The sequence below is a fragment of the Stenotrophomonas terrae genome (genome assembly GCF_001431465.1).
GTDB lineage: Bacteria > Pseudomonadota > Gammaproteobacteria > Xanthomonadales > Xanthomonadaceae > Stenotrophomonas > Stenotrophomonas terrae.
Map to the genome: position 1 here is coordinate 1 of NZ_LDJJ01000014.1, position 57671 is coordinate 57671.

The window sequence follows — 57671 nt, forward strand, 5'->3', positions numbered from 1 at the left end:
GGGAGAGGGGCTAATGCACTTGCAGCCGACGCGATGTGAGCCCCTCTCCCGCACACGGGAGATGGCTAATGCACCTGCAGTCGACGCAATCCGAGCCCCTCTCCCGTTTAGGGGAGAGGGGTTGGGGTGAGGGCGCTTTTGCTTGCGCTCTCAACATGTTCACTCGTGCATTGCCGGGCCAGTGCGATCACAGCGTGCGGCTGATGGTGAAGCTGCCGAATACCGGAGTTTCTTTCTGTCCGTCGAATTCACGGCTGCGGTGGTAGCGGGCCAGGGCGAACTTCCATTTGCCGCGCATCACCGCTACACCGAAGCCGATATCACCGACGAAGGAACGTTTGTCGACGCTGTGGCTGCTGCGGAAAGTGTTGCCGTCCAGGGTGATGTCACGCACCACCCAGCGTGCGTCGCTGGTCACGAATACATGGCTGGACCAGCCTTCCGCGCGTCCGTGACGGGTGGGGGCGGTGTTTTCGCCGGCTGGCCGCATCGGTGAGCTGCCGAAATCATCCGGCAGCTTCCAGCCGAAACGCACCTCGCCACCGGCATTGGCATAGGTCGCCAGGTTGCCGATCGCACCACCCCAATGACTGATCGCATCCCAACCCCAGCCACTGCTGTTGGCTTCGGCCGGCCAGCGTTGCATGCGCTCATGCAGAAGCTTGAACACCGGTTCATCGTGCAGCTGGTTGTGCCAGCCCAAGAACTTGTCGTCACCCAGTGCATCGTGGACGGCGTCCTGCACCTGCTTGCCCTGCGCCGAGGGGCCAATCATGCCCAGCGCCAATTGCGTGGTGCGCAGGTGATTTTCATTGCGTGCGTTGTAGCCGAAGTTGACTATCAGCGCCGCCGCATAGGGCCGGTCGTCCCTGATCAGGTCGCGTCGGGTGTTGTCGGTAGGCGTATACAGCGCCTGGCCGAAACTGAAAATCATGTTCTGCTGCTGGAATTCGCCCGGATGCAGGTGTTCCAGGTGACGGTTCATCCAGCGTGCCAAGCGCGGCAGGCAGGGGTCATCGGTGTAGTCCTGCAGGTTGGGTGATACCAGCGTGAACATCGCGCCGTTGGTGTAACCCTGGTCCTGCTGCGCGCCGCCCAACATGTCATTGTCGATGCGGATATTGATTGCCGGCGGATGATCACGCAAGGCACTTTGTGCGCACTGTTCTGCTGCAAATGCAGGGACAGCGCCTACTCCTCCTGCCATCAGCAACAGCAGTCCGACACCGGATTTCATATGCAAGCCTCAACGCCAACAAATTGGCGTGCAGCTTAGTAGCGTGATGGTGGTAGGCATATCGCTACCGAACGGACAGATTGTTGTAGGTGCGAATGTGGATTTTTTTTCGCAGGTGCGCACTGAGCAAACGTAAGAGTTGTGACGAAAGCACTTTGATACTTGCAAGCACTGTGTATCAGTAGCTAGGCTTGCGTATTCATGAGTGTGACATCTACGTGAATTGTGGTGTCTTGCAGTGCGTAGCGCACTCACCATCAGCAACGCCGCTACCAGCATGGAAGCGATACAGGGGGAAAACATGAAGTACTTGATCCGTCGGCCCGAGCTTTGGGCCGCAGGTGCGTTGGCTATTGCATCAGCAGGCTATAGCGCGCCCAGCCACGCCTTCCTCAGCAGCATGTTTGGCAAGTGTCAGGACAATGCCGGTTCGCTGCGCATTGTTGAACCTGACGACGGCCTCGGCGCATGGGCAACCTACGGCTTGCCGGCACCCACGCGCATGTTGCGCGTGCTGGTCAATGACTCCAAGTGCTTCACCGTGCTTGATCGTGGTGTCGGCTTTGCCGCCGCACAGGCGGAGCGTGATCTGGCATTCGGTGGTCATCTGCAGGAAGGCCAGAATATTGGCGCCGGGCAGATGCGCGGCGCTGATTTCGTGCTGATTCCCGATATCGTCTCGCAGAACCCCAACGCCGGTGGCATGAACATCGGTGGCAGCGCTTCGAGCGGCGGATCCAAGCGCGGCTTGATGGGCGGAATGCTCAACATCGCCACCTTGGGTATATCGGGCAAGTTGTCCACCCAGAAGCAGACCGCCGAAGTGGTACTGACGTTGGTGAACGTGCGTACCTCCGAACAGCTGATCAGCGTCAGCGGCGAAGCCAAGATCACCGACAAGGCGTGGGCTGCGGCAGTGGCCGCTTCCAATGTGCAGGGCGCCGCCCGAGTGAATGTTGGCAGCTGGGAAAACACCGAGATCGGCAAGGTGATCAAGGAGGCCTACGAGGAAGCGTTCTCGCGCATGGTCACCCAGATCAATCGCCGCAAGGATGAAATCCAGGGGCAGCCGGCCTCGTTGATGGCCGCAACGCAGCAGGCGGCACTCCAGCACGTTGCGCCGGTGCAGGCAGCGCTGCAGCAGGCCGCGCCGGTACAGGCAGCGTTGCAACAGGTCGCGCCGGTACAGGCGGCACTCCAGCAGGTTGCGCCGATGCAGGCTGCGTTGCAGCAGGCCGCACCGGTACAGTCGGCGTTGCAGGAGATCGCGCCGTCGTTGGTTGCACCGGTTGTGCAGGCAGCGCTGGTAGCCGCCGCACCGATGGTGGCGAGCGGCGTGGAAACTGCGGTTGCTGCCGTTGAGCCGGGCGCTGCTGCACAGCAGTTGGCCAGCGGTGGAACACTGGTCCTGCGGCGCATGGCGCGGCTGTTGTCCGGTGCCAGCAACCAGGCCGCGGTGGTGGCCGAGTTGAAGGCCGGCATGTTGCTGTTCCCCACCGGCAGCGCCGAGGGCAGCATGCTCAACGTCGAGGACGAGATGGGCAACAAGGGCTGGGTGCCGGCGGCGGCGGTGGAAACCGCGCAGTAAGCGCCGCGTGAAGGGCCGCAGGGGTGCCCTGCGGCCTTTTCGGGACGGTTCTGAGTGCCCCGGGGACGGCGTTTGGCCCCCGTAAAGGGAACCACCTCACAAAAACGTCATGCATTCTGACGCCTGTCTGGGTTAGGATTCCGGCGGACCGGACCGTGCTCGTCTGCTAGGTAACATCAGGGACAGAGTCTTACCGCAAGGTCTCTAAGCCAATGGAACGCACCTCGTAAGGTGCAGGTTAATGGGGAAGCATCAGATGCGTAACGTTTTTTCGCCGCTCACTGCAGCGGTCATCACCCTGGGTATCGCTGCGGCTGTCAGTAGCCAGCCGGCCCAGGCAGCATTCAAGGCCAAGGGCACCCAGGCGCAGGAACAGCGCCAACAGGCTGCCGCACAGATTCCAACCTGTCAGCGTCCGATCGGCACCTTGTCGGTGATCGAGCCGGAAGACTCCACCAACTGGTGGACCGGCCAACAGTTGCCGGCCCCGTCGCGTCTGATCAAGGCCTTCGTCAACCGTTCGCGTTGCTTCACCCTGGTCGACCGTGGCGCCGGTATGGCCGCAGGCCAGTTCGAGCGTGAGCTGGCAGCCAGTGGCGACCTGCGTGGTCGTTCCAACGTCGGCAAGGGCCAGATCAAGGCCGCCGACTACGTGATGATCCCGGACCTGGTCTCGCAGAACAGCAATGCCGGTGGCAATGCCATTGGTGGCCTGCTGGGTGGTTTGATCGGTGGCCGCGCCGGTGCATTGGTTGGTGGCCTGAACTTCACCAGCAAGACCGCCGACGTGGTGCTGACCGTGACCGACGTGCGTTCGTCGGAGCAGGTTGCCATCTCGGAAGGTTCGGCGCGCAAGAGCGACATGGGCTTCGGTGCTGGCGGCGGCCTGTTCGGCGGCAGCGGCCTGGGCGCAGCCGGCGTTGGCGGTTATGCCAATACCGAAATCGGCCAGGTCATCACCATGGCCTATCTGCAGGCCTATACCGACATCATCGCCCAGCTCGGCGGCCTGCCGGACAACGCGTCTGCGGCCAATGCGCAGCAGGCGGTGACGGTGACCCGTGCTGGCCGTCTGCTTGCCAACGCCCGCGGCACCGGCGCGCCGGTCCGTACCCTGGACCCGGGCATGATGCTGTACCCGACCGGCACCAAGGAAGGCGTGATGTGGGAAGTCGAGGACGAACTGGGTAACCGCGGTTGGGTGTCGTCCACCCTGCTGCAGCTGTCCAAGTAAGCCTGGGTTTGCCCCGCAGAAAGGCCGCGCAAGCGGCCTTTCTGGTTTCTGCGTGTTTGATTTTGTGGACGCAGGGTCAGAAAACCGTAGTGCCGAGCCATGCTCGGCAAGGGGCCTTACCAGCAAACCAACCTGTAGTGCCGAGCCATGCTCGGCAAGGGGCCTTACCAGCAGACCAACCTGTAGTGCCGAGCCATGCTCGGCAAGGGGCGTTACCGGGAAAGCCTCTGCCGAGCATGGCTCGGCACTACAGGGCTTGGCTTGGCTGCGTTCATGGAAGGCTGTGAATCGGTCTTGGCCTTGGGTTTGTCGGCGTTCGCCCCGATAATGGCGGCATGGAAATCAAGTCCGACAACCCTGAACACGGCTTCCAGTTCCCCGGCACCTTTGAGCTCAGCGCCATGGGCGCGGCCAACATCGGTCTGGAGGCTGAGCTGCCCAAGTTGCTGCAAGGCGCCGGTATCGAGGTGCTCGAAGAGCGCATCAGCTGGAAAGAATCCTCCAACGGCAAGTACGTCTCTGTGCGCATCGCCTTCAAGGCCGATAGCCGCGAGCAGTACGATGCCGCCCACGCGGTGATGCGTGACCACCCGGAAGTGAAGTGGACGCTGTAACCGCTTGCACTGCAGCAACGCCGGCCAACACCACGCGTCCGGCGCTGCTGCGGGACCTGGGCCGGCAGGGCTATGAACCTGTCTGGCACGCCATGCAGCAGTTCACCGACAGCCGTGGCGACGCGACCACCGACGAGCTGTGGGTGGTCGAGCACGACCCGGTATTCACCCTGGGCCAGGCCGGCAAGGATGAACATGTGCTGGCGCCGGGCGATATCCCGGTGCTGCACGTCGACCGCGGCGGCCAGGTGACCTATCACGGGCCGGGCCAGATCGTGGTTTATCCGCTGCTGGACCTGCGCCGGCTCGGCATCGGTGTGCGCGATTACGTGTGCCGCATCGAGCAGGCCATCATCGACACCCTGGACGAATGGAACATCGGCGCTGAACGCCTGGACGGCGCGCCCGGTGTCTACGTGGGCGGCGCCAAGATCGCCGCGCTCGGCATCCGCGTGCGCCGCGGCTGCAGCTTCCATGGCCTGGCGTTCAATGTGTCGCTGGATCTTGAACCCTTCCACCGCATCAACCCCTGCGGCTACGCCGGGATGCAGGTGACCTCGGTGCTAGACTTGGGCGGTCCTTCGGGTATCGAAGCGGTCAAAGCGGTGCTGCTGTCCCATCTGGCCCAGCAGTTCGGCCTGGCCTTGCAGCCGACGCCCGAACTGCCCGATCTGACTACGCGGCTCTGAGACCGCTGATAACGCCATGACTGAAACCACCACGCGCTCCATTCCCCTGCAGGTCGTGCAGGGCGACGTCCCGTCCGCGCCGTTGCAGGCCGGTGTCAAACAGCTTGGCGGTGACAAGATCAACCGCTCGCCGGTGCAGTTCGCCGACGCGCCGGTGCTGCGCAAGCCTTCCTGGATCCGCGTGCGCATTCCTTCGGGCAATGCCGTGGCCAACCTGAAGGCCAAGCTGCGCGAGAACCGTCTGGTCACGGTGTGTGAAGAAGCCAGCTGCCCGAACATCCACGAGTGCTTCGGCCACGGCACCGCCACCTTCATGATCCTGGGTGAAGTCTGCACCCGTCGCTGCTCGTTCTGCGACGTGGCCCACGGCCGGCCCAAGCCGCCGGACGCCAACGAGCCGGCCAGCCTGGGCCAGACCGTGGCCGACATGGGCCTGAAGTACGTGGTGGTGACCAGCGTAGACCGCGATGACCTGCGTGACGGCGGTGCCCAGCACTTCGTCGACTGCATCACCGCCATCCGCGAAAAGTCGCCGAACACCCGCATCGAAGTGCTGACCCCGGACTTCCGTGGCAAGGGCCGCATGGAGCGCGCGCTGGAAATCCTGGCGCAGAACCCGCCGGACGTGTTCAACCACAACATCGAAACCGTGCCGGACCTGTACCGCAACGTCCGCCCGGGCGCGGACTACCAGTGGTCGCTGACCCTGTTGAAGAACTTCAAGGCACAGCACCCGGACGTGCCGACCAAGTCCGGCATCATGCTGGGCCTGGGCGAAACCCTGGAACAGGTGCAGGCAACCCTGCGTGACCTGCGCGCGCACGACGTGGAAATGGTGACCATCGGCCAGTACCTGCAGCCGACCGCCCACCACCACCCGGTGCTGCGTTACTGGACGCCGGAGGAATACAAGGCGTTCGAGGATTACGGCTACGAACTGGGCTTCAGCCACGTCGCCTCCGGGCCGATGGTGCGCTCGTCCTACCACGCCGACCAGCAGGCGGCCGGTGCCGGCGTCGGCGCCTGAACCAAGCAACAGCATCCCGCTGCGGCGCACTGCCGCAGCCGGGATCGCGTCCAAACCGATGGCCGTAGCGGCGGTGCCTCTGCAGCGATTCACAAACTGCTACGGGCCGGCGGCTACTCTGGCACTGAGCAAGGTGACAAGTGCCGAAACTTTCGGCACTGTCGGCATGTCGTACTTGCCCGCAGTCTCCCCCCAACGTTCGGTGCCACGAGTACTTTGATGAACTACCGAGTTCCCGTTTTCCTGCTGGCTTTCGCGCTGACCGCTCCTGTCGCCCTGCTGGCGCGCGCCGATTCGGCGCTGCCCTCGGCAGCGACAGTCGACCAGGCCACCACTTCCAAGCTGGTGTACGGCCTGCTGTCGGACAGCCGCTACGCCTACCGTCCGCGTCAGCTCGATGCGGCGACCTCGCAGGACGTGTTCAAGCGTTACCTGGAGTCGCTGGACAGCGGCAAGCAGTTCTTCACCAAGGAGGACGTCGACCGTTTCGCGCCGCTGGCTGCGCAGACCGGTGAGGCGATTCGTTCGGGCGAACTGGACCCGGCCTACCAGGTGTTCGCGGTGTACCGGCAGCGGGTGGGTGAGCGCGTGGCCTACGCCCGCCGTCTGCTCAAGCAGGAGCCGGATTTCACCATTGAAGAACGCTTCAACTACGACCGCAAGGACGTGCCGTGGGCGACCAACGCCGAGCTGGACGACCTGTGGCGCAAGTCGGTCAAGAACGACTGGCTGCGGCTGAAACTGGCCGGCAAGCCGGCCGCCGACATCCGCAAGACCCTGGACAAGCGTTACGACACCCTGCTCAAGACCATCAACGAGCTCAAGGGTGAGGACGTGTTTTCGTTCTACATGAACGCCTACACCAGCGCCGTTGACCCGCATACCGATTACTTCACCCCGCGCACGGCCGAGAACTTCAACCAGGCCATGTCGCTGTCGCTGGAGGGCATTGGTGCCCAGCTGCAGCGCCAGGACGACATGGTGGTGATCCGTGAGGTGGTGCCCGGTGGTCCGGTGGCGATGGACGGCACGCTCAAGGCCGGCGACCGCATCGTCGGTGTCGGCCAGGGCCGCTCCGGCCCGGTTGAAGACGTGATCGGCTGGCGCATCGACGATGTGGTGGCCAAGATCCGTGGCGCCAAGGACACCCAGGTGCGCCTGGAATACATCCCGGCCGCCGAAGGCGTGGATGGCAAGCACCGCATGCTGACCCTGACCCGGCAGAAGATCCGTCTGTCCGAGCAGGCCGCCAAGGGCGAGACCATCACCATTCCCGCGGCCGCTGGCCAACCGGAGCGCCGCATCGGCGTGGTCAAGCTGCCCACTTTCTATCAGGATTTCGAAGGCCGCCGCCGCAACGCCGCCGACTATGCCTCGGCCACCCGCGACGTGGCCAAGCTGCTGGCTGGCTTCAAGGCCGACAAGCTGGACGGCGTGGTGCTGGACCTGCGCAACAACGGCGGTGGTTCGCTGGATGAGGCAATCGAACTGACCGGCCTGTTCATCGAGCAGGGGCCGGTGGTGCAGGTGCGCGAATCCGGCGGCCGCGTCACCGTCAACAGCGACCGCAACCCGGCCGTGGCCTGGGACGGCCCACTGGCCGTGCTGATCAATCGCGGTTCGGCCTCGGCCTCGGAAATCTTCGCCGGCGCCATCCAGGATTACGGTCGTGGCCTGGTGATCGGTGAAACCACCTTCGGCAAGGGCACCGTGCAGAATGTGGTGCCGCTGGATCGTTGGCCGGCCAGCGAGAAGGAACGCTTTGGCCAGGTCAAGCTGACCATCGCCCAGTTCTTCCGCGTCAGCGGCTCCAGCACCCAGCACAAGGGTGTGGTGCCGGACCTGGCCTTCCCGGCCAGCGTCGACGCCAGCGAGTTTGGTGAGAGCACCTACGACAATGCGCTGCCGTGGACCCGCATCGCTGCCGTGCCGCATACCCAGTACGGCAACTTCGCGCCGATCGTGCCGCGTCTGGAGACGCTGCACGACACCCGCATCCGCGCCGACCGCGAGTTCCAGTGGTGGGAAGAGGACGTGCAGCAGTTCCGCACCGAGGCCGCCAAGAAGTACGTCTCGCTCAACGAAGCCGAGCGCCGTGCCGAGCGTGACAAGCAGGAAGCACAGCGCAAGCAGCGTCAGCAGATCCGCAAGGAACTGGGCCTGCCGCTGGATCCGCTGGCCGAGGACAGCACCGACGACGGCCTGACCGGCAACGAGCGTGACATCGTCAAGGATGCCGCCCGCGAGAAGGCCGCCGAGAAGCGCCCGGACCCGCTGTTGAAGGAGTCGGCCTCGATCCTGGCCGATGCCGTGAACGTGCTGGAAAAGGACCGCCCGCTGTCGGCACAGGTGTTGCCGCAGTCCACCGGTCCCGGCCGTTGGGCAGACTGATCGGCACGCGCCACCAGCGCTGCGCACAGCCCAGCTGAGCGCAGCGCCAACAGGGCACGGCCCGCATTCAACGCCGTCAGCGTAGCGTTACGTTGGCGGCGTTATGCTGTGCGCCTTCGCTCACCGTGGAGACGCCCATGCGCCGATATCCGCTGCCTGCGTTTGCCAGCTTGAGCCTGTTGTTGGCCGGTTGCGGCGGCAAGGTTGCCGACAGCAGCCTGCTGCGCGAGTCATTCGATTCCGGCGATACCTATACCCGCAGCCTCGACACCACCCCGGCGCAGGCCTGCGAGGCCGCACGCCGCGCGCTGCTGGGCCAGGGTTATGCGATCAGCCGGGCCGACGCCGGCAATGTCGAAGGCAACAAGAATTTCCAGCCCAAGGACGAGGTGCACGAGCAGCTGGTGCTGCGTGTGTCCTGTGCCGCGCAGGGCGCTGGCAAGGCGCAGGTGTTCGTCAGTGCGGTGCAGGACCGCTATGCCCTGAAGAAGTCACCAACCTCGGCCAGTGTCGGCGTGGGCGCGCTGGGCTCGGTATCGCTGCCGTTCGGCAGCAATGACGATTCGCTGGTACGGGTTGCCAGCCGCACCGTGCAGGACCCGCAGTTCTATCGCAACTTCTTCGGCCGTCTGCAGTACTACGTGGAGCAGGACGCACCCGCAGCGGCGGCGGATCCTGCTCGATGACGCATGGCTGGCGCGCGGGTCCGTGGATTGGGCGATGCGCGCTGCTGCTGGCGGTGTGGCTGAGCACGCCGCTGCTGGCCGAGGCCGGCTGCAACATGGCCTTGCTGCAACAACTGGGCTGGCAGGTGAGTCCAGGACCACAGCCCGCGCCGCAGATCGACGCAGGTGAACCCTGCCGGCGCGCATCGCTTGCCGATGCACAGGCACATGGCGACCTGCGCCTGCAGCTGCCCGACGCTTACAACGAAGCGCAGCGCGAGCAGTTGGCCGCGGACATGCTGCAGCAGCCGGCCAGCATCTGCGCCTATGCCTTCAAACTGGGCGAGGCGGCGCGCACCGCCAGCACGCGGCTGCAGGAAAATCCGGGCTACCGCTTCACCGCCTTGCAGCTGGGCTGGATTGGTTTCGGCGCGCGCGGCGCCGCTGCCCAGGGCTGGCAGCGCTTCCGCAGCTTTGGCCGTGGCTACGCGCCGCGTGGGGCCAATTCGGTGGCGCTGGAGGCGTTCTACTCGGGCCGGGTGCGATCCGAATGCGGTGTGGGGCGGCAGGTGGCGCAGCTGGCGACGCTGCGTGAACTGTTTGGCGATGCGGCGTTCGATAGCGACTTCACCGCCGGCGAGCTTTCCATCGGCACCTTTCTGAGCCTGCATGACACCGAAAGCATCCTGCTCGGCAGCAGCGCTGGCGAGATGTTCGCCGACGGCAAGGCCGTGCGTACCTCGGCACTTGGACGGCAGGCCTTCATGGGCGTGCCGGGGTACATCGTGCACGCCTTCGATGCCGCCTACCTGGATGACATCAACAACCAGGCCGAGAACTTCGTGATCACCGATATCAGTGCCGACGCGGCCGAAGCGCTGGCGCGAGCGGGCGGCTTTGCCCACTACGATGCACTCAACAAACAGTTGTGGGAGCTGGCCCAGCAATTGCCGGGCCACGGGTGGCGGCGGTTCGAGCGGCTGCTGTACCTGCGTGAGCCGGAGCTGCGTGCGGCGCTGCCCGAGGCGCAACAGGCGGTGCTGGCGCAGATGGATACGCTGCTGGCCGAGCCGGTCTACCGCGAGCTGATGCTGTACGTGCATCACCAGGGCGTGCGCCCTTTGGGGTATCACATCGTGCGCCTGCTGGACCGCAATCCGCGCACGCCGTTTGTCATCGAACTGGTGCTGCACAACCTGCACACCACGATTTACCAACGCTGGTTGCAGGCACGCCTGCGCGCCTGCCCCAGCGCATCCTTATCTACCGCCGGAGGAGTTTGAGCATGGAATTGGGAATGATTGGCCTGGGCCGCATGGGCGCCAACATGGCGCAACGTCTGCAGCTTGCCGGGATTGCGGTCACCGGCTTTGACCCGGGCGAGCAGGCGCGGGTGGCGGTGGCTGGGCACGGTATCGCCACGGTCGATGCCTTGCAGGCGCTGGTGCAGGCGCTGCCTGCGCCGCGCACGCTGTGGCTGATGGTGCCTTCCAAGGTGGTGGATGCCACCCTCGACAGCCTGCTGCCATTGCTGGCGGCGGGTGACGTGGTGATCGACGGCGGTAACTCCTGGTACCGGGAATCGCAGCAGCGCGCCGCGCGCTGTGCCGCCGCCGGGGTGGGCTTTGTCGATTGCGGCACCAGTGGCGGCGTATGGGGCCTGCAGGAAGGCTATTGCCTGATGATAGGTGGCGAAAAGGACACGGTTGCCCGGCTGTCGCCGTTGTTCAAGGCGCTGGCACCGGCCGCCGACCGCGGCTGGGCACATGTTGGCCCGGTGGGTGCGGGGCACTTCAGCAAGATGGTCCACAACGGCATCGAGTACGGAATGATGCAGGCCTATGCCGAAGGCTTCGCGCTGATGGACAAGAAGGCCGAGTTCGATCTGGACCTGGCCAAGGTGGCCGAGGTCTGGCGGCATGGCAGCGTGGTGCGCTCGTGGTTGCTGGACCTCAGTGCCGATGCCCTGCAGGCCAATCCTGCGCTGGATGGCATCGCCCCGTATGTGGAGGACTCCGGCGAGGGCCGCTGGACGGTTGCCGAGGCCATCGAACTGGATGTGCCGGCGCCGGTCATCACCTTGTCGCTGCTGGAACGGCTTCGTTCGCGGCAGGCCAATTCATTCAGTGACCGCATGCTGGCGGCGATGCGCAACGAGTTCGGCGGGCATGCGATCAAGCCAGCGGGGGAGGCGGGCTGAGGCGTCACGGCGGGTGCGCGGTGGGTTGCACAGGTCATGTTAATGGGGAGTGCACGGGCACACCTATTCGTGCAATCCTTGGCCGACAGTCAGCGATGTTGTCGTGCTGGTCACGCAGCCATCGATTGACCCGGGGTCGACTCGGTCGACGAACACCGGGCCGTCGCCAAACGCGGCGGCCCGTCAGCATGCAGGGCAAGGGATGGCGACACGATTGACCGACGATGACTGGAGCCGCTGGCGCCTGCTGGGGCTGGGGCTGGCCGCGTTGTTGATCATCGTGGTGCCGGCCTTGACCCTGCAACGCATGACCGCCGACAGCGTCAACGCCGCCAACTGGGTGGCACATACCCAGGCGGTGGGCGCGCGCCTGTACAACCTGCAGGCCGACATCCGCGATGTGGAGTCGGCGGCCTTGACCTTGTCCAAGGGGATCGACTCGCAGGCATTGCAGCAGCGGCTGCATACCGCTGATGGCATCGGCGACAACCTGCGTGAGCTGGCACGGCTGGTCAGTGACAGCCCCGAGCAGCTTGTGCGCATCGGCAAGATGGAGTCGATGCTCGAACGGCGCATGGCCCTGGCCAAGGAGATCGCGGCCAGCACCGACTCGCCGCGGCAGCGCGAGTTGATCGAGGAAATGACGTTCCAGTACCCGATCCGGCAGCTGGTGCAGGAACTGCAGCAGCACGAGGACACCTTGCTGGTCGCGCGCGCTGCCGAGGCCAGGAGCCAGCAGCGGATGGCGTCGATGGTGACCTGGACCGCACTGGCGGTGCAGTTGCTGTTGTTGGGGCTGGTGTTGTGGCTGTTGCAGCGGCAGATCGGCAGCCGCGCCGATATCGAATTGCGCCTGAGCAAGGCCAGTGCCCGCGCCAGCGCGGTGCTGCAGACCGTGCGTGAGCCTATCGTGCTGCTGGATGGGCAGCTGCGCATCCTGTTGCACAACACCGCCTTCGCCGAGATGTACGGCGTCGAGGAGGCCGATATCAGCCAGCGCCAGTTGCAGGATATCGGCGACGGCGCGTGGGACGATCCGCTGGTACGCCAGCGGCTGGCCGACGTGCTGTTGCGTGGGCGCGAACTATGGGATTTCGAACACCAGCAACGCAGCGTGGATGGCATCAACCGCACCATGCTGATCAATGCCCGGCGCATGGCCTTGCCTGATGCCAACGACGAAGTGGTGTTGATGACGATCAGCGACATCACCCTGCAGCGCGCCGTACAGCAGCATGTGGAAGAGCTGAACCGGCAGCTGGAAGGCAAGGTCGAGCAGATGGCTGACGTCAATCGTGAGCTGGAAGCCTTCAGTTACTCGGTCTCGCACGACCTGCGCGCGCCACTGCGGCATGTGGCCGGCTTCTCCGACAAACTGGGGCGGCACCTGGGCGAGGCGATCGATAGCAAGACCCAGCACTATCTGGACGTGATCAGCAGCTCCGCGCAGCTGATGGCGGCCTTGATCGATGACCTGCTGGTGTACTCGCGGCTGGGCCGCGGCGCGATGCGCCTGCAGCGGGTGGACATGCAATCGCTGGTGGCCGATACCCGCGCGCTGCTGGACTCCAACCTCAAGACCGAGGCGGGGGCGGACGGCAAGATCCGTGAGGTGGAGTGGAAGATCGGCCGCTTGCCGGTGCTGATCGGCGATGAAAACATGTTGCGCCAGGTCTGGTTGAACCTGCTTGGCAATGCGGTCAAGTACAGCGCCTGCCGCGACCGGGCGGTGATCGAGGTGTCGGCCAAGCAGCTGCCTGACGGCAGCCACCAGTTCAGTGTCGGCGACAACGGTGCCGGCTTCGACATGCAGTACGCCTCCAAGCTGTTTGGTGTGTTCCAGCGCCTGCACAAGGCATCCGAATACCCCGGCACCGGTATTGGCCTGGCCAGCGTGCGCCGCGTGCTGACCCGCCATGGTGGCCGCATCTGGGCGGACGCACAGGTGGACAAGGGCGCCACCTTCAGCTTCGTTGTTCCTCAAACACCTGAAACATCCTACAAGGACACCGTGGAATGAGTCCCCTGCGCACCATCCTGATTGCCGAAGACAGCCAAGCCGATGCCGAGATGGCGATCGACGCGCTGCGTGATGCACCCCTGGCCAATCCCATCGTGCATGTGGAGGACGGGGTGGAAGCGATGGACTTCCTGCTGCGACGGGGGGCGTTCGCACAGCGCGAGGAAGGTTTGCCGGCGGTGCTGCTGCTGGATATCAAGATGCCGCGCATGGATGGCCTGGAAGTGCTGCGGCTGATCCGCGCCGACGAAGACCTCAAGCGGCTGCCGGTGGTGATCCTGTCGTCTTCGCGCGAGGAGAGCGACCTGGCCCGCAGCTGGGACCTGGGCGTCAATGCCTATGTGGTCAAGCCGGTCGACCTTGAACAGTTTTTCCAGGCAGTGAAAACGATTGGTACGTTCTGGGCGTTGATCAACCAGGCCGCGGACAGCGAGTAAGCGCAGATGCCGAACAAGGGAACGCCATTGGGGCCGTTGCGCATCCTGCTGGTGGAGGATTCGCCCGAAGATGCCGAGCTGGTTGTCGACCAGTTGCTCGAGGCTGGCCTGCAGATCGAATTCGAGCGGGTCGACAATGAGCCGGCGATGCGCGGCGCACTGGAGGCCTGGATGCCGGATATCGTGCTGTCCGACCTCAGCATGCCGGGCTTTTCCGGCTACTACGCGCTGCATATCCTGCGCGAGCTGCATCCCAGCGTGCCCTTCATCTTCGTCTCCGGCACGATGGGTGAGGAGACGGCGGTGGAGGCACTGCAGCACGGCGCCAACGATTACATCATCAAGCACCAGCCGGCACGGCTGCCCTCGGCGGTAGCGCGGTTGGTACGCGAAACCCGCAGCGAGCGCGAACGCCTGCGGGTGGAAGATGAGCTTATGCGCGCGCAGCGGCTGGAAAGCCTGGCCCTGCTTGCCGCCGGGCTGAGCCATGACCTGCGCAACATCCTGCAGCCGCTGCTGATCATTCCGGATCTGATCCGCGACCGCAGCGACGACCCCAAGATCATCCGTCTGGCTGATGTCATCGCCGAATGCGGGCGTCGCGGCCATGAGATGGTCGAGTCGATGCTGTCCTTCGTCCGTGGCTCGCGCCAGCCCAGCGAACGCATCGTGCTGCAGCGCCTGTTCCAGGCCGTGGGCATGCTGCTCAAGAGCAGCCTGCCGCGCAATGCCGAGCTGCACCTGGAAGTATCCGACGATCGTATTGCGATCGAGGCGAACTACACCGAGCTGCAGCAGGTGTTGTTGAACCTTGCGCTCAACGCCATCCAGGCGATGCCGGATGGCGGCACCTTGAGCCTGATCGCCGAACGTGTTGCCGGCGAGGAGGACAAGGTGCGCATCCGCGTCAGTGATGACGGCATCGGCATGGACGAGGCCACGGTGAAGCGCCTGTTCACCCCGTTCTTCACCACCAAGTCCGACGGCACCGGGCTGGGCCTGGTGTCCTGCCATCGCATCGTTGAAAGCATCGGTGGGCAGATCCAGGTGCAGAGCCAACTGGGCGAGGGCACCACCTTCGAACTGCTGCTGCCGATGTTCGAATGCAGTGGCGATGAAGATGCCGAGCCGGTGGAAAGCAACCGGGTCGGCCACGGCGAGCGCCTGCTGGTGGTGGACGACGAAGCCACGCGCTTGTCGCTGCTGGGCAATGCGCTGTCCAGCCAGGGGTATCGCATGCGCCTGGCCAGCGATGGCGCGGTGGCGATGCGGCATCTGCAGGAGGCCGGGTTGCCGGACGTGGTGCTGGTGGACAGTGGCATCCCCTTGCTGTCGGCGGGCCAGTTGCTGGCCGAGATGCAGGCCATGGGCTACCGCGGCCCGGCGATCGTGCTGGAGGACGCCAACGCACCGGCTTTCGCCGACGGTGAGGCGCCATCGGGCATCAGCGTGCATGTGCTGCCCAAGCCGCTGGAGATGCAGCGGGTGTTCCGCGCCGTTGCCGACGCCCTCGGGGTGGGCTGAAACAGGTGGCGTGGCATAGGCGGGCCGGCGGTGGCTGGCCTATCATGTGCGCCCCCCTACGTTGCGGTGCTCAAGCTCGTCCACCGTGGCGCGGGCTGGCCCGCAGGCAAACCAACTCATGACCACTGTGCTTCTCAGCCTGGGCAGCAACCTGCAACCGCAGCACTATCTGCAAGCGGCGGTTGCCGTATTGCGCGAACGTTTTGGCGCTATCAGCGTCTCGCCGGCCTACCGCACGCCCGCGGTGGGTTTCGACGGCCCGGACTTCCTCAACAACGCGGTGATGCTGGATACCGAGCTGCCGCTGGCCGAGTTGGATGATTGGTTGCACGCGGTGGAAGACGCGCATGGCCGTGACCGTTCCGGCCCGCGTTTCAGCGACCGTACCCTGGACATCGACGTGGTGTATTACGGCGACCTGGTGGTGGAAGGCCCCGGCCATCTGCGCATCCCGCGGCCCGAGTTGAAACACGCCTTCGTGCTGAAGCCATTGGCGGACATCGCCCCGGATTTCATCGACCCGGTACGCGGCTTGAGCCTGCAGCAGATGTGGCAGCAGCATCCGCAGTACGGGCAGGCCTTCGATACGGTGGCGTTGTAAGGCTGCACCTGTGTTACCGAGCCATGCTCGGCATTGGGTATTCCCGGTAAAGCCTCTGCCGAGCATGGCTCGGCACTACGCCCCCTCCCTTTGCCGCAGGCAAGGGGAGGGCTGGGGAGGGGTTGGCTTTCGCTTGCTGAGGGATACGGTGGCGTTGTAGCCCCCGACGTAAGGCTGCACCTGTAGTGCCGAGCCATGCTCGGCAGAAGCGTTACCGGTAAAGCCCCTGCCGAGCATGGCTCGGCACTACAGTTGGTGCATGCAGATCACGTCAGCAGGCGGCCGCCGTCCAGGCGCAGGGTCTGGCCGGTGATGTAGCCGGCATCGTCCAGCAGCCAGCGCACCGCCGAGGCGATCTCGTGCGGGGTACCGAGCCGGTCCAGTGGTGTGCGCTCCATCAGCTTCTGCTTGGCGGCCTCGCTCTTGCCCTGTTCCGGCCACAGGATGGCGCCCGGTGCGATGGCATTGACCCGCACGTGCGGGGCCATTTCCAGTGCCAGCGAGCGGGTCACCATCTCCAGCGCAGCCTTGGCCGAGCTGTACGCCGGGTGTTCGCGCAGCGGCTGAGTGGCGTGCAGGTCGGTCAGGTTGACGATGGCGCCGCGCTGCTTGATCAGGTGCGGCGCGGCGGCCTGCGCCAGGAAGAACGGTGCCCGCGCATTCACTGCGAACAACTCATCCCATTGCCCGGGCTGTACCTGCCCGAACGGGGTGGGGAAGAAGTTGGAGGCGTTGTTGACCAGCGCATCCAGCCGGCCGAACTGGCTGACCGCCTGTTCCACCAGATCCGGCAAAGCGTCCACGTCGCGCAGGTCCGCCTCCAGTGCCAAGACGCTGCCCGGACGCTCGCTCTCCAGGTCGAAGGCCAGCGACTGCAGCTCCTCGCTGGATTGGTGCGCGTGCAGGGCGATGCGGTAGCCATGGGCATGCAGGTGACGGGCAATGCCGGCGCCGATCCGGCGCGCGCTGCCGGTGACCAGGGCCACCCGTTGGGATTCTGTCATCTGGGATTTCCTTACTCAGCTATCCTGTGCATTGTCCTCGCAAACCACCGCATCATGCATTCCGACCTGCCAACCCCCGATTCAGACGCGCTTGCACACAGCGAGCAGCTGGCCGCGCATCTGCGCGCGGAAATCCTTGCCCAAGGCGGTGCGGTGCCGTTTTCACGCTTCATGGAGCTGGCACTGTATGCCCCGGGCTGGGGCTATTACAGTGCCGGCGCCAGCAAGTTTGGCGCCGCAGGTGACTTTGTCACCTCGCCGGAGATTGGCGCGCTGTTTGCCGCCACCACCGCCAATGCAGTGGTGCCGGTACTGAAGCAGCTGGGTCCGGCGGCACGCATGCTGGAACTGGGCGGTGGCAGCGGTGCGTTTGCCGAAATCATGCTCAAGCGCCTGCTGGAACTCGATGCCCTGCCGGAGCGCTACGCCATCCTCGAGCCCAGCGCCGATCTGCGTGAACGCCAGCGCGAGCGCCTGGAGCGCGCGCTGATTCCGCCCGTGTTCGCCCTGGTGGAATGGCTGGACCGGCCGTTCGATGACGACTGGGACGGCGTGCTGTTCGCCAACGAGGTGATCGATGCGCTGCCGACACCGCGCTTTCTTGCCGACGAAGGTGAGATCTACGAAGAAACCGTCGAGCTCGATGGCGAAGGCCGCTTCGTGCGTGGCGCGCAGCCGGCCGATCCGCTGTTGATGGGGGCGGTGCGGCATGTGGAGCGCTACCTGGAGCGCCCGTTCGCGCACGGCTATCGCTCCGAGGTGCTGCCGCAGCTGCCGTACTGGATCCAGGCGGTGGCCGGTGGCATGCAGCGCGGGGCGATGTTGTTCGTCGACTATGGTTACTCGCGCAGCGAGTTCTACCAGCACGATCGCACCGACGGCACGATGCGTGCGTTCTACCGGCACCGTGTGCACAACGATGTCTTCCTGTGGCCGGGCCTGCAGGACATCACCGCCTCGGTGGATTTCACCGCGCTGGCCGAGGCCGGCACCAACGCCGGCTTCGAGCTGGCCGGTTACAGCAACCAGGCCAACTTCCTGCTCGGCAATGGCATCACCGACCTGCTGCTGCAGGCCGAGGCACGTACCGACGAAGTGGGCCAGCTGCGCTTGCGTGACCAGCTCAAGCGGCTGACCTTGCCGACCGAAATGGGTGAGCGCTTCCAGGTGATGGGTTTCAGTCGCGACGTGGACATGTCGGCGTCGTTCCTGCTCGGCGACCTGACGTGGCGGCTGTAATCACGGCGCTGAAGCCGCTGCGTCATCCGCGTTTCTGGCTGGGCTTGTGGTGTGCGGCGGTAGTGGCGGTGATCGTGGTCTGCCTGATCCCGCCGCCGCCGCTGGACCTGCCCCAGAACAGCGACAAGCTTGAGCATCTGCTGGCGTACTTCATGCTGTCTGCCAGTGCGGTGCAGCTGTTCGGCAGCCGCCGCGCGCTGTGCTGGGCGGCACTGGGCCTAGTCGCCTTGGGCGTAGGCATCGAGTGGGCGCAGGGCGCGCTGACCAGCACCCGCATGGCCGATCCGATGGATGCGCTGGCCAACAGCGGTGGCGTGCTGATCGGCATGCTGACCGCACTGACCCCGCTGCGCGATCTGCTGCTCAGGCTGCAACGGCGCTGAGCCCGCAGCGGCCACGGTGCTGCAAGGCGTCTGCCGTGGTTGCGCCTGCAACTTAATTTCATAGAAAAATCAGCCATTTCCGATGCAATGGCACTTACGCTGGCAGCGCCTTGGCTGCTACGTTGGGGTCATCACGGGCGCCGTCATGGCGCCGGTGATTTTGCAAAGTTGGCGCGGTGCGGGACGTGGGTGGAGAGGACTCACGTACCGCACCGCGCCTTCCCGGGGGTTCTCCCCAAGCCTTACTTCTTCGGCTGCAGACGCACCTGGTCCAGCACCCACATCTGCGGACGGGTATCGCCGCTGAAGGTCATGCACAGATCGGTGATCTGCTCGGCACCCGCGCGCAGCGGTGCTTCCAGTTCAATGAAACCGTCCTTGCCCGGCTGCTGCGGCAGCGGCACCGTGGCCAGCACGCGGCCTTCGCAGCCGGCACGTACTTCAAACTCGCCGTACTGGCTCACCGGCTTGCGGAAGCCGCGCTTGGCTTCCTCCGGGCGCAGCAGGCCGAAGTTGTAGGGGATGCGGCCAGCACGGACCTGGATGGAGGCGATGTCCTGCAGCTGCGCGTCTTCCCACAACCAGCACGGGTTGAAGATGGTGACGTCGAAGTTGTCGCGCTCGCCGTGCAGCGGGTTGTCGTCGACCAGGCGCAGCAGCAGGCGGCCGCCCTGCGGGCATTGCGCCAGGGTCTTGTCGTTGCGGGTCAGCAGTGACTGCGCGTCGAAATTCCACTGGCTGGGCTTGTCGGCCACCGGCTTGCCGTTGAAGAAGGTCAATGCGGTCAGCACGGTCGGTACCGGCAAGGTCAGTGCGCCAGGATAGGCGGCCGATTGCGCGGTGGGGGTGCTGCCATCGGTGGTGTAACGGATATCGCGGTAGCTCAGCGGGTTGGACAGCTCGACCGTCACCTTTTCAGTGGCACGGTCATCCTGACGCTTCATCGCCACCGACAAGGCGGTCTGGCCGTAATCAATGCCCAATGCCTTGTAGCGCTGCAGCTGCGCCGGCAAGCGGGCGAGGAAGTCGTCGTAGCTCTTGTTCTGCAGCGGGGTCCAGGCGATCTCGGACAACGCTGCCAGGCGCGGGAACACGTTGTGTTTGAGATCCTTGCCGGTGCGGGTGTGCTCGGTCCACATATTGGCCTGCACGCCGATCACGTGCTTGCGCTGCGCAGGTGTCAGCTCGGCCGGTACCGGGTCGAACGCGTAGACACGCTGCATCGAGGTGAACTTGGGGCGTCCGGTGGGTTCTTCCGGCAGATTGGTCTGCAGGAAATCCAGGTACAGGGTATTGCCCGGGGTCATCACCACATCGTGGCCGTGCGTGGCGGCCTCGATGCCGCCTTCGATGCCGCGCCAGGACATCACCGTGGCCTGCGGCGGCAAACCACCTTCGATGATTTCGTCCCAGCCGATCAGCTTGCGGTCGTGGTCTTCCAGGTACTTCTCAAGCCGCTTGAGCATATGCGACTGCAGGGCTTCCTCGTCCTTCAGGCCCAGCTCGCGGATATAGGCCTGCACCTGCGGCGAATCCTGCCACTGGTACTTCACCGCTTCGTCGCCGCCGATGTGGATGTACTGGCCGGGGAACATTTCCAGTACTTCGGCCAGGATGTTCTCCAGGAACTGCAGGGTTTCCTCGCGCGGATTGAACAGGTAGGGGTTCACGCCCCAGTTGGCCGATGGCAGGGTCGGACCATCGACCACGCCGTGTTCCGGATAGGCCGCAACCGCGGCCTGTGCATGGCCGGGCACATCGATCTCGGGCACGACGGTGATGTGGCGTGCGGCGGCATAGGCCACCACATCGCGGATCTGCTCCTGCGTGTAGTAACCGCAATACAGGTGCGGCTTGCCGTCAGCGCCAACGCCGGCTTCGCCAGCGGCAGAACGGCAGCTGCCCACTTCGGTCAGCTTCGGGTAGCGCTTGATTTCCATGCGCCAGCCCTGGTCATCGGTGAGATGCCAATGGAAGGTGTTGAGCTTGTGCGTGGCCATCGCGTCGAGGATCAACTTGATGTCCTCGATGCTCTGGAAATGGCGTGCCGAGTCGAGCATGAAGCCACGCCAGTTGAAGCGCGGTGCATCCTCGACCTGCATGGCCGGCAAGGTGATGCCGTTCGCGGGTGCGCCGGCAAGCAGCTGCCATAGCGACATGGCGCCATAGAACAGGCCGCGCGCGTCACCGGCTTCCACCAGCACGCCATCGCCATTGATGCGAAGTGAATAGCTCTCCGCCGATGCGTCGGCGCTGGGCTTGCCGAGGCGGAACTGGATTGCACCCTTGGCATTGCCGCTGCTCGTTGCCTGCAGCTGCAACGGCGTGGTGCGTGCCAGCAGCTGGGTGAACTGTGCGGCGACCTCGCCAGCGCCTTCAGCGGCGATTACGCGGGTGGAGGCGTCCGCCACGAAGCGGCCATTGCCAGGCTGCACCGATACCGGCCGGGGAATGATGCTGGCACCGGTTACTTCCACTGGCAGCTGCTGTGCGGGCGCGACAGTGGAAGCGGCCAATGCATGGCCGCTGGCAGAGGCAAGTGCAAGCGACAGCGCAGCATGCAGAGCGTGGGTGGTGAGTCGGTGTCGGGTCATCGTGGATCCTTGTTGTTGACGGTTGGCATGCGGCCAGCCGCTGTTGCGTTTGCGGTTGATGTAACGGTTGCTGCAATCCGTGGGGGGAGAGAAGTTGGGGTGGGGCGCAGGGCATTGGCCTGCGTAGTGTTGGTGCTGGATTGGATCATCGCATCAAGTGCAAAGCCCATCAGCACGCCTTCGATATCGGCAGCGACAAGTACGTCGGCATGATGGGCGAGCGTACCGGCGACGCCCCACTGGAAGCCACGTCCCGTTGGTAACGCATGGGTAGCGAGCAGGCGTCCATCGCGGCGATCAAGTACACCTATGCCAGCGGCGTGATCAATAAAATAGGGATGGCCAGCGGCCATGCCGACCAGCAGCTGGTCACCCAGTGCCAGTGGCGTGCCCCAACTCCAACCGCCAACATCGGTGCGCCACAGTACGCGGCCGTTGTTGATGTCGATGGCGCTTACCTTGCGCAGGTCGGATGAGCCTATGTACAGCGTATTGCCTTCGAACGAAGGTTCGGATTCGATCCACGACGTCCAGAACTGCGTCATCCACAGCGCGTTGCCGGTGCGTGCGTCGATTGCGTGCAGCACGCCGCTGCGGTCATTGCAGAACACGCGGCCGCGATGCACCACCGGCGCTGCGCCGGGTCGCGAGGCAAGACGGTACTGCCATAGCGGAGTGCCGGTGCGCGCATTGAGTGCCTGCACCACACCTGCTTCGGTGACGGCGAACAACTGAGTGCCGTCGCTGGCCAGGCCGTGCTGAATGCGACCAGCAAGCTGCCGCTTCCAACGGCTGGCGCCGGTGCGCATGTCCAGCGCCTGTACGCTGCCGTCACTGCCGCCGACATAGAGCAGGCCGTCGCCGAGCAGTGGGCGCGGGCCCTGCCATTCCCAGGCCGCTGATTGTGGTTGCGGAGGCTCGCGGCTGCTGCGCGCGTCCTGGATCGAGGAGCGCCATTGCTCGCGGCCGGTCTTGCGCTCAAGCCGGTGCAGGTAGCCGCCATCGCTGTTGACGAACACGGCATCGTCGGTGACCAGCGCGGTGGCATAGATCGGGTAACCCAAGGCGCTGCCCCAGCGCAGGCTGCCATCGGCAAGGTTGACGGCAAACAGGGTGCCTGCGGTGGTGCCGATATAGGCAGTGCCGTCTGTAATCACCGGCGAGGCAAAAATCTGGCCACCAAGATGGGTTTTCCAGCGCGGGCCGGACAAGGCCTGGGGGGAAGTGTTGCCTGGGTTTGTGCTGGGCAGAGAGTCGCGGTCGCCGCGCCGCAGGCGCAGGCGTTCGCCGCTGCCCAACAACGTGCCCGTCAATTCCTTGTCCTGCAGCCGCAGCGCCATGTGCAGGCTGCGATGAACCAGGGTGTTGTTGTCGTCGATATCTGCCTTGCCATGCAGGGGCAATGAGCGCAGGTGGGCGATGGGTAGATCCAGTTGCATGTCGTAGCGGCCGTTGGCATCGGCCTGCAGGTTCAGGCCAATGCTGACCTTCTCGCGCGGGCTGCCGATCTCGCCGAGCCAGTAGCCGGAGAGGTCGTCGGCGGCGCGTGCAGCGCGGGCAGGCAGCAACAGCAGGCAAGCCAGTACCGCCAGGAGCGGTAGGTGGCGGTGAAGGAGGTTGGCTTTCGGCTGTTCCATGCAGTGATGCCCGATGCGTGCTGGTTGGGTGGCAGGAACCTGGCGGGAGCACTGGGCTCCCGCCAGGTGATGTTGCACTACGGTTTAGAAGGCGAAGCGCAATGAAGCCATGTAACGACGGCCACTCTTGTAGGCGCCGTTGAGCAGCTTCTCGGTGCCGTAGTAGCTGTGGTACTCCTCGTCCAGCAAGTTCATGCCTTCAAGCCCGATGCTGAGGTTGTCGGTGACCTTGTAAGCCACCGACGCATCCAGCGAGCGGTATTCCATCGTCCACACATCGCGTCCGCCGCTGACGCGGGTGAAATACTTGTCGCGCCAGTTGTAGGTGATGCGGGCGTTCCACTTGTCGTTCTCGAAGAACGGGCTCAGGTTGTATTGGTTCTTCGAGTTGAAGGGCAGGGGTTTGCCATTGCTGGCCTGGCCGTCCGAATAGGTGTAGTTGGCGATGATGCCGAAACCTGCGCCGATGTTCTGCTGCCAGGCCAGCGAGTAACCCTTGACCTTGGCATCGCCGGCGTTCTGCGGGCGATCCACCAGGAACACCGCATCACGCAGCTGGTTGATGTTGTAGTGGGTTTCTTCCTGCGAGATGCGCAGCACGTAGTCGCTGACATCACGGTAGAAGATCGACGCTGCCAGGATCGCCTCCGGCGCGAAATACCATTCGCCGGAGAAATCCAGATTGGTCGAGCGGTAGGGCTTGAGGTTGGGGTTGCCACCGCCACCGGTCAGCGACTGGTCGGACAGGAACAGGTAGCTGGACACGTCCGCATAGTTGGGGCGGGCCATGGTCTTGGCGGCGGAGAAACGCAGTACCACATCGTCGGCAACGTCGTAGACCAGGTTCAGATTGGGCAGGACGTTGCTGTACTTGCTGCTGCGGGTCACGTAGTCATACGACGCTTCCACCTGTTCGGGCGTCATGCTGCTGCTGGTGCAGCCATTCAGTCCGGTGTTGCAGGCGTAGGCGCTTGAATCGAGCTTGGTGTTGACATAACGCAGGCCGATGTTGCCGCGCAGTCGCTCATAGCTGAAGTCGGCCTGCACGTAGGCGGCCTGGATGTCTTCCTCGATGGTCCAGGTGTTGCGGATGAACTCCGAGTTGCCCTTGGTGGTGGGGATCGGTGCCGTCTGGTAAGGGGCAAGCCAGGTGTTGCCACGGATGTAGTCGGCCAGCGCCCAGCCATCGATGGTGAAGCGATTGTTGAGGTCGCCATAACCACTGAAACCGCTCAGGTAGTTGTCCGGCAGGTCGCGCGGGTTGAACATGTCGGCAGTGGCGTCGCCCCAACCCTGTACCGATGGCAGGGTGACACCACGTTGAATCTGGCCGGTCTCATGGGCGCGCTGCTTGTAGCCGAAGCGCAGCAGGTAGACGGGGGAATCCAGCTTGATGCCGAAGTCCACCTGGCCATAGGTTTCCTTGTCCAGGGTGGGTTTCTCCACCAGGTTGCCGCCCCAGCCCGAGCACCAGTTGTTGGTGGTGGCGCAGTTGGTGCTCCCGTAACCGCCGTCCATGCGGAACAGCTCAGGCGTGGTGAACGGATTGGGGCCGGTGATGTTCAGCGTTGCAGGAGTGCCGGGTCCGTTCTGGATTGACCAGTCGTAGTCGGCGCTTGCCAGGAACTCACCGAACACCTGCTCCGGGCCGCCCTCGGCCTTGGTTGAGCCGATATGGGTGGAGGCAAACCAGCGCTCGTCATTCCAGTCCGCCTTGATGTCGTAGGTTTCCGACTCGATCTTGGCGCGGCGGTTCTGCATGTCGAACACCATCCGTGCGCCCTTGTGCTTGGCCGCGGTGATCAACCCGTCTTCGATGGTTATGTCGGTCAGCGAGCCAAGGCTGCCGTAGGTGTTGCCCTGCCAGGCAAACATGGCCTGGGCCATGTGGTCGAAGTTTGCATCGATCTTGATTGCGTTGAGTTCGACGTTCAATTTCTCAACCGGCTTGAACTGCAACGAGGCGGAATAGGTATTGCGCTTGCGCTCCTGTTCGAAGAAATGTGCGCTGACCGAGCTGGGGCCAACGGCGTTGGGATTGTTGCGGATCGCATCGGCGCAGGCATCGACGCAGTTGCCTGTGGCGATGGATCCGGCCGCACCATCCAGGCCATCACGGTAGTGCTTGGCCAGCACGGTGCCGAAGGATTCGATGCCATCGCGGCGGATGCTTTCGTTGGTAGATTGCGCGGACAGGATGAAGCCGAAGGTGTCATCCACATTCTTCCAGCCGAAAGCGGCCGATGCGCTGGGGTCGGTTTTTTCGACGCGATCATTGCGCGAATAGCTCACTCGCCCGGTGATGCTGATCCGCTCGGGCATGTCCAGGGGCTTGCGGGTGGAGACATTCACCGTGCCACCGATGGAGCCTTCGTCCATGCGCGCTTCCGGCGACTTGAACACTTCCACCTTGCCAACCAGTTCTGGGGCCAGCAGCGAGTAGTTGAAGGTGCGGGTCGGGAAGTCGGACATGTTCCAGTCGCCGGAGGCGATGGACTGGCCGTTGAGCAAGGTGCGGTTCAAGGCCGGATCAACACCGAGGATGCTGACGCGCTCGCCCTGGCCGTAGGCACGGTCGATGGTGACGCCGGGGATGATGGTCATCGCCTCGGCAACGTTTGTGGCCGGGAACTTGCCTACATCCTCGGCGGTGATTACGTCGACGATGCTGTCAGCATTGCGCTTGGTTTCAAGTGACTGCTGCAGGCTGGCGCGGATGCCGGTGACAACGACACGATCCAGTTCGGTTGCATCCGGTTGCGCTTCCTGTGCGCTGGCCGCAAAGCTGATCGCCAGACAGCTGACGATGGCGGCGGTTAACGGTGACTTGCGGTGTTTCAAAGGTCTCTCTCCCTTTGCTGATGGATGGCCGGCAGGTGGTGCCGTCCAGTGATTCCCGCATCCCTTCGGGTGTGCGGAGAAACATCGCGGGCGCCGTAGTGGTCGGCCGCGTCGAACGCGGTGTCAGGTCAAAACGGGCCGGTTGCAGCAAGGGCCCAGAGCGCTCCGCAAGCGGCGCGATGGGGAGTGGATCGGATGTACTGCCGGCCTTGCTTGTCCACGTCATGCCTCGATGGGTGGTTGGGGCGGGTGACTACCGTCGTTCAGCTCGGGGTGGAGTGTGCGTGTATTTGTTTTTGATTTGCAAAAATAATTTTCACGAAAAAAGGACGCTTTGAAATATTTTTTTCAAGCAATAATCCCTATTTTTAAAGGATAAAGCGCATGAAAAAGAATATCCATTCATTCCTGTTGAAACTTGTTGTTGATGATTTCCTGTTCTTTTGAAAATTATGTTTATATTCAATTCATTGGTAATCCACATTCCGCTTCGCCGTTGTCGGCGCGCATTGCGGTGCTGTTTTCTGTGTGGCTGCCGTCGGCCGCCGGTTGATTGCCGCGCTGCGCGTGTGCGCTGATCGGCGTGGCTTATGCAGTGCCTGCGTGCTGGTCAAGACGGGCAAAAAAAAGCGGGCCTGGAATACCCAAGCCCGCTGGAGAAAAAGACCGCAGAACAATTAAAGCGTTTGGCTACGCCTTAGAAGGCAAAGCGCAGCGTAGCCATGTAGCGACGGCCGGTGCGATACAGGCCACGGATGACCTTCTCGGTGTTGGCCACGCCGGGGACTTCGGCGTAGGAGCGGTACTCGCTGTCGAGCAGGTTCATGCCGTCCAGGCCCAGGGTCAGGTTGTCGGTCAGCTTGAGGTTGATGTTGGCATCCAGCGAGTCGTAGTCATCGGTGACCAGGAAGTTGCCGCGGTCAGCCTGCGTGTAGTACTTCGAACGCCACGAGTAGGTGACACGTGCGCTCCAGCGCTCGCTCTCGTAGAACGGGCTGAAGTTGACCTGGTTCTTGGAGTTGAACGGCAGGCGGTTGCCGGCGTCAGCCTTGGCATCGGCGTAGGTGTAGTTAGCAAGCAGGCCAAGGCCGTTGTCCAGGCTGGTCTGGAACGCAGCCGAGAAGCCCTGGATCTTCGCGCCACCGGCGTTGTTCGGACGCGAGATGTCGTACACCGTGTCAGTCTGCTGCGACTGGTTGTAGTGGGTTTCCTTCTGGGTGGTGACCAGCACGTAGTTGTCGACCTTCTTGTAGAAGGCGGTACCGGCCAGGATGGCGTTCTCGGCGAAGTACCACTCAGCCGAGAAGTCCAGGTTGGTGGATTCGTACGGGTCCAGGTTCGGGTTGCCGCCGCCGCCGGTCAGGGTCTGGTCGCCGATCCACAGGTAGCTGGACATGTCGCCGTAGTTCGGGCGCGAGATCACCTTCGCTGCCGAGCCACGCAGCACCACGCTGTCGTTGAGGTCGTAGGCAACGTTGATGTTGGGCAGGACGTTGTTGTACTTCTTCTTGATGGTGTTGAGCACGTAGCCGTCAGCCGGGCACGGGCTCTGCAGCGAGGAGCAGGCATAGCCGGTGCTTTCCGACTCGGTCTGCACCAGGCGCACGCCGAAGTTGCCGCGCAGGCGGTCATAGCTGAAATCAGCCTGCACGTAGGCAGCGTTGATGTTTTCCTTCACCGTCCAGGTGTTGGCGGCATAAGACGGATCGCTGAAGGTGCTCGGCGTCGGCATGGTCTGCCACGGTGCCAGCCACTTGCCGCTGTTGATGTAGTCGGCCAGTGCCCAGCCGTCGATCATGAAGCGGTTGCTTAGGTCGCCGACGTTGCCGAAACCGCTGAGGTAGCTGTCCGGCACTTCCTTCGGGTTGAACTGATCGGCGGTCAGGTCGCCATAGCCCTTGATCGAGGCCAGCGAAACACCGGCCATCGACTGCGAGGTTTCATGCTCGCGACGCTTCACGCCAAAGCGGAGTTGGTAGATCGGCGAATCCAGGGTGATGCCGAAGTCGGCCTGGATGTACTTTTCCTTGTCCTCGGTCGGCTTGGTGACAATGTTGCCGCCCCAGCCTGCGCCCCAGTTGGTGGCATTGGGCGGATTGGTGTGCCAGCCGCCGGCCGGGCCGCCGCCGTCAAAGCGATAGGCGGACGGATCGGTGAACGGGCTGCCGGCATGGCCCGGCTTCATGTGGTTGGCGACGTCGGTGATCGGATCGGTCTGGTACCCGTGGAAGTTCAGGGTCGGGGTCTTGCCGCTCAGGTCATAGCTGTAGTCGGCCTTGTTGAGGAACTCGCCGAATACCTGCTTGCCGGTGCCGCCGCTGGCCTTGGAGGTGCCGGCGTGGGCCGAGGCGAACCAGCGCTCGTCCTTCCAGGTCATCTTAAGATCGTAGGAATCGGTGTCCACCGTGGCCTGGCGGTTGAGCAGGTCATACACGGTCAGTGCGTTGCGGAACGATGCCTTGGTCATCACGCCGCCATCGACGGTGACGTCGGTCATGCTGGCCAGCGAGTTCCATGGATTGCCGTTGAAGGCAAACATGGAGTGGGTCATGTTGTCGTACTTGGCCTTCACATTGAGCGCGTTGAACTCGATGTCCAGCTCGTCGGTGGGCTTGAACTGCAGGGCCACGGACAGGGTGTCGCGCTTGCGCTCCTGTTCGAAGTAGTGCGCGCTGATCGCGTTCGGTGCCACTGCGTTCGGGTTCGCCAGCAGGGTTTCGGCGCAGCTGCCCACGCAGCTCGGCGGCATGGTGGTAGCCGGGTCGGTCGACCAGTCGGTGGTGGTGGTGGTGATCGAGTTCGGCGAGCCGCCCTTGCCGTTGATGTAGTCCTTGCCGCTGACCGTGCCGTAGGACTCGATGCCGTCGCGACGGATGTTCTCGATCGAACGCTGCGCCGAGACGATCACGCCGAAGTTGTCGGCCTGGTTCTTCCAGCCGAACATGGCCGATACCGACGGATCGCCGGCTTCGACGCGGTCGTTGTACAGGTAGCCAACCGCACCGGAAATGGTGGTGCCGCTCAGGTCCAGCGGCTTGCGCGTGGAGACGTTGACGGTACCGCCGATGGAGCCTTCCTCAAGCCACGCTTCCGGCGACTTGTAGACTTCGACCTTGCTCACCAGCTGCGGTGCCAGCAGCGAGTAGTTGAAGGTACGGCCCGGCTGGTCCGAGATGAACCAGTCGGCCGAGGCAATGGTCTGGCCATTGAGCAGGGTGCGGTTCAAAGCGGGGTCGGTGCCCAGGATCGAGACCTTTTCGCCCTGGCCGAAGGCCTTGTCGATGGTCACGCCGGGGATGATGGTGATGGCTTCGGCAACGTTGGTGGCCGGGAACTTGCCCACGTCCTCGGCGGTGACCACGTCGACGATGGCGTCCGAATCACGCTTGGAATCCAGTGCCTGCTTCAAGCTGGCGCGGATGCCGGTGACAACCACGGTGTCCAGTTCGGTGGCCTGCGTGCCAGCATCCTGTGCGTGCGCCGAGAAGCTCAGGCAGGTGACGATGGCGGCGGATAGTACGGACTTGCGATACCTCATGATGTCTCTCCTCATCATTGTTGGATGCCGGCGGACTTGGCCGGTTTTTTCTTCAGTGGGAACCCGTGCACGAGCAGACATCCCCATGCACCTGCGGTACTGCCGAATTCGACGCGACGGGTTCAATTTCCCTGCGTCCCAGATACCAACTGGCGGCGCCGATGACGCCCAGTTGCCCGTGCTCTACCAGCTTCACGGGAATGCGCTGCAGCGCCTCGCGCATCGGCCCCTTGTTGAGGAAGCGCTCGGCGAAGTTGCTGTTCAAAACGAATTGGCTGATTTTCGGCAGGATGCCGCCAGCCAGGTAGATGCCACCCTGCGCGCCGTACAGCAGTGCCATGTCGCCGATGGTGGAGCCGAGGATCGCGCAGAACAGCTGCAGCGTTTCCACCGCCAGCGGGTCGCTGCCATCGCAGGCGGCGGCACTGATCGCATCGGGTGAGCGGTGTACTGCGGCGCGATCGCGGACCACGCACAGGGCATTGTAAAGATTGAGCAGGCCGGGGCCTGACAGTGCATGTTCAATGGCGACATGGCTGCGGCCTTGCAGCATCTGCTGCAGCACGGCCATTTCCAGTGCGGTGCTGGCGCTGAGCGAAGCCTGTCCGGCCTCGGTAGCCAGCACCATCGAGCGCGAGCCGTTGGGGATCCACAGTGCAGCGCCCAGGCCGGTGCCGGGGCCGACGATCAGCACCGGGCCTTCCGCGGCATCGGCAGGGCCGCTCAGCAGCAGCGACTGGCCGGCATCGATGTGTGCGGCGGCATGTGCCACGGCCTCGAAATCATTGACCAGATGCACGGCCTCAAAGCCGAGGTCATCGCGGATGCGGTTGCAGGACAGGGGCCATGGCAGGTTGGCGGAAATAACGGTGCCGTCGGGCAGCGCGTAGCCGGCACTGGCAATGGCGCATTCGCGCACTTCACTGCGGTCGATCGGGAACTGGGCAAGGATGGTGCTCAGGTCCGGGTAGTCGGCGCAGCGGTACTGGCGATAGGCCAGCAACTGCAGCGGTGCGGCAGGGTGGGCGCCGGGCTGCACCAGGCCAATGCGGACATGGGTGCCGCCCACATCGGCGGCCAGCAGCGGCGCCGCCGATGCGGAGGTGGCCAGCTTGGATTTTGGATACAGGCTGGCAACCACGTACGTCCCCTGGGTATGGCGCGACACCTGTATGGCGTTGCGGCATGCGGAGTGTCGTGGCTTCGTGACAACGATGTCAAGACGCATTGCAAAAAATTTTCACGCAATGTCGAAGCCTGGATAAGTCGATATGCCGATGATTTGGCGGGTTATTTTGGTTTCGTATGAAATTCAACGGGGGAATTTGCTGGTATCCGAGCCGTTGAGATCTGTCCTGTGAAATTTTTTGGCATGCCCTGGCCCAGCCACAGCAGGCCGCCTCGCGGCGGTGGCCTGTAGGAGCGGCGTAAGCCGCGAAGCCAACAGCAATGACGCTTCAGGGCTCTCAAGCCGTACCCAACAGCCAAGGCCGGCATTCGGACCAGATCCGGAGCCGGTCAGGGCGCGGCGCAAGCAAACCAGCGTTTGTGGGAGCGGCGTAAGCCGCGAAGCTGATAGCAATGAAGCTGCGCGGCTCGCTATCCATGCCAACAGCCAAGGCCGACATTCGGATCAGATCGCGGGCCGAACATCGCGTCAGCTGCTGCATCCCTGGCTTCGCGGCTCACGCCGCTCCTACAGATCTCAAAGCCACCGCGCCGGCGCAAGCAAGCCAGCCTTGTAGGAGCGGCGCGAGCCGCGAAGCTGATAGCAATGACGCTGTGCGGCGCTCCTTTCGTGCTAGCAGCCAAGGCTGATATTCGGACCCGATTTCGAGCTGGGAATCTTGTCGGCTGTTGCATCCCTGGCTTCGCGGTTTACACCGCTCCCACAAATCCACAGCCCCACAACCCCACAACCTCACAGCCTCACAGCGCCACCACTCCACAGCCCCAACGAGCCCCAAAGCCCACACAGCGGCCACAAACACCAAATAGCAGAAGGCCACCGCATGCGGTGGCCTTCCGGGTACATCAACTGCAGCCGTGTGGATTACTTGGCCGGCTCGAGCTTGATCCAGTCCAGCGTCCACATGGTGGGGCGGGTGTCGCCGGTGAAGCGCACGCACAGGTCGCCGCGTTTCGCCGGGGCGGTGATGGCGGCATCCAGCTCCAGGAAGCCATCGGCACCCGGTTCGGCTGGCAGCGGCACCGAGGCCAGCGGCTTGCCTTCGCAGTTGGCGAGGATTTCCATTTCACCGTGGGCGGTACGCGCCGGGGCGAACTTGCGCGAGGGCTCGTCGTGCGCCAGCTGGAAGTTGTAGGGAATGCGCCCTGCGCGCACCTTGATGCGGGCGATATCCGACAGATCAACATCACTCCACAACCAGCACGGGTTGAAGATGTTGACGTTGAATACTTCGCGCTCGCCTTCGGCCGGGCCGTCATCTTCCAGGCGCAGCAGCAGCTTGCCGCCGTTCGGGCACAGGCCGAGCTGGGTATCCTCGCGGACCAGCAGCGAGGCGGCGTCCAGCTTGAAGGTCTTGGCTGCGTCCAACGGCTTGCCGTCGAAGAACGCAGCGGTCTGTACCTGCACCGGCACTTTCAGCTGCAGCGGCTGCGCGTACAGCGGCGAGCTGGCGGTAACGGCGCTGCCGTCCACGGTGTAATGCACAGGGTAGCCCAGCGGATTGTTCAGGCTCACCTGCACTGCACCAGTGCGGTGCTCGCCTTTGTCCTGCATGTCCACCTGGAACGGCGTCTTTGCATAGGCAATGTTCATCGCCTGGTAGCGCTGCAACTGGCGCGGCAGACGCTGCAGGAAGTTGCTGAAGTCGCGCTTGTCCTGCGGGCTCCAGCCGGTTTCGGCCACTGCGGCCAGGCGCGGGAACAGGTTGTGCTCCAGGTTCTGGTCGTTGCGGGTGTGCTCGTTGAACATATTGGCCTGCAGGCCAAGGATGTGCGCGCGCTTGTCCGCGGCCAGTTCGGCCGGCACCGGCTCGAATTCGTAGGCCTTCTGCAGGGTAATGGTAGTCGGGCGGCCCGGCGGCTCGTTCGGCGACTCGGTCTGCAGGTAGTCCATATACATGTGGGTGACCGGCGACATCACCACGTCGTGGCCTTCGCTGGCGGCCTTGAGCCCGCCTTCGGTGCCGCGCCAGGACATCACCGTCGCTTCCGGCGGCAGGCCGCCTTCGAGGATTTCATCCCAGCCGATCAGGCGACGATCATGCTGCTCCAGGAATTTCTCCAGGCGCTTGATGATATGGCTCTGCATTTCCATCTCGTCCTTGGCGCCCAGCTCGCGCATGCGCTCCTGCACGCGCTTGGAGGCGATCCACTGGTCCTTGACCGCTTCATCGCCGCCAACATGCACGTACTTGGACGGGAACATTTCAATCACTTCTTCCAGCACGTTTTCCAGGAACTGGAAGGTGCTTTCCTCGGTGTTGAACAGGTTCGGGAATACGCCCCACTGGTTGTCGATGACCAGCTTCTGGTCAGTGGTGCCCAGTTCCGGATAGGCGACGATGGCGGCGGTGGCATGGCCGGGCACGTCGATTTCCGGGATCACCTGGATATGGCGCTCGGCAGCGTAGGCGATGATTTCGCGGATCTGCTCCTGCGTGTAGTAGCCGCAGTACTGGCGCGCTTCGCCGGTAGCGGCGTTGCGGCCGGCATCACCCAGCGGCACGCGGCAGCTGCCCGCTTCGGTAAGCTTCGGGTAGCGCTTGATCTCCATGCGCCAACCCTGGTCATCGGTGAGATGCCAGTGGAAGGTATTGAGCTTGTGCTGCGCCATCGCATCAAGCAGCTTCTTGATCTCGTCCATGCTCTGGAAGTGGCGCGCCGAGTCCAGCATGAAGCCACGCCACGGGAAGCGCGGGGTATCGGCGATGGTGGCAGCGGCAACATGGCCGGGCGTATTGCCGGTCAGCAGCTGCGCGGCGGTGACCGCACCATAGAACAGGCCGACGTCATCACCGGCGCTGATATCGATGCCGGTGTTGGACACCTTGAGTGCATAGCCTTCGGCGGTGTTGGTCGCGGAAGGATCAAGGCGGAAGCGGATCTGTGCCTTGCCTGCATTGTCGGCAACGGCCAGGGTCGGGCCGCCATTCTGCTTGAGCAGGGTCACGAACTGCGCGGCGGCGCGGCGCGCGGCCTCGTCGTTGCCGCCGACGCGGGCGGAGCTGCTCAACACGAAGTCCTTGCCGCCGTCAGCCTGGTAGCTGGCGGGCAGGGGGACAAGCGAAGGGGCGGAGGTGGTGTCGGCGGCCTGTACCTGCAGGGCGGACATGCCCAGCAATACGCAACTGCTGAGCCACGGCGCGCGGCTGCGCTTGTGGAAGGACTTCGTCATGGGCGGAGCTCCTGTTTGTGCTTGGGCGGCAGTGTGTAGTGCCGCATCGATCTTGTGTAGTGCCGAGCCAAGCCCGGCAAGCTATTGCTGCTGTAGTGCCGAGCCATGCTCGGCAATGTCTTGCTTTTGTAGTGCCGAGCCATGCTCGGCAATGTCTTGCTTTTGTAGTGCCGAGCCATGCTCGGCAATGTCTTGCTTTTGTAGTGCCGAGCCATGCTCGGCAATGCTCTGCCTTTGTAGTGCCGAGCCATGCTCGGCAATCACGCAATGCCGAAAGAAACCCTGCCGAGCATGGCTCGGCACTACAGGAAGCATGGAGCGAATCAAATGCCGAGCATGGCTCGGCACTACAGGAAGCGTGGAGCAAAACCCATGCCGAGCATGGTTCGCCACCACGTGTCGCAAAAAAAGCCGGGCCCGGAATGATCCAGGCCCGGCGGGTCACGCTATCCGGCGATGTTGCTTGCCGGGATGGATCAGTACTTGAAACGGAAGTTCAGGTAGTACTGGCGACCGTTCTCGTAGAACGCACTCGGAATCACCGAGCTCTGGTAGTACTTCAGGGTCGGGTTGTTGAGGTTCAGCGCATCGAAGCTGACGCTCAGCCAATCCGTTGCCTTGTAGCTGAGCGACAGTGACAAGGTACCGAAGTCATCCTGGTAGTACGGGCTGGCGCCCTTCAGGCCGATCAGGAACGACGAACGGTAGGTGTAGCTGACGCGTGCACCGAAGGTGTCGTTCTCGAAGTAGCCACCCACGTTGTAGGTGTTCTTCGAGGTGCCCAACAGGTTGTTGGTGCCGTCCGCCCAGGTGTGCGAGGTGCTGCCATCGGCATAAGTGTAGTTGGCATTGATACCGAAGTTGTCGCCGATCGGCTGCTCATACGCCACTTCCGCGCCGGTGACCTTGCCGTTGGAGTTGACCGGCACGGCGACCTGATAGGCCTCGAGCTGGTTGGTCAGTTCACTGAACAGCATCTGCGTTTCGGTGCCGAAGGCAACATAGTCCTTCAGGTTCATCGAGTAAGCGCCCACCGACAACAGGCCGCGCGGCATGAAGTACCACTCGAGGTTGGCGTCGAAGTTGGTCGACAACACCGGGTTCAACTTCGGATTGCCACCGCCACCGGTGCGGCTCAGGTCAGAGCCCCACGAGGAAGCACCCAATGCCGAGAAGTCGGGCAGGGTCTGGGTCTGCGACGCGGCGAAGCGGAACACGAGGTCATCGCTCATGTCGAACTTCAGGTTGGCGCTCGGCAGGATGCGGTCGTGCTTGTTGTTGTAGGCCAGGGCCTTCCACTTGCCGAACAGGCTGCTGACGTCGGCATTGGCGATGTCATCGACGGCCTGGTAGGTGTTGATGTCCTGGTCGATGTTGACGTAACGCAGGCCGACGTTGCCGCTCCAGCGATCACCCGTGAAGTTGGCCTGGATATAGCCGGCAAAATTCTTCTCGGCAACCTTCCACTCGCCACCGTAGTTGTGGCGGCCGGTCGGGCCATCGTTGTTGGACAGCCAGTCGGAGTTGCTGAGGATGGCGTCCTTCAGTGCACCCGGGGTGAAGTACCACAGGTTGCGCGGGAAGCTGCCGCCCACGCCGCTGGCGAAGCCACTCGGGAAGTTGGCGGTGGCGCCGTTCTTCAGGGTCGACCAGATGTCACCCGGGCTGGCGCCTTCCGGCGACTGTGCTTCGCGCTTGTGGTCGGCGTAACGGACGCCGAAGTCGATCGAGTTCAGGGTGCCGGTATCGAAGTACTGGCTGAAGTCGGCGGTGAACCACTTCTCCTTGTCTTCGGCGGTCACTTCCTGGTTGCCCCAGGTGCCGAAGCTGGTGACGCCGGCGGGGCTGATGTCGCCGCCGACATTCCAGTCGATCGGCTTGCCCGCGCCGTGCGTGGTCCAGTTCGCGCCGCCGCCATTGGCCGCGGTTACTTCGGCAATGAACTGGCGCGGGGTCGAGCCGGTGCCCTTGGTGCTGCCGGCCTGGAACTTGGCATTGAGCTTGTCATTGATCTGCCAATCGGCATCGGCAGTGATGTAGCTGCTCTTGGCGGTGGCTTCGCGGTAGATCATGTCGTACACCGCGTAATCACGACCAGGCTGACCGGTGAAGTTGACGTTGGTCAGCACGCCATCCTTGACTACGTAACCGGCATCGGGCGCCTGGCCGGGACGGGTGACGTTGCCATCATCGTCCTTGACGTCGCTGAGGATCGAGGAACCCCACAACATGAAGTTGCGGTTGTAGTTGTTGGCATCCATCTTCGAGCTGAAGCCTTCCAGGCCCAGCGTCAGGTTATCCATCGGCTTGAACTGCAGGCCGATCAGGCCGCCCTTGCGCTCGCGGGTCTGTTCGAACAGGGTCGAACCCAGCAGGCTGGGGGCATAGACGCCGGCCAGATCCGGGTTGCTCTGGGCAACCGTGCCCTTCGGGTCGATCTGGAAGAAGCCGGACGGAATTTCCTGGGCTTCACGACGCAGCTCGCGCTTCTGGCTGAACGCCTGCACCATCACTGCAAAGGTGTTGTCGTCGTTCTTGTAGTTGAACAGGCCCGACAGTTGCGGGTCGTTGGATTTGGCCGAATCAGAGCGCACTGCACCGATCGAGGCTTCAGCGGTGATCTGGTTCGCGAATTCCAGCGGCTTGCGGGTGATGATGTTGACGGTACCGGTGGTGCCGCCATCCTGCAGTTTAGCCTGCGAGGACTTGTTTACTTCCACCGAGCTGACCAGCTCGGACGGCAGCAGGGTGTAGCTGACGCTGCGGCCGACGTTGCTGCCCTGGCTGAGCACGAACCAGTCGGCCGAACCGACGCTGTGGCCGTTGATCAGGGTCTGGGTCAGGCTCGGGCTGGTGCCGCGCATGCTGACGCGGTCGGCTTCGTCGAAGCCGCCTTCATCGGCCGAGGACGAGCTGATGTTGACGCCCGGCAGGCGCTGCAGGGTGTCGGCAACGTTGTGCGCCGGCAGCTTGCCGACGTCTTCAGCGGTGACCACTTCAACGCGGGCATTGGCTTCGCGCTTGGTGTCCAGCGATTTTTCCATCGAGCCACGGATGCCGGTAACGGTCACGGTGTCCAGGTCGGTGGCGGTTTTTGCGGCTTCCTGCGCGTGTGCGCTGAAGGCGAGGCAGCTGACGATGGCTGCCGAAAGCATTGTCTTGCGATGCATGTTGTCTCTCCTCAACATCTGATGGTTTGGCACAAAGTGCCGCTTGACTACGGTCCTGCTGGTGGATCTGTTGCTTATGCTGCTGACGGCTACGTGGCCGACTTTTCCAGATACCAACTGGCGGCGCCGATGACGCCCAGTTGCCCGTGCTCTACCAGCTTCACGGGAATGCTTTGCAACGCCTTGCGCATCGGCCCCTTGTTGAGGAAGCGTTCGACGAAGGTGCTGTTCAAAAGAAATTGGCTGATCTTCGGCAGGATGCCGCCAGCCAGATAGATGCCGCCCTGCACGCCGTAGAGCAGGGCCATGTCACCGATGGTCGAGCCGAGGATTCCGCAGAACAGCTGCAGGGTTTCCACGGCCAGCGGGTCGCTGCCATCGCAGGCCGCCGCGCTCACCGCATCGGGCGTGGTGTGCACCGGCGCGACGCCGCGCACCGCACACAATGCGTTGTACAGATTGAGCAGGCCGGGGCCGGACAGGGCCTGTTCGATGGAAACATGCGGGCGCTCGTGCAGCATCTGCTGCAGTACGGCCATTTCCAGTTCGGTGGTGGCGGCCAGCGAGGCCTGGCCGGCTTCGGTGGCCAATACCACCGAACGGTTGCCGACCGGGATCCATACCGCCGCGCCCAGGCCGGTGCCAGGGCCGATCACCAGGGTCGGCCCACGTTCGGCTTCGGCCGGGCCGGTCAGCTGCAATACCTGGCTGGCGTTGATGTGGCCGGCGGCATGCGCCACGGCCTCGAAATCATTGACCAGGTGCACGCCGGCGAAACCGAGTTCCTCGCGGATGTGGCTGGACGACAGCGGCCACGGCAGGTTGGCCGAGATCACCGTGCCGTCGGCCAACGCATAGCCGGCGGTGGCGATGACGCAATGCTCCACCGGCGGGTTGTGGCTGGCGAAGTCGGACAGGATCGCGCTGAGGCTGGGGTAGTCCGCACACCGGTACTTGCGATAGGACAGTACGTCGATGGCCGGATCGTTTGCTGCTGCCGCCTGGATCAGACCGACGCGGACATGGGTGCCGCCCACGTCAGCAGCAAAAAACGGCCGACTGGCGGGGTCAAGGCGGGTGGTCTGTAGTGGGGGGACGACAGCAGTCACTCGGGTTCCCTATGGCGAGGCGGAGCGCCCGGAGGGGCACCATTCGGGGGCGAGTCTGTAATCGTTCTGACAACGATGTCAATGAATAATTGAAACTTTCGATGTTGCATTGCAGCGCGTCTGCGCAAACCCTACGGCGCTTTCATTTGTTGCATCCGATAGCGTGTAGTGGCTTAACTTATGGGGTTTTTCGCAGAAAGCCTGATTCTTCCGGGCTTGTAGGGCATTCCTGATGTTCCAACGGAATAGCTCGCTGAGCTTGCGTTGTTGACAAACCTGTCCACCGCAAACAATAAATGTGACAACGTTGTTCCCACGTAATCGCCGGACGGCTCGATCCGTCTCCCGCATCCGCAGGAGCTTTGCCCATGTCTGCTGTTCCCGACTCGACGCCGCGTACCAGCATGGCGTCGTCCATCGCCATCGTCGGCGTACTCTTCTTCATCATCGGTTTCTGTACCTGGATCAACGGCCCGTTGATCACCTTCGTCAAGCTGGCCTTCGACGTAAACGAGGTGTCGGCGTTCCTGGTGCTGATGGTGTTCTACCTGTCCTACTTCTTCCTGGCCTTGCCGGCCTCGTGGATCCTCGGCCGCACCGGCATGAAGAAGGGCCTGGCGCTGAGCCTGGCAGTGATGGCGGTCGGCGCGATGGCGTTCGGCGAGTTCGCCACCCAGCGCTGGTTTGGCGGCGCGCTTGCCGGCCTGTTCGTCATCGGCGGCGGCATGGCCCTGCTGCAGACTGCGGTAAATCCCTATATCAGCATCCTCGGCCCGATCGAAGGTGCCGCCCAGCGCATCGCGCTGATGGGCATCTGCAACAAGATTGCCGGCATTCTCGCACCGGTGATCATCGGTACCTTCGTGCTGCACGGCATTGGTGACCTGGAAGCCCAGGTTCAGGCCGCGGACGCCGCCACCAAGGCCGACCTGCTCAATACCTTTGCCGCCAAGATCCACACCCCTTACATGGTGATTGCCGGTGTGCTGCTGCTGGTTGCAGTCGGCGTGCTGTTCTCACCGTTGCCGGAAGTGCAGCCTGACCAGGCCAATGCTGTGGCCAATGACGGCAAGGCCGCCAAGCGCAGCATCTTCCAGTTCCCGCACCTGTGGCTGGGCGTGATGTGTCTGTTCGTCTACGTCGGCGTGGAAGTGATGGCCGGCGACGCCATCGGCACCTACGGCAATGCCTTCGGCCTGCCGCTGGACCAGACCAAGCTGTTCACCTCTTACACCCTGTTCGCGATGCTGGTGGGTTACGTGATCGGCCTGCTGGTGATCCCGCGCTTCATCTCGCAGGAAAAGTACCTGGCGGTGTCGGCGGTGCTGGGCGTGGTGTTCACCCTGGGCGCCTATTTCACCCACGGCTATGTGTCGGTGGGCTTCGTCGCCGCCCTGGGCTTTGCCAACGCCATGATGTGGCCGGCGATCTTCCCGCTGGCGATCCGTGGCCTGGGCCGCTTCACCCAGATCGGTTCGGCCCTGCTGGTGATGGGTATTGCCGGTGGCGCGATCATCCCGCAGGCCTTCGCCCTGCTCAAGCATGCCTACCCGGAGCACTTCCAGCTGGTGTTCGCCGCGCTGATGATCCCCTGCTACCTGTACATCCTGTACTTCGGCACCGTAGGTCATAACGCGGGCAAGGCACGTGGCGCCTGAATCAAGCATCATGGCGGCAATCGAGCCAACGCGGGAACCGGTAATGCGTAGACCCACCATCAAGGATGTCGCCGAGCGTGCCAAGGTCTCTTTGAAGACCGTCTCGCGGGTGATCAACAACGAGCCTTCGGTGATGCAGGCCACCCGCGCGCGCGTGCTGCGGGCGGTGGCCGAGCTGGACTACGAGCCCGATCCTTCGGCCCGCAACCTGCGCAGCAACACCACCTTCGTGATCGGGCTGGTCTACGACAACCCCAATCCGTACCACATCATCGGGGTACAGAACGGTGTGCTGTCGGCCTGCCGCGAGACCGGCTTCGGCCTGCAGATCCATCCCTGTGACTCGACCTCGCCGATGCTGGCCGAGGAGCTGGCTGACTGGGTACAGCGTTCGCGCCTGGCCGGTTTGGTGCTGACCGCGCCGATGTCCGAGCGGCCGGAACTGGTGGCCGCGCTCAATGCGCGTGGCATCAAGACCGTGCGCATCATTGCCGCCACCGAAGACCCGGGCGATGGCCCCTGCGTGTTCGTCGATGACCGTGATGCCGCTTATGAAATCACCGAGCACCTGATCCAGCTGGGCCACCAGCGCATCGGCTTCCTGTGGGGCGGCACCTCGCACCGTTCCAGCGGCGAGCGTTATGCCGGCTACGAAGCGGCGCTGAAGGACTACGGCATCCCGCTGGACAAGCACCTGGTGATCCCCGGCGATTACACCTTTGATGATGGTTTCCGTGGTGCGCGCCGCCTGCTGGCGCTGCGCGAGCCGCCTACCGCCATCTTTGGCTCCAACGACGAAATCGCTGCCGGCGTGCTGGCGGCGGCCAATTCGGCTGGTTTGAACGTGCCGTACGACCTGTCCATTGCAGGATTCGAGGACAGCCCGTTCTCGCGCCAGTCGTGGCCGGCGCTGACCACCGCCAAGCAGGCCACCGGCGACATCGCCCGGCATGCCGCGCGCTTGCTGATCAGCCAGCTGCGCACCGATGCCTACGAAGACAGCCCGGCACAGCTGCAGAACCAGGGTTTCGTACCGCAGTTGGTGGTACGCGGCTCGACCGCGCCGCTGCGTCAGCAACCGTCGCGACCTCCTTCATCTCCCCCCGACCTCTCCGAGTAACGATCCATGGCACTGCCTAGTGAAACCGAAACCCTGATGTTCAACGAGGCGGCACAAAGCGCCTCTGTCATCGCCGCCCAGTTCGCACGCAACCGCGACGTGGTCCAGGCACTGGCCGCAGACCTGCGCCAGAACCCGCCGCCCTTCGTTGTTACCTGTGCACGTGGCAGTTCCGATCACGCGGCAACCTATGCCAAGTATCTGTTCGAGACCCAGCTCGGCCTGGTGACCGCTTCGGCATCGCCGTCGGTGGGCTCGGTCTATGAAGCGCCGCTGCAGCTGCGCGGCGCGCTGTACATCGTGATCTCGCAGTCGGGCAAGAGCCCGGACCTGCTGCGCAACGCCGAGGCCGCCAAGGCCGCCGGCGCGCGCGTGGTGGCGCTGGTCAATGTGGAAGACTCGCCGCTGGCACTGCTGGCTGAAACCGTCATTCCGCTGGGTGCCGGTGCCGAGCGCAGCGTTGCGGCAACCAAGAGCTATCTCGCCTCGCTGGCAGCGATCCTGCAACTGGGCGCGTATTGGAAGAATGATCCGGCCCTGATTGCCGCGTTGGATGCCTTGCCGGCCGCGATGAGCGAAGCCTGGGCCTGCGACTGGAGCGCGGTGACCGACGGTCTGGTCGACGCGCACAACCTGTTCGTGCTCGGCCGTGGTCCCGGCCTGGCCGCCGCGCAGGAAGCGGCATTGAAGTTCAAGGAAACCTGCGGCCTGCATGCCGAAGGCTACAGCTCGGCCGAAGTGAAGCATGGCCCGATGGCGCTGGTAGGCCGCGACTTCCCGGTGCTGGCCTTTGCTCAGCCCGATGAAACCGGCGCCGGCACCCGTGCCGTGGCCGAAGAGTTCGCCGCACGCGGCGCGCAGGTGTGGCTGACCGGTGAAGGCGGCAACCTGCCGACCGCCACCGCACCGCACCCGCTGTGCGCACCGCTGCTGACCATCCAGAGTTTCTACCGCGCGATCAACGCGCTGGCGCTGCGCCGTGGCAACAACCCGGATCTGCCGCCGCACCTCAACAAGGTGACGGAAACCGTCTGATGAAAACCGTGCTGCGCAATGGCCGGGTACTTGCCGGCGAGAACTTCCGTGACGATGTCGCGGTACTGATCGAAGACGGCCGCATCACTGCGGTCGTCGCCAGCGACGACCCGACCGTTGCCGCGGCCGATGCGCAGGTGGACCTGGGCGGCGGCTGGCTGCTGCCCGGTTTCATCGACGCCCAGGTCAATGGCGGTGGCGGTGCGCTGTTCAACAACCAGACCGACGTCGATGCATTGCGCACGATGGTGGCTGGGCATCGCCGCTACGGCACCACCGGCATGCTGCCGACCCTGATCAGCGACGATGCCGAGGTGATGGCGCGCGCGGTACAGGCCACGCGCGAGGCCATCGCGGCCAAGGTGCCGGGTGTGCTCGGCATTCATTTGGAGGGCCCGTACATCGCACCGGCCCGCAAGGGCACGCACGATGCCGGCAAGTTCCGCGTGCCCGATGCCGATGAAGTGCGCATGGCCACCTCCCTGGACAACGGCGTCACCCTGATCACGCTGGCGCCCGAACGCGTGCCGCTGGCAACGATCCAGCAGATGGTGGCCAATGGCGCAATCGTTGCCGCCGGCCATACCGCCGGCAGCTATGACGAAATCCGTGCCGGGCTGGATGCCGGCATCACCGGCTTCACCCATCTGTACAACGCCATGTCGCCGCTGCAGGGGCGTGATCCCGGCGCGGTGGGCGCGGCCCTGGAAGACGCCGACAGCTGGTGTGGCGTGATCGTCGATGGCGTGCACGTGCACCCGGCCAGCCTGCGCGTTGCGCTGGCAGCCAAGCCGCGCGGCAAGGTGTTCCTGGTGACTGATGCGATGCCGATGGTGGGCTCGGACAACCCGGCTTTCGAGCTGTATGGCGAAGTGATCACTGCCGTTGACGGTGTGGTACGCAACGCTGCCGGTGCCTTGGCGGGTTCGGCTTTGGACATGATCACTGCCGTGCGCAATACGGTTGGGCTGCTGGGTTTGTCGCTGGCCGAAGCTTCGCGCATGGCATCGACGTATCCGGCGCAGTTCCTGGGTCTGGATGACCGCTACGGGCAGATTGCAGCCGGCTACCAGGCTGATTTTGTATTGCTGGATACCGACCTGCAGGTGCAGAGCACCTGGATTGCCGGTCAGCGCGACTGAGTTTCAGGCAATGAACAAAGCCATTCGATATGCCTCGGTGGATGCCCTGCGTGGCATCACCGTGGCCGCCATGCTGCTGGTCAACAATCCCGGCAGCTGGAGTTATGTCTTTGCGCCGCTACGGCATTCGGAATGGCATGGCTGCACGCCGACGGACCTGGTGTTCCCGTTCTTCCTGGTGATTGTCGGCGTATCCATCGCGCTGGGCGTGGTGCCGCGGGTGGAGCAGGGCGCTGATCGTGGTGCATTGACGCGTACGGTATTGATCCGCGCCGCACGCATTCTCGGTTTGGGCCTGCTGCTGCATTTCCTGGCCTGGTGGTGGCTGGAGCTGCCGCATTACCGGCCATGGGGCGTGCTGCAACGTATCGGCCTGTGCTTTGCGTTTGCCGGTGCGGTTGCGATCTGGTTGAAGCCCAAGGCGCAGACCCTATGCCTGGGCGTGTTGTTGCTTGGCTACGCCGCATTGCTGGCGGCCGGTGGCAGCCTGGAGCCTTGGCTCAATCTGGTCAGTCGGGTGGATACGACGCTGTTTGGGTCGCTGCTATACCAGTACGACCCGGTCAGCGGGCATGGCCATGATCCTGAAGGCATGGTCTCCACGCTGGGCGCACTGGCCTCAACGCTGCTGGGTTTGCGTGCGGGCGCAATGCTGCGCCAGCGCCCATGGCGGCTGTTACCCACTGCAGCGCTGCTGTTGCTGGCCGGTGGCGTATGGGCGCAATGGCTGCCCTTGAACAAGAACCTGTGGACCCCGTCCTACGTGCTGTGGACCGGCGGCTGGGCGCTCGCAGGGTTGTGGCTGGCGCACATCCTGATCGATTGCCGGCAGTGGCCAGCCTTGGGTCGCCGCTTCGGCGTCAACGCGATCACTGCATATGCGGGCTCGTCGGCGATGGTGCTGGCGATGATGGCCACCGGCAGTTGGAACTGGCTGTGGGAACACCTGTTCAACCGCTGGCTCACCCCGCTGGGTGGCGCGCAGTTCGCCTCGCTGGCGATGGCGCTGAGCTTCCTCGCCCTATGGTGGCTGCCGATGGCGTGGATGGACCGGCGCAGGATCTATCTGAAAATCTGAGGCTGCTGGTTGTAGGAGCGGCGTAAGCCGCGAAGCCGGTGATTCATCGCCAACCGCAGCAGCTGCAATTGCACAATCCAACGGTGCCTTTTGCATCGTTGGCTTCGCGGCTTACGCCGCTCCTACAACATCCAAAGGCCGCGACGCCGACGGGCAATCAGCGCGCTGCGCTGATCGCCTTGATGCGCGCCTTCTTCAATGCCTCGCCGATGGCGGGGCCTTGCAGGCCTTCGGTGGCGATGTCGCGTGCGTTGATCGCCAGTGCAGCGGCATGCAGGCGTTGCAGGCTTGCCCGCTGCGGGTAGTCGCTGTCCTCAAAGCCCAGCCGGCCGCGTTTGTCGCATTCGCAGACCAGCGCCATCTGCGCGATGCGTTCGGGGCGGCGGAAGCCGTCGCAGCGTTGGATCAGTTCCAGCACGGTGGCGTCGCGCAGTTCGTCGAGGCGATGCACGTTGAGGTGTTCACGGCAGACCGCCTCAGCCAGCAGCCGATGATCGACTGGAATCTTCAGGCGTTCGCACAGTTTGGCCAGCGGCTCCAGGCCGCGCTGCTCATGCATGATGTGGCGGGGCAGTTCGTCGGCCGGCGTCAGCGCCTTGCCGAGGTCGTGGGTGAGCGCGGCGAAGCCGATCAGGTCATTGCCCGGCGCCAACTGTGCGGCCATGTCGCTGACCATTTCCTGGTGCACGCCGGTATCCACCTCCGGGTGGAACTCGGCGCGTTGTGGCACGCCGTACAGGGCATCCACTTCCGGCAGGATCGCAGCCAGCGCGCCGGTATCGTGCAGGCAACGCAGGAAGGCTGATGGTTGCTTCATGGTCAGGCTGCGGCGCAGTTCCTGCCAGATGCGTTCCGGGACCAAGGCGTCCAGTTCGCCGCTGGCGGCCATCTGCCGCATCAATTCAGCTGTTTCCGGGGCGAGGGTGAAGCCCAAGGGTGCGAAGCGCGCCATGAAGCGCGCCGCGCGCAGCACCCGCAGGGGATCTTCGACGAAGGCCGGGCCGACATGGCGTAGCACGCGCTGTTCGATATCGCGCCCGCCGCCCCAGGGGTCCACCAGTTCGCCGGTTTCCTCGTCGCGGGCAATGGCGTTGATGGTGAAGTCGCGGCGCTGCAGGTCTTCTTCCAGCGTCACCGAAGGATCGGCATCGACAACGAAGCCGCGGTAGCCGCGGCCGGATTTTCGTTCGGTGCGTGCCAGGGCGTATTCCTCACCGCTGTCCGGGTGCAGGAATACCGGGAAATCCTTGCCTACGGCCTTGAAGCCGAGTGATTCCATTTCCGCCTGGGTGGCACCAACGACCACCCAGTCACGATCGCCGGGTTGTTGGCCGAGCAGGGAATCGCGGACAGCGCCGCCGACGAGATAAGTCTTCATGCAGCCATGATAAGGCGGAAGACGTGTGCTACCTGTAGTGCCGAGCCATGCTCGGCAGGGGCTTTACCGGTAAGGCCTCAGCCGAGCATGGCTCGGCTCTACATCTGTTGCCGCTGGGTGTGGGAGCGGCGTAAGCCGCGAAGCTGGCAATGGATCAGAAGCAAAAAGCTTACCCCTCCCCAGCCCTCCCCTTGGCCTTTGGCCAAAGGGAGGGGGCTAATGCCGAGCATGGCTCGGCACTACATTGGTAAGGCCGCTGCCGAGCATGGCTCGGCACTACGGTGCTGCGTTTAAGGGCTTTGTTGGCAGCTGAAGGCTTTGCGGGCGCCCTGGGTCTTGCCGATCATGCGGTCGCTCAGGGTCAGGGCGTTGCCGTTGAGGCGCCAGTCGTAGATCACGCTGAAGGCCAGTACCCGTGCCACGTACTCGCGGGTTTCCTTGTAGCTGATGGTCTCGATCCAGAAATCCGGGTCGTATTCCGGGCGCTGACTCTGCCAGCGTGCGGTCGGCGTCGGGCCGGCGTTGTAGGCGGCGATGGTGACGTAGGGCAGGCCGTTGTACTTGTCCATCAGCTGGCGCAGGTACGCGGTGCCAATGGCGATATTGGTGTCCGAGTCGTACAGGCTGGCAGCACCGCCATAGCCGCTCAAACCAATGCTCTTGGCGACGCTGGCACCGGTGGCCGGCAATACCTGCATCAGGCCCATGGCGTTGGCCGGCGAGCGCGCGTTCGGATTGAAAATGCTCTCGGCGCGGATCTCGGCGGCAATCCAGGCCGGATCCAATGCGTTGCGTGCGGCTTCGCGGCGGATGCTGTCGTCGTGGTGCAGGGGGAAGCGCAGGTTGTACAGGCGCATTTCCTGCGGGCCCTTCAATGCGAACACGGCGCGATCAAACCAGCCGTTGTTGCTGGCAACTTCCACCGCCAGGCGACGCTGGCTGTCGTCGAAACGCGTCAGCGCATCGGCCCATTCGCGTGCAGCCCAACTCGGGCGCTCGATCTTGAACAGCTCGATCGCCCGCACCAGTGCCGGCTCTCTGGCAACTGCGCTTTTTGCGCTGGCGCTGTCGCCCGGATTCCACGGGCACAAGGTATAGGGCTGCTTGAGCTTGTCCGCGGCCAGGAAGCCATGGAAGGTGGGTTCGGTGGAGGCAGCGCGATACAGCGCGGTGGCCTCCGTCGGCTTGCCGGTCTTTTCCAGCAGGCGGCCCTCGAACCAGCGCCAGCGCGAATCGTTGCGCTGGCTGGCCGGCATCTTGCGGATGGCGACCAGTGCCGCCGGCCAGTCGCCGCGTGCCATCGCCTCGCGGGTGCGCCATTCGTGCAGGCGTTCGTCGTAGGCCGACTCGGGTACGGCCGCCAGCCGGCGTGCGGAATCGGGCAGGTAGGAGGCAACGGTCCACAGCGCGATTTCGTACAGCACCTGGCCTTGCTGGTCTGCGCTCAGGCCCAGGCTCTGTGCGTATTGCGGCAACTGCAGCTCGGCGGCGCCCGGGTCGGCCTTGGCCAGCTTCTGCAGGCCATCGACGGCGATGCGGCGGCTGCGGTCGTTCTTCGGCCAGTTCAGGGCGCGGGCGTCGGGTTTGTCGACAAAGGCGGCGTAATCATTGGCCTGTGCTTGTTCGGCTGCAGGCAGGCCGCGTGCGGCGGCACGCATCACCGCTGCCTGTTGCGCGTCGGCGGCCGCGTCGATGCGTTCCCAGCGCAGCGCCGGTGGCAGACCGCCACGGCTGGCGAGTACCGCGAATACCGGGTCGCAGCCATCGGGCAGCGACTTGCCGGCGCTGCGCCACAAGGCCTGTGCGTCGCTGGTCCATTGCGCGTCGGCCTTGCCGGTGGCTTGGCGGGCGTTGAGTTCGGCGCAGCGCAGGCCCGGATCATTGCTGGCCTTCCAGTTGGCCTGGAAGGTCGGCCAATCCTGGCGGCGGGCCAGCGCCGGCAACCACGCCGAGCGGAAGCTTTCAGCCACGGCTTGGCCCTGATAGCGCTTGAGGAAATCCTGTGCCTGCGCGGTGGGCAGGGTGTCGATGTTGCGGCGCAGGGCGCTGAACTCCAACCAGCCGTACAACGGGTGGTTGCGCAGTGCGGTGGCAGCGTTGGCATCGAACTGCCCGCGCTCGGCATTGTCGATGGCCGTGCGCATCGCGGTGCGCTGCGCGTCCAGGTTCTGGGCAGGGGCGCTGGCGCTGAGCAGCGCGGCAACGGCGGCCAAGGGCAGCAGGAGGAATTTGTTCATGGCCGAAGGATAACGGCCACGGCGTCAATGGCCGAGCGACAGCCCAACCCGCACATGAACGGGCGCGTACGCTGCGTGCGTATCAACCAAAGCTGAACGAGCCTTCATGCGCTAGCTGGCAAGCGGCCTGGGCTGGCGTAGCGTCGGCCTTGAGGCAGCCGGCCTCGCCCTGGGGGAACTGGAATGGCATTCAGTGCAGCAGGCAATAGCGGACGTCCCTTGGCCGATATCAACGTCACTCCGCTGGTCGATGTGATGCTGGTGTTGTTGATCATCTTCATCGTTACCGCACCGATGGTATCGGTGCCGATCCCGGTGGATCTGCCCCAGCGCAGCGAAAAGGTCCTGCCCAGAATCGAGCCGCCACCGCCGATCGAGTTGCGGGTGGATGCGGCCGACCAGCTCTATTGGAATGGCGAAGTGCTGGCGATGGCTGACCTGCAGACGCGGTTGCAGGCACAGGCCGATCTGCATGTGGGCAACCTGCCGGAACTGCGCATTGATGCCTCGCCCGACGCGCAGTACCAGGTAATGGCCAAGGTGCTGGCAGCCGCCAATAACGCGAAGATGGAACGCATCGCCTTCATCCAGTAACGCACTGGCTGCGATGGCATCGGCCACCCGATGTGGTGGCTGATGCTGCAGCGGCGGCGTGGCTTGTCGCGGTGGCGGATCGGATGCGGAAACTGTTTCGGTGCAAGCGTTCGCGCGGTCGGCCGAATACACTAGCGGCATGCAAAATTCCCGATTCGCATCGCTGTTGCCGGTGCTGGCGGTGCTCGGCTCGGTGACCTCGTTGTCGATCGGTACCTCCTACGCCAAAAACCTGTTTCCCATCATTGGCGCGCAGGGCACCAGCGCGTTGCGCGTGGGTTTCTCGGCGCTGTTCCTGTTGCTGCTGTGGCGGCCATGGCGCTGGCATACCAGCCGTGCCGATGGCGCGGCGATCCTGCGTTACGGCTTGACGCTGGGCCTGATGAACCTGCTGTTCTATATGGCGCTGCGCACGATCCCGTTCGGGATAGCGGTGGCCATCGAGTTCACCGGTCCGCTGGCGGTGGCGATGTTCTCCTCGCGGCGGCCGATTGATTTTGTCTGGGTGGGCTGCGCGCTGGTCGGGCTGGTGCTGTTGCTGCCACTGGATGGCGGCCAGGCGCTGGACCCGGTTGGCGTGCTGTATGCCTTGGGCGCGGCCTTCTGCTGGGCGCTGTACATCATCTTCGGCAAGCGGGCAGGGCACCTGCATGCCGGCCACAGCGTGTCATTGGGTTTGCTGGCGGCGTCGCTGGTGGTTGTGCCGGTAGGTGTGGCGCACGCTGGCATGGCACTGCTGGAGCCGAAGATCCTGCTGGCCGGGTTCGTGGTGGCGGTGGTGTCCAGCGCCATTCCGATGTCGCTGGAAATGATGGCGCTCAAGCGCCTGCCCAAGGAGACCTTCGGCATCCTGATCAGCATGGAACCTGCGGTGGCGGCGCTGTGGGCGCTGCTGTTGCTGCACGAGCACCTGACCGGCCTGCAATGGCTGGCGATCGGTTGCACGGTGTTGGCATCGGCGGGCAGTACCTTGACCGCGCGGCGCCGGCCGCCGCCGGCAATTGCTGCAAGCTGAGCCCCGCGCTCAGCGCAGGCTGTTGGCGGGTACTTCGACTTCCATTTCCACCGCCAGATGGTCCGAATGCGCGGCGGGAACGGCGCGCGTATCGAGCATCTTCATGGTGTCGGAGATCAGGATGTGGTCGATGGCGCGGTCCGGGCCCCAGCTGGGGAAGGTCGGCACCACGCAGCTGGGCGGCTGCAGGCGGGTCTTGTGGTACAGCACGCGCATTTCCGGGCGGTCGGCCTTGCAGTTGAAGTCGCCCATCAGCACGGCGTTGGGGTAGTCGGCCAGCACGTCGGAGATGAAATCCAGCTGCGACAGCCGTGAGCCGGTGCCCAGTGACAGATGCGCCACCGCCACGGTCAGGCCTTCGTCGCCATCGCCGTAGCGGGCCACCAGCAGGCCACGGCCGCCGATGCGGCCGGGCAGGGCGTGATCCTGTACTTCCACCGGTTCCAGCCGGCTCAGCAGGCCATTGGCGCTGGAGGCCACGCCGCCCATGCGGCGGTTGGGCTGGTGGGCCCAATAATTGAAGCCGGCACGTTCGGCCAGGTAATGGGTCTGGTTGGTGAAGCCCGAGCGCAGGCTGCCCGGGTCGGCTTCCTGCAGGCCGACGATATCGCGGCCGCTGGCAAGCTTGGCGATCGCGTCCAGGCTGGAGCGCTTCTGCCCGGCAGGCAGGGCATGCGACCAGCTACGGGTTACGTAGTCGCTGTAGCGGCGGGTGCTGGAGCCGGCCTGGATGTTGGCGGTCAGCAAGCGCAATGTCTGGGTGGGGGATTTCACGGCAGGTCGAACTCAAGGGCCTCGTTACCGAGGCCCTTGATACCTCACTTGGCGTTGGCGGCGCGTTCGCGCGCGATCAGGTGGTCGGCAATGCGGAGCATGTCTTCATAGCCCTTGCCCTTGACCAGGTACTTGCCGTTGATGATCAGCGACGGAGTACCGGTGATCTTGCTGCGCTGGGCGAACTGCTTGCCTCGGTTGACCTTGGCGGCGACGCCGAAGCTGCCCATGGTGTCGGCGAAGGTCTTGGGATCGACGCCGTACTTGCCGTAGAAGTTGGCGATGTCCTGGACCGAATCGCTGCCGCGCTCACCCTTCAGGGTCTGCTCGATGTGGATGGCCGAGTACAGCGCGTCGTGGGTTTTTTCCTGCACGCCCAGGGTTTCAGCGGCGTAGAAGGCACGTGCGTAGTTGTCCCAGGTACCGCCAAAGGCGGCCGGCACGTAGACGAAGCTCACGTCGGAGGGCAGGCCGGCCTTCCACGAGCTGATCAGCGGCTGGAAGCGGGCGCAGGCCGGGCAGACGTAGCCGAAGATCTCGGCCACTTCGACCTTGCCGGTGGCCGGCTGGAACGGCTGGCCGCCTTCGATCACAACGAAGTCGGTGCCGGCAACCGGGTCCGGGCCGACCAGGCGGGCCTGGGCCGGAACCGGCGGAGCGACGGGGGCATCGGTTGCGGCGGCGGCCGGTGCGCTGCTTGCTGCTGCGTCGGCAGCCGGTGCCGGAGTTGCGGCCGGAGCGGATTCGGTAGCGGCCGGGGCTGCCGGAGCGGTGGTGTCAGCGGTGCCATCCTGGGCTTTGCAGGCAACCATCAGCGGCAGCAGGGCGGTCAGGGCCAGGGCGAAGCGGATATTCATCGGGAGGGATCTCCAGCAGGGTTTTGTTGGGGTGCCGGGCAGCGATGCCACGGCCGGCGCGCGCAGGGACGCATTATGGGCGTTGTCGGCTGAACCGGTAACCCGGATTCAGCCGGCGACTCAGCGGCGGTTGCCACTGCTGCGTTCGCGTGCCACCAGGGCGTCGGCGATGCGCAGGTTGTCGTCAAAGGTTTTGCCCTTGACCAGGTATTTGCCATTGATGATCAACGCCGGGGTGCCCGGCGGACGTACGCGAACGGCAAAGGCGCGGGCGTTCTTGACCTTGTCATCCACCTGCTGGCTGCGCAGCGCTTCGACATAGCGCTGCGGCTGCACACCGTACTGGGAATAGAAGGTGGCCAGTTCGTCTGGTGACACGTTCTGTGCCGGCAGGCTGTGCTGCTCGTGCAGGGCCTTGAACACGTCGGCATGGCTGCGCTTGGCCACACCTACCTGTTCGGCTGCATAGAAGGCACGGGCGTAGGAATCCCAGTAACCACCAAAGGCCGCCGGCACCGGGGTGAAGCGCACGTCTGCCGGCAGCTTGGCTGCCCAGGCTGCCAGCTGCGGCTCGAAATGGGCGCAATGCGGGCAGGTATAGCCGAATATCTCCACTACCTCGATCTTGCCCGCCAGCGGCGCAAACGGGCCCGGCTCGGCGATCAGCTCATAGTCCTGGCCTTCCACGGGCGCGGCAGCGGGGGCGGCCCAGACCAACAGCGGGGCTGTTGCCAGCAGCATCAGCAACAGTCGGGGGAACAGCTTCATCGTGGTGATTCTCCGTTGGAAAAACAGACGCCGACCTTGCGGCCGGCGTGTCTGCGTGGGCAGTTGCCGGGTCGCCGGAGCGACCGGCGGGTGTCAGGGTTGCGCGGCGGCGGTGGCTACCGTGGCGTCGTTGGCTCGATCATGCAGACCTTGGATATAACTGGCCAGCGCCTGGATCTCCTGTTCGCTCAGCGCGTGGCTGATCTGGGCCATGATCTTGAACTGGGCGGCATCGGCCTCACCGGTCTGCCCGGCCTGGTAACGCTGCAGGCGCTGCACCACATAGCCGGCATGCTGGCCGCCGATATGCGGATAGGCCGGACCCGGGTTGCCGGCACCGGTCGGGCCGTGGCAGGCAATGCAGGCCGGAATGTTGCGGCTGCTGTCGCCGCCACGGTAGAGCTTCTGGCCCACTTCGAAGAACTTCATGCCCTGGTACGGGCCTTCGCTGACGACGGCGTCATCGGCGACACCGGCCCCGGATTTCTGGGTGGCGAAGAAGGCACCTATATCGCGCATGTCCTGCGGGGTCATGCCCTGCACGAAGGGCAGCATTGCCGCCACCGCGCCTTCGTTGCGCTGGCCGCTGGCGATCAGCGCCAGCTCCTTGGCGATATAGCGCTCGCTCTGGCCGGCCAGGCGTGGGTAGATCTCCACCGCCGAGTTGCCGTCGGCACCGTGGCAGGCCGCACAGGTAGAGGCCTTGGCCTCGCCGGCCTTGGCGTCACCGGGCTTGGTCTTGCTGAAGTCGATCTCCAGCGAAGCGGTCTGGACGGGCGCATTGTCCGGCACGGGAGTGACCGAGCTCTGGGCAAAGGCGACGGCGGCGATTACAGGGACTACCAATGCAGCAACGGCAAGAACACGAGCATGGCGCATGCTGAAGCTCCGTGTGGACCGGGCCGGGCGGGGCTTTCCGCCGGCATCAACCGGATTATCAACGGCGTTTCGCGGCACGGTCAACGCAGCAGTGCAGCAAAATCGGCCGGCAGGGCCGCCCGGAAGGGTACGGAAGCCGACGCGCGGCGCCGCAACATGCGATCCTATGCACATGTCATTGCTCATAGAACGCGCCCGTTACCACCTTTCCGCCCACAATTCCCGGCAGCTGCCGCCGGATCTGGGGGCCGAAGTGGCATTTGCCGGTCGCTCCAACGCCGGCAAGTCCAGCGCGCTCAATGCGCTGACCCGCCAGAACGCCCTGGCCCGTGTCTCCAAGACGCCCGGCCGTACCCAACAGCTGGTGTTCTTCGAGGTGACGCCCGAGGCGCACCTGGTCGATCTGCCCGGCTACGGCTACGCCAAGGTGCCGCTGGACCTGCAGGCCCATTGGCAGGCCTTCATCGACCAGTACTTCCGCACCCGCAATGCCCTCAAGGGCCTGGTGGTGGTGATGGACATCCGTCACCCGCTGCGCGACTACGACCGGCAGATGCTGGGTTATGCGGTACAGCGCGGTCTGCCCGCGCATGCGCTGCTGACCAAGGCCGACAAGCTGGGCCGTGGCCAGCAGATGCAGACCCTGAAGAAAGTGCGCAGTGACCTGCACTCGATTTTCGGCGAAACGGTCAGCGTGCAGACCTTCTCCGGCGAATCCCGCCAGGGGGTGGACGAAGCCCGCGGCATCATCGGCGGCTGGCTGGGCCTGAACCCGCCGGCAGCAGATGACGCAGGGGCTGCGGGAGCGCAGTAAGCTGCGAAGCCGACAATGCTCGGCTTGTGGGAGCGGCGTAAGCCGCGAAGCCGACAATGCCTGGATTGTAGGAGCGGCGTAAGCCGCGAAGCTGGCAATGCCTGGATTGTAGGAGCGGCGTAAGCCGCGAAGCTGACCAACTCCCAGGTCTTAGCCATAGAAAACGCCGCCATATCAGGGCGGCGTTTTGTTTTTGGTTTGGTTGTTGTGAGAGCGGAAGCCAGATCCAGGGCCAAAGCCAAAGCCAAAGCCAAAGCCAAAGCTCCCCTCACCCCTACCCCTCTCCCGTAAACGGGAGAGGGGACAGCAATAGCAAAATCAAAAGCCAAGCCAGCAGCAACAGCGAAGCCAAGCCAACAGCAATAGCCAAGCCCAGCCCTGCTTATCGCTTCAACGGCGAAAACTCGCCCGGCACCCACGCAAACGCCTCAGCTTCGCGACGTACATGCCCCAGGCCCGGGAATGGCAGGTGCGCGCCGGCGACCCACCAGCCCTGATCGGAAGCTTCCGCCATCAAGCGCCGCCGGCTGGCAATCGCGGCGGTGCGGTCGCTGTCGGCCTCGTATGCGGCGTCGGGGCGGGCGAACTGGACGGCGTGGAAATGCACGATGTCGCCCCACACCAGCAACTTCTGGCCGTTGCCGCCGTCCAGCAGGTAGGAGACATGGCCGGGGGTATGGCCGTGGCTGTCCAGAGCGGTGATGCCCGTCGGCAGGCGCTCAGCAGGGGTGAACCTGTGCAGCTTGCCGGTGGCGACATACGGGGCCACCGCGTTGCGTGCCATGCCGAAGGCCATGCGGACCTGTTGCGGGGCGGTGGCTTCGCTGGCCGGGTCCAGCCAGTAGCTGGCGTCGGCCTGCGACAGCCATACCGTGGCATTGGGATACGCGGCCTTGCCCTGCGCATCCAGCAGCCCACACATATGGTCGGGGTGGGCATGGGTCAGCAGCACGTCATCGACCTCGGCCGGGTCGTAGCCGGCAGCGCGCAGATTGCCCAGCACCTGGCCCAGGCCGGGTCCAAAGCAGGCCGCGGTGCCGGTGTCGATCAGGCTCAGGTGATCGCCGCGCTGTACCAGATAGGCGTTGACCGCGGTCTGCAAGCCCTGTGCGTCTTCCGGCACATAGCGGTGATCGAGCAGGCGGGTGACCGCGGTTGGATCAACCCCCACCAGTTCCTGCCGGCCCAGTGCCACCGTGCCGTCGAACAGGGCGGTGATCTGTAGCTCACCGATCTGCTGGTGATACACGCCGGCTACCTGCTGCTGCGCGCCGTGCGGGCTGCGCGCCTGGGCACCGCAACTGAGTGCAAGCATCAGCAGGGCGGCGGCAATCGTGTGCGAGGGGCGGATGGGCATGGGGGTTCCTGCGGGGGCGGCATTGCCGCGGGACCTTCATGCTGCGCTGCTCGCCTGCCGCGATTCGCTCACAATGACGCGCGAACTGCTCGCCGCGCGATCAACTATTGCCGATGGCCGCCGGCTCCAGCCCATAGCGCGCGCTGAAACGTTTATTGAAACTGCCCAGCGAGCGGTAGCCGGCGCGCGCTGCTACGGTCTTCAAGGGCAGCCGGGTGGTGTAGAGCAGCTGCATGGCATGGGCGAGGCGGGCGTCGGCAACCAGCCCGCGCACGCTGAGCTGTTCGCCGGCCAGGCGCCGCCGCAGGGTGGCGCCGCTGATGCCCAGATGCGATTCGAAATCACGTGATTGCCAATCGCGCTCCGGTTGCGCGGCCACCAGGTCACGGATGCGATCGCCCAGCCCGGGTTCGGGTGCGATCAGCAGGCTGCCGTGGCCGCGCCGGCAGAACGCCACCACCAGCGTCGCCAACGCCAGCCGTGCTTCAACGTAGTGACCGTGCTGCAGTGCCTGCCGCCATTGCAGCAGCGCGGCCGCGTGCTCGGCCAGCCGCAACCGCGCCAGCGCAGGGCCGGACTCGGGCAGGGGCTCGCTCCACAGGGCACGGGCTGCGGCCAGTACTTCCGGGCACAAGGGCACGATGGCGGTCAGATACAGGCCGCTGTGCGGGTCCGGGATGTTGACTACATCGATGCGGCAGCGGCGGTTGATCAGGAACAGGTCGCCGGGCGCGAATTCCAGGGTCTGCTGCGCGGTACGCACCTGTTTGCGCCCCTGCAGCAGGATGGCGAACTGCGGCTGCGGGATTTCCACCGAACTGGCGCCGTGCTCGGCGCGTGCGGTGATGCAGGCATAGCCTTCGGCACGCTGGCAATCCACCAGCGAGGACAGCTGGGCCAATACGCTGAGTGTGGCGTCGGCTTCGGCGTTCATCGCTTACACGGTGATCTTGAACAGGTGACCGATGGCCGAGGCCGCGGCCATCGCCAGCGCGCCCCAGAACACCACCCGCAGCGCGCCGCGCAGGGGCTGCGCGCCACCGGCGCGGGCCGCCAGTGCACCGGTGATGCATAGCCCGACAATGGTGGCGGCGGTGGTGGTTTCCGCCACCCATGCGGGCGCTGCCAGCAAGGCGGTCAGTACCGGTAGTGCGGCACCAACGATGAAGGCGCTGGCGGACGCTGCCGCAGCCTGCAGGGGGCGGGCGCGCAGTTGGTCGGTGATGCCGAGCTCATCGCGGGCATGGGCGGCGAGGGCATCGTGGTCGGTGAGTTGTTCGGCGACCTGCCAGGCCAGATCAGGGCTGAGCCCGCGCCGGCGATAGATGCCGGCCAGCTCTTCCAGCTCGCTGTGCGGGTCTTCGTGCAGTTCGCGCTGCTCCCGCGCCAGCTCGGCGCGTTCGGCATCGGCCTGCGACATCACCGAGACATATTCCCCGGCCGCCATCGACATGGCCCCGGCGACGGTGCCGGCGACGCCGGTGGCCAGGATGGCCGAGGGGCTGGCACCGCCGGCGGCGACGCCAACCACCAGGCCGGCGACCGAGACAATGCCGTCATTGGCGCCCAGCACGGCGGCGCGCAGCCAGCCGATGCGCTCGGAACGATGGGTTTCACGGTGACTGTTGCGGCTCATGTGCACAGTGTAGGACGGGCGCCCCGGCAAACGCGGAATGACTCGCAGGCGCAGTCGCGCAGGCGGTCAAGTCTGCTTTTATAGGATGCTGAAAACTGTTGCCGTGACACGATGGCAATCTAGGCCGCGATATAGTGCGCCCTTGCGATGGCGGGGGCTGGCCCCCACCTTCCCGCCCTGAACAGAATTCTGCGAGTCTGCCCTTGTCGAGCCCGAGCCACGTCGCTGATACCCCCATCTCCCACCGCGACCAGTTGGTCGAGAGCATTGCCTCGGGCGAAAAGCCCAAGTCGCAATGGCGGATCGGTACGGAGCACGAGAAGTTCGGCTTCCGTCTGGATGACCTGCGCCCGCCCACCTTTGAAGGTGAGCGCGGCATCAATGCGCTGCTCAATGGGCTGACCCGCTTCGGCTGGGAGCCAGTGCAGGAAGATGGCAACACCATCGCCCTGCTGCGCGATGGCGCCTCGGTGACGCTGGAGCCGGCCGGGCAGCTGGAGCTTTCTGGCGGTGCCTTGCTGACCCTGCATGACACCTGCATGGAAACCGGCAGCCACCTCAATGAAGTGGCGCAGGTGGCCGGCGAACTGCAGCTGGGTTTCCTCGGCATGGGCTTCCAGCCCAAGTGGACGCGTGCCGACATGCCGTGGATGCCCAAGGGCCGCTACCAGATCATGAAGAACTACATGCCCAAGGTCGGCTCGCTCGGCCTGGACATGATGACCCGCACCTGCACGGTGCAGGTCAACCTGGATTACGCCAGCGAAGCGGACATGGTGAAGAAGTTCCGCGTGTCGCTGGCGCTGCAGCCCATTGCCACCGCGCTGTTCGCCGATTCGCCGTTCACCGAAGGCAAGCCCAATGGCTACCTGAGCTACCGCTCGCACATCTGGACCGATACCGATCCGGACCGTACCGGCATGCTTGATTTCGTGTTCGAGGATGGCTTCGGCTACGAGCGTTACGTCGACTATCTGCTGGATGTGCCGATGTACTTCTCCTACCGCGATGGCATCTACCACGACGCCAGCGGGCAGAGCTTCCGTGACTTCATGCAGGGCAAGCTGCCGGCCTTGCCGGGTGCGATGCCGACCCTGCGTGACTGGTCGGACCACACCACCACCGCATTCCCGGAAGTGCGGCTGAAGAAGTACCTGGAAATGCGCGGCGCCGACAGTGGCCCGTGGAGCCGGATCTGCGCCTTGCCGGCATTCTGGGTGGGGC

At 64.3% G+C, this 57671-nt stretch carries 44 protein-coding genes (1 of these 44 running past the window's edge); 24 read left to right on the forward strand and 20 right to left on the reverse strand.

From position 1 onward, the window contains the following. Nucleotides 1-187: 187 nt before the first annotated feature. A complete protein-coding gene (locus tag ABB27_RS05085) occupies nucleotides 188-1237 on the reverse strand; it encodes a lipid A deacylase LpxR family protein (protein ID WP_057627153.1) in 1050 nt (349 codons plus the stop codon). A 301-nt stretch (nucleotides 1238-1538) separates the two neighbouring features. Here ABB27_RS05085 and ABB27_RS05090 point away from each other — a divergent pair, with 301 nt between their 5' ends. The 13 genes from ABB27_RS05090 (at nucleotide 1539) to folK (ending at nucleotide 16227) form a co-directional block, all read left to right on the forward strand. Next, nucleotides 1539-2825 (forward strand): CsgG/HfaB family protein, encoded by a 1287-nt coding sequence (locus ABB27_RS05090; RefSeq protein ID WP_161809611.1) that lies wholly within the window; start codon nucleotides 1539-1541, stop codon nucleotides 2823-2825. A 256-nt stretch (nucleotides 2826-3081) separates the two neighbouring features. Continuing rightward, on the forward strand, nucleotides 3082-4059 hold the full coding sequence (locus ABB27_RS05095) for a CsgG/HfaB family protein (protein ID WP_057627203.1): 978 nt from the start codon (nucleotides 3082-3084) through the stop codon (nucleotides 4057-4059). 335 nt (nucleotides 4060-4394) lie between these two features. Further along, nucleotides 4395-4673 (forward strand): DUF493 family protein, encoded by a 279-nt coding sequence (locus ABB27_RS05100; protein WP_057627155.1) that lies wholly within the window; start codon nucleotides 4395-4397, stop codon nucleotides 4671-4673. After that, the gene (gene lipB, locus ABB27_RS05105) at nucleotides 4661-5362 is read left to right on the forward strand and encodes a lipoyl(octanoyl) transferase LipB (RefSeq protein WP_057627156.1); all 702 of its coding nucleotides are present in this window, start codon (nucleotides 4661-4663) and stop codon (nucleotides 5360-5362) included. Before ABB27_RS05100 ends, lipB begins: the two co-directional genes overlap by 13 nt. 16 nt (nucleotides 5363-5378) lie before the next feature. Next, entirely contained in the window at nucleotides 5379-6389 is a 1011-nt protein-coding gene (gene lipA / locus ABB27_RS05110) for a lipoyl synthase (protein ID WP_057627157.1), read from the forward strand. A 219-nt stretch (nucleotides 6390-6608) separates the two neighbouring features. Then, entirely contained in the window at nucleotides 6609-8780 is a 2172-nt protein-coding gene (locus ABB27_RS05115; protein WP_057627158.1) for a carboxy terminal-processing peptidase, read from the forward strand. A gap of 137 nt (nucleotides 8781-8917) precedes the next feature. Next, nucleotides 8918-9466, forward strand: a complete 549-nt coding sequence (locus ABB27_RS05120) for a DUF2242 domain-containing protein (protein WP_057627159.1) — start codon at nucleotides 8918-8920, stop codon at nucleotides 9464-9466. After that, nucleotides 9463-10728 (forward strand): hypothetical protein, encoded by a 1266-nt coding sequence (locus tag ABB27_RS05125; RefSeq protein ID WP_083491154.1) that lies wholly within the window; start codon nucleotides 9463-9465, stop codon nucleotides 10726-10728. Before ABB27_RS05120 ends, ABB27_RS05125 begins: the two co-directional genes overlap by 4 nt. Before the next feature lie 2 nt (nucleotides 10729-10730). Beyond that, nucleotides 10731-11645, forward strand: coding sequence for a phosphogluconate dehydrogenase (NAD(+)-dependent, decarboxylating) (gene gnd / locus ABB27_RS05130; protein WP_057627160.1), 915 nt, complete (start codon nucleotides 10731-10733; stop codon nucleotides 11643-11645). Nucleotides 11646-11847: 202 nt separating this feature from the next. Continuing rightward, nucleotides 11848-13665, forward strand: coding sequence for a sensor histidine kinase (locus ABB27_RS05135; protein ID WP_057627161.1), 1818 nt, complete (start codon nucleotides 11848-11850; stop codon nucleotides 13663-13665). Further along, nucleotides 13662-14102 (forward strand): response regulator, encoded by a 441-nt coding sequence (locus ABB27_RS05140; protein WP_057627162.1) that lies wholly within the window; start codon nucleotides 13662-13664, stop codon nucleotides 14100-14102. Before ABB27_RS05135 ends, ABB27_RS05140 begins: the two co-directional genes overlap by 4 nt. A gap of 6 nt (nucleotides 14103-14108) precedes the next feature. Next, a complete protein-coding gene (locus ABB27_RS05145; RefSeq protein WP_057627163.1) occupies nucleotides 14109-15626 on the forward strand; it encodes a hybrid sensor histidine kinase/response regulator in 1518 nt (505 codons plus the stop codon). 118 nt (nucleotides 15627-15744) lie between these two features. After that, complete coding sequence (folK, locus tag ABB27_RS05150) at nucleotides 15745-16227, forward strand: 2-amino-4-hydroxy-6-hydroxymethyldihydropteridine diphosphokinase (RefSeq protein WP_057627164.1); 483 nt, start codon at nucleotides 15745-15747, stop codon at nucleotides 16225-16227. A gap of 266 nt (nucleotides 16228-16493) precedes the next feature. Here folK and ABB27_RS05155 read toward each other — a convergent pair whose 3' ends face one another. Further along, on the reverse strand, nucleotides 16494-17231 hold the full coding sequence (locus tag ABB27_RS05155; RefSeq protein ID WP_057627165.1) for a pteridine reductase: 738 nt from the start codon (nucleotides 17229-17231) through the stop codon (nucleotides 16494-16496). 54 nt (nucleotides 17232-17285) lie between these two features. Between ABB27_RS05155 and ABB27_RS05160 the strand changes: the two genes are divergently transcribed. Together ABB27_RS05160 and ABB27_RS05165 are read left to right on the forward strand one after the other, a co-directional pair. Continuing rightward, nucleotides 17286-18470 (forward strand): class I SAM-dependent methyltransferase, encoded by a 1185-nt coding sequence (locus tag ABB27_RS05160; RefSeq protein ID WP_057627166.1) that lies wholly within the window; start codon nucleotides 17286-17288, stop codon nucleotides 18468-18470. Continuing rightward, nucleotides 18458-18853 carry a VanZ family protein gene (locus tag ABB27_RS05165; protein ID WP_057627167.1) on the forward strand — a complete coding sequence of 132 codons (396 nt, stop codon included), beginning with the start codon at nucleotides 18458-18460 and terminating at the stop codon, nucleotides 18851-18853. Before ABB27_RS05160 ends, ABB27_RS05165 begins: the two co-directional genes overlap by 13 nt. Before the next feature lie 242 nt (nucleotides 18854-19095). On the opposite strand, the gene ABB27_RS05170 is transcribed toward ABB27_RS05165, so the two are convergent. The 9 genes from ABB27_RS05170 to ABB27_RS05205 all read right to left on the reverse strand — a co-directional run bounded on the left by ABB27_RS05170 (nucleotide 19096) and on the right by ABB27_RS05205 (nucleotide 38105). Then, the gene (locus ABB27_RS05170) at nucleotides 19096-21447 is read right to left on the reverse strand and encodes a beta-N-acetylhexosaminidase (RefSeq protein WP_057627168.1); all 2352 of its coding nucleotides are present in this window, start codon (nucleotides 21445-21447) and stop codon (nucleotides 19096-19098) included. Beyond that, complete coding sequence (locus ABB27_RS05175; protein WP_161809612.1) at nucleotides 21444-23015, reverse strand: outer membrane protein assembly factor BamB family protein; 1572 nt, start codon at nucleotides 23013-23015, stop codon at nucleotides 21444-21446. The genes ABB27_RS05170 and ABB27_RS05175 overlap by 4 nt, the downstream gene beginning before the upstream one ends. A 153-nt stretch (nucleotides 23016-23168) precedes the next feature. Then, complete coding sequence (locus ABB27_RS05180; protein ID WP_057627170.1) at nucleotides 23169-25925, reverse strand: TonB-dependent receptor; 2757 nt, start codon at nucleotides 25923-25925, stop codon at nucleotides 23169-23171. Nucleotides 25926-26622: 697 nt separating this feature from the next. Further along, nucleotides 26623-29463 (reverse strand): TonB-dependent receptor, encoded by a 2841-nt coding sequence (locus ABB27_RS05185; protein ID WP_057627171.1) that lies wholly within the window; start codon nucleotides 29461-29463, stop codon nucleotides 26623-26625. A gap of 52 nt (nucleotides 29464-29515) precedes the next feature. Further along, on the reverse strand, nucleotides 29516-30604 hold the full coding sequence (locus tag ABB27_RS05190; protein ID WP_244479145.1) for a glucokinase family protein: 1089 nt from the start codon (nucleotides 30602-30604) through the stop codon (nucleotides 29516-29518). Nucleotides 30605-31516: 912 nt separating this feature from the next. Beyond that, complete coding sequence (locus ABB27_RS05195; RefSeq protein WP_057627172.1) at nucleotides 31517-33826, reverse strand: beta-N-acetylhexosaminidase; 2310 nt, start codon at nucleotides 33824-33826, stop codon at nucleotides 31517-31519. A gap of 81 nt (nucleotides 33827-33907) precedes the next feature. After that, nucleotides 33908-34141 (reverse strand): hypothetical protein, encoded by a 234-nt coding sequence (locus ABB27_RS19620; protein WP_152984448.1) that lies wholly within the window; start codon nucleotides 34139-34141, stop codon nucleotides 33908-33910. A gap of 161 nt (nucleotides 34142-34302) precedes the next feature. Continuing rightward, entirely contained in the window at nucleotides 34303-36996 is a 2694-nt protein-coding gene (locus ABB27_RS05200; protein WP_057627173.1) for a TonB-dependent receptor, read from the reverse strand. 89 nt (nucleotides 36997-37085) lie between these two features. After that, entirely contained in the window at nucleotides 37086-38105 is a 1020-nt protein-coding gene (locus tag ABB27_RS05205; protein WP_057627174.1) for a glucokinase family protein, read from the reverse strand. A gap of 368 nt (nucleotides 38106-38473) precedes the next feature. Here ABB27_RS05205 and ABB27_RS05210 point away from each other — a divergent pair, with 368 nt between their 5' ends. The 5 genes from ABB27_RS05210 to ABB27_RS05230 are packed head-to-tail and all read left to right on the forward strand — an operon-like array spanning nucleotide 38474 to nucleotide 44138. Further along, nucleotides 38474-39763, forward strand: coding sequence for a sugar MFS transporter (locus tag ABB27_RS05210; RefSeq protein ID WP_057627175.1), 1290 nt, complete (start codon nucleotides 38474-38476; stop codon nucleotides 39761-39763). Between the two features lie 43 nt (nucleotides 39764-39806). After that, the gene (locus tag ABB27_RS05215; RefSeq protein WP_057627176.1) at nucleotides 39807-40883 is read left to right on the forward strand and encodes a LacI family DNA-binding transcriptional regulator; all 1077 of its coding nucleotides are present in this window, start codon (nucleotides 39807-39809) and stop codon (nucleotides 40881-40883) included. Between the two features lie 6 nt (nucleotides 40884-40889). Continuing rightward, entirely contained in the window at nucleotides 40890-41918 is a 1029-nt protein-coding gene (locus tag ABB27_RS05220; protein ID WP_057627177.1) for an SIS domain-containing protein, read from the forward strand. Beyond that, nucleotides 41918-43060, forward strand: coding sequence for an N-acetylglucosamine-6-phosphate deacetylase (gene nagA, locus ABB27_RS05225; RefSeq protein WP_057627178.1), 1143 nt, complete (start codon nucleotides 41918-41920; stop codon nucleotides 43058-43060). Before ABB27_RS05220 ends, nagA begins: the two co-directional genes overlap by 1 nt. Nucleotides 43061-43070: 10 nt before the next feature. Beyond that, entirely contained in the window at nucleotides 43071-44138 is a 1068-nt protein-coding gene (locus ABB27_RS05230) for an acyltransferase family protein (RefSeq protein WP_057627179.1), read from the forward strand. A gap of 157 nt (nucleotides 44139-44295) precedes the next feature. On the opposite strand, the gene ABB27_RS05235 is transcribed toward ABB27_RS05230, so the two are convergent. Further along, a complete protein-coding gene (locus tag ABB27_RS05235; protein ID WP_057627180.1) occupies nucleotides 44296-45516 on the reverse strand; it encodes a multifunctional CCA addition/repair protein in 1221 nt (406 codons plus the stop codon). A gap of 290 nt (nucleotides 45517-45806) precedes the next feature. Then, entirely contained in the window at nucleotides 45807-47753 is a 1947-nt protein-coding gene (locus tag ABB27_RS05240) for a transglycosylase SLT domain-containing protein (protein WP_057627181.1), read from the reverse strand. 183 nt (nucleotides 47754-47936) lie between these two features. On the opposite strand from ABB27_RS05240, the gene ABB27_RS05245 reads away from it, so the two are divergent. Beyond that, nucleotides 47937-48347 (forward strand): ExbD/TolR family protein, encoded by a 411-nt coding sequence (locus tag ABB27_RS05245; protein ID WP_057627182.1) that lies wholly within the window; start codon nucleotides 47937-47939, stop codon nucleotides 48345-48347. Nucleotides 48348-48486: 139 nt separating this feature from the next. Continuing rightward, nucleotides 48487-49362, forward strand: coding sequence for an EamA family transporter (locus ABB27_RS05250; RefSeq protein WP_057627183.1), 876 nt, complete (start codon nucleotides 48487-48489; stop codon nucleotides 49360-49362). Nucleotides 49363-49371: 9 nt separating this feature from the next. On the opposite strand, the gene ABB27_RS05255 is transcribed toward ABB27_RS05250, so the two are convergent. The 4 genes from ABB27_RS05255 to ABB27_RS05270 all read right to left on the reverse strand — a co-directional run bounded on the left by ABB27_RS05255 (nucleotide 49372) and on the right by ABB27_RS05270 (nucleotide 52640). After that, the gene (locus ABB27_RS05255; RefSeq protein ID WP_211263671.1) at nucleotides 49372-50109 is read right to left on the reverse strand and encodes an endonuclease/exonuclease/phosphatase family protein; all 738 of its coding nucleotides are present in this window, start codon (nucleotides 50107-50109) and stop codon (nucleotides 49372-49374) included. 71 nt (nucleotides 50110-50180) lie between these two features. After that, complete coding sequence (locus ABB27_RS05260) at nucleotides 50181-50993, reverse strand: thiol:disulfide interchange protein DsbA/DsbL (RefSeq protein ID WP_057627185.1); 813 nt, start codon at nucleotides 50991-50993, stop codon at nucleotides 50181-50183. Nucleotides 50994-51113: 120 nt separating this feature from the next. Further along, entirely contained in the window at nucleotides 51114-51761 is a 648-nt protein-coding gene (locus tag ABB27_RS05265; RefSeq protein WP_057627186.1) for a thiol:disulfide interchange protein DsbA/DsbL, read from the reverse strand. A gap of 93 nt (nucleotides 51762-51854) precedes the next feature. After that, nucleotides 51855-52640, reverse strand: coding sequence for a c-type cytochrome (locus ABB27_RS05270; protein WP_057627187.1), 786 nt, complete (start codon nucleotides 52638-52640; stop codon nucleotides 51855-51857). Between the two features lie 172 nt (nucleotides 52641-52812). On the opposite strand from ABB27_RS05270, the gene yihA reads away from it, so the two are divergent. Next, nucleotides 52813-53454 (forward strand): ribosome biogenesis GTP-binding protein YihA/YsxC, encoded by a 642-nt coding sequence (yihA, locus tag ABB27_RS05275; RefSeq protein WP_057627188.1) that lies wholly within the window; start codon nucleotides 52813-52815, stop codon nucleotides 53452-53454. Nucleotides 53455-53836: 382 nt separating this feature from the next. Here the strand turns inward: yihA and ABB27_RS05280 are convergent, their stop codons facing one another. The 3 genes from ABB27_RS05280 to ABB27_RS05290 form a co-directional block, all read right to left on the reverse strand. Further along, nucleotides 53837-54811, reverse strand: a complete 975-nt coding sequence (locus tag ABB27_RS05280) for an MBL fold metallo-hydrolase (protein WP_057627189.1) — start codon at nucleotides 54809-54811, stop codon at nucleotides 53837-53839. 100 nt (nucleotides 54812-54911) lie between these two features. Continuing rightward, the gene (locus tag ABB27_RS05285) at nucleotides 54912-55745 is read right to left on the reverse strand and encodes a helix-turn-helix transcriptional regulator (protein ID WP_057627190.1); all 834 of its coding nucleotides are present in this window, start codon (nucleotides 55743-55745) and stop codon (nucleotides 54912-54914) included. Nucleotides 55746-55748: 3 nt separating this feature from the next. Further along, nucleotides 55749-56447 (reverse strand): VIT1/CCC1 transporter family protein, encoded by a 699-nt coding sequence (locus ABB27_RS05290; RefSeq protein WP_057627191.1) that lies wholly within the window; start codon nucleotides 56445-56447, stop codon nucleotides 55749-55751. 203 nt (nucleotides 56448-56650) lie between these two features. Between ABB27_RS05290 and ABB27_RS05295 the strand changes: the two genes are divergently transcribed. Beyond that, nucleotides 56651-57671, forward strand: the 5' portion of a protein-coding gene (locus ABB27_RS05295) for a glutamate--cysteine ligase (RefSeq protein ID WP_057627192.1). The gene runs 344 nt beyond the window's last position; only the first 1021 of its 1365 coding nucleotides appear in the window; it begins with the start codon at nucleotides 56651-56653; its stop codon lies off the right edge, out of view.

Bases quoted from the DNA above. Each gene is read 5' to 3' on its own strand.
- ABB27_RS05085 (WP_057627153.1), bottom strand. From the start codon at position 1,237: ATGAAATCCGGTGTCGGACTGCTGTTGCTGATGGCAGGAGGAGTAGGC.
- ABB27_RS05090 (WP_161809611.1), top strand. From the start codon at position 1,539: ATGAAGTACTTGATCCGTCGGCCCGAGCTTTGGGCCGCAGGTGCGTTG.
- ABB27_RS05095 (WP_057627203.1), top strand. From the start codon at position 3,082: ATGCGTAACGTTTTTTCGCCGCTCACTGCAGCGGTCATCACCCTGGGT.
- ABB27_RS05100 (WP_057627155.1), top strand. From the start codon at position 4,395: ATGGAAATCAAGTCCGACAACCCTGAACACGGCTTCCAGTTCCCCGGC.
- lipA (WP_057627157.1), top strand. From the start codon at position 5,379: ATGACTGAAACCACCACGCGCTCCATTCCCCTGCAGGTCGTGCAGGGC.
- ABB27_RS05115 (WP_057627158.1), top strand. From the start codon at position 6,609: ATGAACTACCGAGTTCCCGTTTTCCTGCTGGCTTTCGCGCTGACCGCT.
- ABB27_RS05120 (WP_057627159.1), top strand. From the start codon at position 8,918: ATGCGCCGATATCCGCTGCCTGCGTTTGCCAGCTTGAGCCTGTTGTTG.
- ABB27_RS05125 (WP_083491154.1), top strand. From the start codon at position 9,463: ATGACGCATGGCTGGCGCGCGGGTCCGTGGATTGGGCGATGCGCGCTG.
- gnd (WP_057627160.1), top strand. From the start codon at position 10,731: ATGGAATTGGGAATGATTGGCCTGGGCCGCATGGGCGCCAACATGGCG.
- ABB27_RS05135 (WP_057627161.1), top strand. From the start codon at position 11,848: ATGGCGACACGATTGACCGACGATGACTGGAGCCGCTGGCGCCTGCTG.
- ABB27_RS05140 (WP_057627162.1), top strand. From the start codon at position 13,662: ATGAGTCCCCTGCGCACCATCCTGATTGCCGAAGACAGCCAAGCCGAT.
- ABB27_RS05145 (WP_057627163.1), top strand. From the start codon at position 14,109: ATGCCGAACAAGGGAACGCCATTGGGGCCGTTGCGCATCCTGCTGGTG.
- folK (WP_057627164.1), top strand. From the start codon at position 15,745: ATGACCACTGTGCTTCTCAGCCTGGGCAGCAACCTGCAACCGCAGCAC.
- ABB27_RS05155 (WP_057627165.1), bottom strand. From the start codon at position 17,231: ATGACAGAATCCCAACGGGTGGCCCTGGTCACCGGCAGCGCGCGCCGG.
- ABB27_RS05160 (WP_057627166.1), top strand. From the start codon at position 17,286: ATGCATTCCGACCTGCCAACCCCCGATTCAGACGCGCTTGCACACAGC.
- ABB27_RS05170 (WP_057627168.1), bottom strand. From the start codon at position 21,447: ATGACCCGACACCGACTCACCACCCACGCTCTGCATGCTGCGCTGTCG.
- ABB27_RS05185 (WP_057627171.1), bottom strand. From the start codon at position 29,463: ATGAGGTATCGCAAGTCCGTACTATCCGCCGCCATCGTCACCTGCCTG.
- ABB27_RS05195 (WP_057627172.1), bottom strand. From the start codon at position 33,826: ATGACGAAGTCCTTCCACAAGCGCAGCCGCGCGCCGTGGCTCAGCAGT.
- ABB27_RS19620 (WP_152984448.1), bottom strand. From the start codon at position 34,141: ATGCTTCCTGTAGTGCCGAGCCATGCTCGGCAGGGTTTCTTTCGGCAT.
- ABB27_RS05200 (WP_057627173.1), bottom strand. From the start codon at position 36,996: ATGCATCGCAAGACAATGCTTTCGGCAGCCATCGTCAGCTGCCTCGCC.
- ABB27_RS05210 (WP_057627175.1), top strand. From the start codon at position 38,474: ATGTCTGCTGTTCCCGACTCGACGCCGCGTACCAGCATGGCGTCGTCC.
- ABB27_RS05215 (WP_057627176.1), top strand. From the start codon at position 39,807: ATGCGTAGACCCACCATCAAGGATGTCGCCGAGCGTGCCAAGGTCTCT.
- ABB27_RS05220 (WP_057627177.1), top strand. From the start codon at position 40,890: ATGGCACTGCCTAGTGAAACCGAAACCCTGATGTTCAACGAGGCGGCA.
- nagA (WP_057627178.1), top strand. From the start codon at position 41,918: ATGAAAACCGTGCTGCGCAATGGCCGGGTACTTGCCGGCGAGAACTTC.
- ABB27_RS05230 (WP_057627179.1), top strand. From the start codon at position 43,071: ATGAACAAAGCCATTCGATATGCCTCGGTGGATGCCCTGCGTGGCATC.
- ABB27_RS05235 (WP_057627180.1), bottom strand. From the start codon at position 45,516: ATGAAGACTTATCTCGTCGGCGGCGCTGTCCGCGATTCCCTGCTCGGC.
- ABB27_RS05240 (WP_057627181.1), bottom strand. From the start codon at position 47,753: ATGAACAAATTCCTCCTGCTGCCCTTGGCCGCCGTTGCCGCGCTGCTC.
- ABB27_RS05245 (WP_057627182.1), top strand. From the start codon at position 47,937: ATGGCATTCAGTGCAGCAGGCAATAGCGGACGTCCCTTGGCCGATATC.
- ABB27_RS05250 (WP_057627183.1), top strand. From the start codon at position 48,487: ATGCAAAATTCCCGATTCGCATCGCTGTTGCCGGTGCTGGCGGTGCTC.
- ABB27_RS05260 (WP_057627185.1), bottom strand. From the start codon at position 50,993: ATGAATATCCGCTTCGCCCTGGCCCTGACCGCCCTGCTGCCGCTGATG.
- ABB27_RS05265 (WP_057627186.1), bottom strand. From the start codon at position 51,761: ATGAAGCTGTTCCCCCGACTGTTGCTGATGCTGCTGGCAACAGCCCCG.
- ABB27_RS05270 (WP_057627187.1), bottom strand. From the start codon at position 52,640: ATGCGCCATGCTCGTGTTCTTGCCGTTGCTGCATTGGTAGTCCCTGTA.
- yihA (WP_057627188.1), top strand. From the start codon at position 52,813: ATGTCATTGCTCATAGAACGCGCCCGTTACCACCTTTCCGCCCACAAT.
- ABB27_RS05280 (WP_057627189.1), bottom strand. From the start codon at position 54,811: ATGCCCATCCGCCCCTCGCACACGATTGCCGCCGCCCTGCTGATGCTT.
- ABB27_RS05285 (WP_057627190.1), bottom strand. From the start codon at position 55,745: ATGAACGCCGAAGCCGACGCCACACTCAGCGTATTGGCCCAGCTGTCC.
- ABB27_RS05290 (WP_057627191.1), bottom strand. From the start codon at position 56,447: ATGAGCCGCAACAGTCACCGTGAAACCCATCGTTCCGAGCGCATCGGC.